The organism is Hydrogenophaga sp. PML113, assembly GCF_001777155.1.
GTDB lineage: Bacteria > Pseudomonadota > Gammaproteobacteria > Burkholderiales > Burkholderiaceae_C > Hydrogenophaga > Hydrogenophaga borbori.
In genome coordinates this window covers 277,395-331,880 of the sequence record NZ_MIYM01000006.1, presented here as the reverse complement: position 1 = coordinate 331,880, position 54,486 = coordinate 277,395, and the positions used below count along the sequence as shown (strand labels likewise).

Annotated in this window: 55 protein-coding genes (2 of these 55 running past the window's edge); 19 read left to right on the top strand and 36 right to left on the bottom strand. The window is 70.3% G+C overall.

Annotation, left to right across the window (positions count from 1 at the left end; genetic code table 11):
- Nucleotides 1-369: the 3' end of an SDR family oxidoreductase gene (locus BHU06_RS22155; protein ID WP_083293240.1), read on the top strand. It extends 420 nt beyond the left edge of the window; only the last 369 of its 789 coding nucleotides appear in the window; its start codon lies beyond the left edge, outside the window; it ends in the stop codon at nt 367-369.
- Between the two features lie 621 nt (nt 370-990).
- Here the strand turns inward: BHU06_RS22155 and BHU06_RS14245 are convergent.
- The 6 genes from BHU06_RS14245 to BHU06_RS14220 form a co-directional block, all read right to left on the bottom strand.
- Complete coding sequence (locus BHU06_RS14245; protein ID WP_070399837.1) at nt 991-2,445, bottom strand: aldehyde dehydrogenase; 1,455 nt, start codon at nt 2,443-2,445, stop codon at nt 991-993.
- Between the two features lie 49 nt (nt 2,446-2,494).
- The gene (locus BHU06_RS14240) at nt 2,495-3,388 is read right to left on the bottom strand and encodes an ABC transporter ATP-binding protein (protein WP_070399836.1); all 894 of its coding nucleotides are present in this window, start codon (nt 3,386-3,388) and stop codon (nt 2,495-2,497) included.
- Complete coding sequence (locus BHU06_RS14235; protein ID WP_254668178.1) at nt 3,385-4,272, bottom strand: ABC transporter ATP-binding protein; 888 nt, start codon at nt 4,270-4,272, stop codon at nt 3,385-3,387. The genes BHU06_RS14240 and BHU06_RS14235 overlap by 4 nt, the downstream gene beginning before the upstream one ends.
- Nucleotides 4,262-5,290: a branched-chain amino acid ABC transporter permease gene (locus tag BHU06_RS14230; RefSeq protein ID WP_070399835.1), complete on the bottom strand. Its 1,029-nt coding sequence runs from the start codon at nt 5,288-5,290 to the stop codon at nt 4,262-4,264. The genes BHU06_RS14235 and BHU06_RS14230 overlap by 11 nt, the downstream gene beginning before the upstream one ends.
- An 82-nt stretch (nt 5,291-5,372) precedes the next feature.
- Nucleotides 5,373-6,275, bottom strand: coding sequence for a branched-chain amino acid ABC transporter permease (locus tag BHU06_RS14225; protein WP_070399834.1), 903 nt, complete (start codon nt 6,273-6,275; stop codon nt 5,373-5,375).
- A gap of 110 nt (nt 6,276-6,385) precedes the next feature.
- Nucleotides 6,386-7,582, bottom strand: coding sequence for an amino acid ABC transporter substrate-binding protein (locus BHU06_RS14220; RefSeq protein WP_070399833.1), 1,197 nt, complete (start codon nt 7,580-7,582; stop codon nt 6,386-6,388).
- A 197-nt stretch (nt 7,583-7,779) separates the two neighbouring features.
- Here BHU06_RS14220 and BHU06_RS14215 point away from each other — a divergent pair, with 197 nt between their 5' ends.
- Nucleotides 7,780-8,739, top strand: a complete 960-nt coding sequence (locus BHU06_RS14215; RefSeq protein ID WP_070399832.1) for a helix-turn-helix domain-containing protein — start codon at nt 7,780-7,782, stop codon at nt 8,737-8,739.
- A 10-nt stretch (nt 8,740-8,749) separates the two neighbouring features.
- Here the strand turns inward: BHU06_RS14215 and holA are convergent, their stop codons facing one another.
- The 5 genes from holA to BHU06_RS14190 form a co-directional block, all read right to left on the bottom strand.
- The gene (holA, locus tag BHU06_RS14210) at nt 8,750-9,802 is read right to left on the bottom strand and encodes a DNA polymerase III subunit delta (protein ID WP_070399831.1); all 1,053 of its coding nucleotides are present in this window, start codon (nt 9,800-9,802) and stop codon (nt 8,750-8,752) included.
- 4 nt (nt 9,803-9,806) lie between these two features.
- Entirely contained in the window at nt 9,807-10,286 is a 480-nt protein-coding gene (gene lptE / locus BHU06_RS14205; protein WP_070399830.1) for an LPS assembly lipoprotein LptE, read from the bottom strand.
- 2 nt (nt 10,287-10,288) lie between these two features.
- Entirely contained in the window at nt 10,289-13,006 is a 2,718-nt protein-coding gene (leuS, locus tag BHU06_RS14200) for a leucine--tRNA ligase (RefSeq protein ID WP_070399829.1), read from the bottom strand.
- A gap of 122 nt (nt 13,007-13,128) precedes the next feature.
- On the bottom strand, nt 13,129-13,953 hold the full coding sequence (gene dapB / locus BHU06_RS14195; RefSeq protein WP_070399828.1) for a 4-hydroxy-tetrahydrodipicolinate reductase: 825 nt from the start codon (nt 13,951-13,953) through the stop codon (nt 13,129-13,131).
- A complete protein-coding gene (locus BHU06_RS14190) occupies nt 13,950-14,477 on the bottom strand; it encodes an outer membrane protein assembly factor BamE (protein WP_070399827.1) in 528 nt (175 codons plus the stop codon). The genes dapB and BHU06_RS14190 overlap by 4 nt, the downstream gene beginning before the upstream one ends.
- Before the next feature lie 101 nt (nt 14,478-14,578).
- Here BHU06_RS14190 and fur point away from each other — a divergent pair, with 101 nt between their 5' ends.
- On the top strand, nt 14,579-15,031 hold the full coding sequence (fur, locus tag BHU06_RS14185; protein ID WP_070399826.1) for a ferric iron uptake transcriptional regulator: 453 nt from the start codon (nt 14,579-14,581) through the stop codon (nt 15,029-15,031).
- 12 nt (nt 15,032-15,043) lie between these two features.
- Here the strand turns inward: fur and hprK are convergent, their stop codons facing one another.
- The 4 genes from hprK to BHU06_RS14165 all read right to left on the bottom strand — a co-directional run bounded on the left by hprK (nt 15,044) and on the right by BHU06_RS14165 (nt 18,331).
- The gene (hprK, locus tag BHU06_RS14180; protein ID WP_070399825.1) at nt 15,044-15,994 is read right to left on the bottom strand and encodes an HPr(Ser) kinase/phosphatase; all 951 of its coding nucleotides are present in this window, start codon (nt 15,992-15,994) and stop codon (nt 15,044-15,046) included.
- A 13-nt stretch (nt 15,995-16,007) separates the two neighbouring features.
- A complete protein-coding gene (locus BHU06_RS14175; protein WP_070399824.1) occupies nt 16,008-16,478 on the bottom strand; it encodes a PTS sugar transporter subunit IIA in 471 nt (156 codons plus the stop codon).
- Nucleotides 16,479-16,621: 143 nt separating this feature from the next.
- The gene (gene raiA, locus BHU06_RS14170) at nt 16,622-16,951 is read right to left on the bottom strand and encodes a ribosome-associated translation inhibitor RaiA (protein WP_070399823.1); all 330 of its coding nucleotides are present in this window, start codon (nt 16,949-16,951) and stop codon (nt 16,622-16,624) included.
- A gap of 147 nt (nt 16,952-17,098) precedes the next feature.
- Nucleotides 17,099-18,331 carry an MFS transporter gene (locus BHU06_RS14165; protein ID WP_070399822.1) on the bottom strand — a complete coding sequence of 411 codons (1,233 nt, stop codon included), beginning with the start codon at nt 18,329-18,331 and terminating at the stop codon, nt 17,099-17,101.
- 300 nt (nt 18,332-18,631) lie between these two features.
- Between BHU06_RS14165 and BHU06_RS14160 the strand changes: the two genes are divergently transcribed.
- Nucleotides 18,632-19,882, top strand: coding sequence for a patatin-like phospholipase family protein (locus tag BHU06_RS14160; RefSeq protein WP_070399821.1), 1,251 nt, complete (start codon nt 18,632-18,634; stop codon nt 19,880-19,882).
- Nucleotides 19,883-20,076: 194 nt separating this feature from the next.
- Nucleotides 20,077-21,063: a magnesium/cobalt transporter CorA gene (corA, locus tag BHU06_RS14155; RefSeq protein ID WP_070399820.1), complete on the top strand. Its 987-nt coding sequence runs from the start codon at nt 20,077-20,079 to the stop codon at nt 21,061-21,063.
- Here the strand turns inward: corA and BHU06_RS14150 are convergent.
- The 6 genes from BHU06_RS14150 to BHU06_RS14125 are packed head-to-tail and all read right to left on the bottom strand — an operon-like array spanning nt 21,055 to nt 26,810.
- Nucleotides 21,055-21,807, bottom strand: a complete 753-nt coding sequence (locus BHU06_RS14150) for a 5'-methylthioadenosine/adenosylhomocysteine nucleosidase (protein WP_070399819.1) — start codon at nt 21,805-21,807, stop codon at nt 21,055-21,057. The two genes, corA and BHU06_RS14150, sit on opposite strands and share 9 nt — an antisense overlap.
- 14 nt (nt 21,808-21,821) lie before the next feature.
- A complete protein-coding gene (locus BHU06_RS14145; protein ID WP_070399818.1) occupies nt 21,822-23,507 on the bottom strand; it encodes a long-chain-fatty-acid--CoA ligase in 1,686 nt (561 codons plus the stop codon).
- Between the two features lie 38 nt (nt 23,508-23,545).
- Nucleotides 23,546-24,967 carry an NAD(P)(+) transhydrogenase (Re/Si-specific) subunit beta gene (locus BHU06_RS14140; RefSeq protein ID WP_070399817.1) on the bottom strand — a complete coding sequence of 474 codons (1,422 nt, stop codon included), beginning with the start codon at nt 24,965-24,967 and terminating at the stop codon, nt 23,546-23,548.
- Entirely contained in the window at nt 24,964-25,284 is a 321-nt protein-coding gene (locus BHU06_RS14135) for an NAD(P) transhydrogenase subunit alpha (RefSeq protein ID WP_070399816.1), read from the bottom strand. Before BHU06_RS14135 ends, BHU06_RS14140 begins: the two co-directional genes overlap by 4 nt.
- Nucleotides 25,285-25,293: 9 nt before the next feature.
- Complete coding sequence (panD, locus tag BHU06_RS14130) at nt 25,294-25,668, bottom strand: aspartate 1-decarboxylase (protein WP_070399815.1); 375 nt, start codon at nt 25,666-25,668, stop codon at nt 25,294-25,296.
- On the bottom strand, nt 25,665-26,810 hold the full coding sequence (locus BHU06_RS14125) for a Re/Si-specific NAD(P)(+) transhydrogenase subunit alpha (protein ID WP_070399814.1): 1,146 nt from the start codon (nt 26,808-26,810) through the stop codon (nt 25,665-25,667). The genes panD and BHU06_RS14125 overlap by 4 nt, the downstream gene beginning before the upstream one ends.
- An 89-nt stretch (nt 26,811-26,899) precedes the next feature.
- On the opposite strand from BHU06_RS14125, the gene BHU06_RS22150 reads away from it, so the two are divergent.
- A complete protein-coding gene (locus BHU06_RS22150; RefSeq protein WP_083293239.1) occupies nt 26,900-27,373 on the top strand; it encodes an NUDIX hydrolase in 474 nt (157 codons plus the stop codon).
- Here BHU06_RS22150 and BHU06_RS14120 read toward each other — a convergent pair.
- Nucleotides 27,260-29,278 carry a sensor histidine kinase gene (locus BHU06_RS14120; RefSeq protein WP_070399813.1) on the bottom strand — a complete coding sequence of 673 codons (2,019 nt, stop codon included), beginning with the start codon at nt 29,276-29,278 and terminating at the stop codon, nt 27,260-27,262. The two genes, BHU06_RS22150 and BHU06_RS14120, sit on opposite strands and share 114 nt — an antisense overlap.
- Before the next feature lie 177 nt (nt 29,279-29,455).
- On the bottom strand, nt 29,456-30,673 hold the full coding sequence (gene mnmA, locus BHU06_RS14115) for a tRNA 2-thiouridine(34) synthase MnmA (RefSeq protein ID WP_070399812.1): 1,218 nt from the start codon (nt 30,671-30,673) through the stop codon (nt 29,456-29,458).
- Nucleotides 30,674-30,799: 126 nt separating this feature from the next.
- On the opposite strand from mnmA, the gene BHU06_RS14110 reads away from it, so the two are divergent.
- The 4 genes from BHU06_RS14110 to BHU06_RS14095 all read left to right on the top strand — a co-directional run bounded on the left by BHU06_RS14110 (nt 30,800) and on the right by BHU06_RS14095 (nt 32,955).
- Entirely contained in the window at nt 30,800-31,063 is a 264-nt protein-coding gene (locus tag BHU06_RS14110; RefSeq protein WP_070399811.1) for a PepSY domain-containing protein, read from the top strand.
- Complete coding sequence (locus BHU06_RS14105) at nt 31,060-31,590, top strand: cytochrome b/b6 domain-containing protein (RefSeq protein WP_070399810.1); 531 nt, start codon at nt 31,060-31,062, stop codon at nt 31,588-31,590. The genes BHU06_RS14110 and BHU06_RS14105 overlap by 4 nt, the downstream gene beginning before the upstream one ends.
- 35 nt (nt 31,591-31,625) lie before the next feature.
- Nucleotides 31,626-32,036, top strand: a complete 411-nt coding sequence (gene arfB, locus BHU06_RS14100; protein WP_070399809.1) for an alternative ribosome rescue aminoacyl-tRNA hydrolase ArfB — start codon at nt 31,626-31,628, stop codon at nt 32,034-32,036.
- 175 nt (nt 32,037-32,211) lie between these two features.
- Nucleotides 32,212-32,955 (top strand): hemerythrin domain-containing protein, encoded by a 744-nt coding sequence (locus BHU06_RS14095; protein WP_070399808.1) that lies wholly within the window; start codon nt 32,212-32,214, stop codon nt 32,953-32,955.
- Between the two features lie 8 nt (nt 32,956-32,963).
- Here BHU06_RS14095 and BHU06_RS14090 read toward each other — a convergent pair whose 3' ends face one another.
- Both BHU06_RS14090 and BHU06_RS14085 read right to left on the bottom strand, forming a co-directional pair.
- Complete coding sequence (locus BHU06_RS14090; RefSeq protein ID WP_070399807.1) at nt 32,964-34,334, bottom strand: GAF domain-containing protein; 1,371 nt, start codon at nt 34,332-34,334, stop codon at nt 32,964-32,966.
- A gap of 7 nt (nt 34,335-34,341) precedes the next feature.
- Nucleotides 34,342-34,833 carry a pyridoxamine 5'-phosphate oxidase family protein gene (locus tag BHU06_RS14085; RefSeq protein WP_254668177.1) on the bottom strand — a complete coding sequence of 164 codons (492 nt, stop codon included), beginning with the start codon at nt 34,831-34,833 and terminating at the stop codon, nt 34,342-34,344.
- Nucleotides 34,834-34,949: 116 nt separating this feature from the next.
- On the opposite strand from BHU06_RS14085, the gene BHU06_RS14080 reads away from it, so the two are divergent.
- Together BHU06_RS14080 and BHU06_RS14075 are read left to right on the top strand one after the other, a co-directional pair.
- The gene (locus tag BHU06_RS14080) at nt 34,950-35,552 is read left to right on the top strand and encodes a TetR/AcrR family transcriptional regulator (protein WP_070399805.1); all 603 of its coding nucleotides are present in this window, start codon (nt 34,950-34,952) and stop codon (nt 35,550-35,552) included.
- Between the two features lie 70 nt (nt 35,553-35,622).
- Nucleotides 35,623-36,510, top strand: a complete 888-nt coding sequence (locus BHU06_RS14075; RefSeq protein WP_070399804.1) for an alpha/beta hydrolase — start codon at nt 35,623-35,625, stop codon at nt 36,508-36,510.
- Between the two features lie 21 nt (nt 36,511-36,531).
- On the opposite strand, the gene BHU06_RS14070 is transcribed toward BHU06_RS14075, so the two are convergent.
- Nucleotides 36,532-37,008 carry a MarR family winged helix-turn-helix transcriptional regulator gene (locus BHU06_RS14070; RefSeq protein WP_070399803.1) on the bottom strand — a complete coding sequence of 159 codons (477 nt, stop codon included), beginning with the start codon at nt 37,006-37,008 and terminating at the stop codon, nt 36,532-36,534.
- Nucleotides 37,009-37,115: 107 nt separating this feature from the next.
- Between BHU06_RS14070 and BHU06_RS14065 the strand changes: the two genes are divergently transcribed.
- Genes BHU06_RS14065 through BHU06_RS14050 form a run of 4 tightly spaced genes read left to right on the top strand, consistent with a single transcriptional unit; the run spans nt 37,116 to nt 40,542 of the window.
- Entirely contained in the window at nt 37,116-38,318 is a 1,203-nt protein-coding gene (locus tag BHU06_RS14065) for a 3-hydroxybenzoate 6-monooxygenase (RefSeq protein ID WP_070399802.1), read from the top strand.
- A 17-nt stretch (nt 38,319-38,335) separates the two neighbouring features.
- Entirely contained in the window at nt 38,336-39,394 is a 1,059-nt protein-coding gene (locus tag BHU06_RS14060; RefSeq protein ID WP_070399801.1) for a cupin domain-containing protein, read from the top strand.
- A 14-nt stretch (nt 39,395-39,408) separates the two neighbouring features.
- A complete protein-coding gene (locus tag BHU06_RS14055) occupies nt 39,409-40,110 on the top strand; it encodes a fumarylacetoacetate hydrolase family protein (RefSeq protein ID WP_070399800.1) in 702 nt (233 codons plus the stop codon).
- 39 nt (nt 40,111-40,149) lie between these two features.
- Nucleotides 40,150-40,542 (top strand): YbaN family protein, encoded by a 393-nt coding sequence (locus BHU06_RS14050; protein ID WP_070399799.1) that lies wholly within the window; start codon nt 40,150-40,152, stop codon nt 40,540-40,542.
- Nucleotides 40,543-40,714: 172 nt separating this feature from the next.
- Here the strand turns inward: BHU06_RS14050 and BHU06_RS14045 are convergent, their stop codons facing one another.
- The 4 genes from BHU06_RS14045 to BHU06_RS14030 form a co-directional block, all read right to left on the bottom strand.
- A complete protein-coding gene (locus BHU06_RS14045) occupies nt 40,715-41,914 on the bottom strand; it encodes a phosphoglycerate kinase (protein ID WP_070399798.1) in 1,200 nt (399 codons plus the stop codon).
- A 66-nt stretch (nt 41,915-41,980) separates the two neighbouring features.
- Complete coding sequence (locus BHU06_RS22555) at nt 41,981-43,687, bottom strand: phosphoethanolamine transferase (RefSeq protein ID WP_254668176.1); 1,707 nt, start codon at nt 43,685-43,687, stop codon at nt 41,981-41,983.
- Nucleotides 43,688-43,753: 66 nt separating this feature from the next.
- On the bottom strand, nt 43,754-45,076 hold the full coding sequence (locus BHU06_RS22835) for a HAMP domain-containing sensor histidine kinase (protein WP_070399797.1): 1,323 nt from the start codon (nt 45,074-45,076) through the stop codon (nt 43,754-43,756).
- Nucleotides 45,073-45,789: a response regulator transcription factor gene (locus tag BHU06_RS14030; RefSeq protein ID WP_175442858.1), complete on the bottom strand. Its 717-nt coding sequence runs from the start codon at nt 45,787-45,789 to the stop codon at nt 45,073-45,075. The genes BHU06_RS22835 and BHU06_RS14030 overlap by 4 nt, the downstream gene beginning before the upstream one ends.
- A 114-nt stretch (nt 45,790-45,903) precedes the next feature.
- On the opposite strand from BHU06_RS14030, the gene BHU06_RS14025 reads away from it, so the two are divergent.
- Nucleotides 45,904-46,635 (top strand): phosphatase PAP2 family protein, encoded by a 732-nt coding sequence (locus BHU06_RS14025; RefSeq protein ID WP_083293237.1) that lies wholly within the window; start codon nt 45,904-45,906, stop codon nt 46,633-46,635.
- A 25-nt stretch (nt 46,636-46,660) separates the two neighbouring features.
- Here the strand turns inward: BHU06_RS14025 and BHU06_RS14020 are convergent, their stop codons facing one another.
- The 5 genes from BHU06_RS14020 to def are packed head-to-tail and all read right to left on the bottom strand — an operon-like array spanning nt 46,661 to nt 49,748.
- Nucleotides 46,661-46,996: an AzlD domain-containing protein gene (locus BHU06_RS14020; RefSeq protein ID WP_070399794.1), complete on the bottom strand. Its 336-nt coding sequence runs from the start codon at nt 46,994-46,996 to the stop codon at nt 46,661-46,663.
- A complete protein-coding gene (locus tag BHU06_RS14015) occupies nt 46,989-47,732 on the bottom strand; it encodes an AzlC family ABC transporter permease (RefSeq protein WP_070399793.1) in 744 nt (247 codons plus the stop codon). Before BHU06_RS14015 ends, BHU06_RS14020 begins: the two co-directional genes overlap by 8 nt.
- Nucleotides 47,729-48,688 (bottom strand): methionyl-tRNA formyltransferase, encoded by a 960-nt coding sequence (fmt, locus tag BHU06_RS14010; RefSeq protein WP_070399792.1) that lies wholly within the window; start codon nt 48,686-48,688, stop codon nt 47,729-47,731. Before fmt ends, BHU06_RS14015 begins: the two co-directional genes overlap by 4 nt.
- A 36-nt stretch (nt 48,689-48,724) precedes the next feature.
- A complete protein-coding gene (locus tag BHU06_RS14005; protein ID WP_070399791.1) occupies nt 48,725-49,219 on the bottom strand; it encodes a hypothetical protein in 495 nt (164 codons plus the stop codon).
- Between the two features lie 7 nt (nt 49,220-49,226).
- Nucleotides 49,227-49,748, bottom strand: a complete 522-nt coding sequence (gene def, locus BHU06_RS14000) for a peptide deformylase (RefSeq protein WP_070399790.1) — start codon at nt 49,746-49,748, stop codon at nt 49,227-49,229.
- A gap of 273 nt (nt 49,749-50,021) precedes the next feature.
- Between def and BHU06_RS13995 the strand changes: the two genes are divergently transcribed.
- Complete coding sequence (locus BHU06_RS13995; protein WP_070399789.1) at nt 50,022-51,254, top strand: LysM peptidoglycan-binding domain-containing protein; 1,233 nt, start codon at nt 50,022-50,024, stop codon at nt 51,252-51,254.
- A gap of 5 nt (nt 51,255-51,259) precedes the next feature.
- Nucleotides 51,260-52,366 carry a DNA-processing protein DprA gene (gene dprA, locus BHU06_RS13990; protein ID WP_070399788.1) on the top strand — a complete coding sequence of 369 codons (1,107 nt, stop codon included), beginning with the start codon at nt 51,260-51,262 and terminating at the stop codon, nt 52,364-52,366.
- Between the two features lie 24 nt (nt 52,367-52,390).
- Here dprA and BHU06_RS13985 read toward each other — a convergent pair whose 3' ends face one another.
- Nucleotides 52,391-54,486, bottom strand: partial view of a DUF1631 family protein gene (locus BHU06_RS13985; RefSeq protein ID WP_070399787.1) — the 3' portion only. Its footprint extends 340 nt past the window's final position; the window shows 2,096 of its 2,436 coding nt (coding positions 341-2,436); the start codon falls outside the window, past its right edge; its stop codon occupies nt 52,391-52,393.

Sequence of the window (54,486 nt, the reverse complement as noted above, 5' to 3'; positions counted from 1 at the left end):
ACGAGCAGTTCGTCTGGTGTATTGGCACCTATTCCCAACCTGGCGCTCTCCAATTCTCTTCGTGCGTCACTGGTTACCTGGTCCAAGACCCTCGCCGGGGAAGTCGGTGCGTTGGGCATCACAGTCAACGTTGTGGTTCCTGGGCGCATTGCCACGAAGCGCATCACAGAGCTAGACGAAAAGAAGGCGGCGAGAGAGGGCCGTACGGTGGCGCAGGTCCGGGCCAGCAGTACATCGTCCATACCCCTGGGTCGGTATGGTCGGCCGGAAGAGTATGCGAACGCAGTGGCATTCCTGGCCAGTGAAGCAGCCTCGTACATCACCGGAAGCACTATTCGAGTCGATGGAGGCCTAGTGCAAGGCATCTAGCGAGGCGCTTTGTGCTGAAGGTGACTGCGAGTGGCACAGCCCGCCCGCTGGATGCGAGGGCATTTGAGAACTGAGGGGCCGGGTTTCGGAACGTGGGTGAGGGACTGCTCCGGGTGGCAAGCTGCCAGTCCCGCACGGAGGGCGAACGTCTCAGCCCAGTCTCAAGCGGTCGGACAGTCCTATCGCCCGCTCAATCCAGCTTCAAGTCCCCGCTGTCGACCGCTCCAACATACTGCTCAACCCAGCCTCCGCATCAAGAAGATCGTCCCTCCGCTCCAACAAGCTCAGGAGGACCCCAACGATCAACTCCCCATCTGAGGCGGGCCGATTCTCGCGCTGCTCGCGCATCACCGTCAGCGCGGCATTGGCCAGGGCGGAGGCCTTCTCTCGGTAGTCGTGCAACGACTGAAAGCTCGCTTTGATGACATGTCTGGATAAGCTCAAACCCAACTCCCAGGTGATGTGAAGGCAGTGAGTATTGGGTCGAGTCGTAGAGGGGTGGCGGTGTTTGAGGCACACCATTGGCATCCTTTGTGTGACGAAGGAAGCACCAGCCAAAACAAAGGCCCTGGAAGCCTCCACTTCCAGGGCCTTCGTCCTCCCCCTCCTCGCTACCCCAACTCAGAACGGATAGTGCCGCGGCGTCGTCTGCACCGTGATCCAGCGCAGCTCGGTGAACTCGGCGATGCCGGCCTTGCCGCCGAAGCGGCCGATGCCCGAGCCCTTCACGCCGCCAAAGGGCATCTGCGCTTCGTCGTGCACGGTGGGGCCGTTCACGTGGCAGATGCCGCTGTCGATCTTGCGGGCCACGTTGTAGGCGCGCGCAATGTCCTTGCCGAAGACGGATGCACTCAGGCCGTATTCGTTGTCGTTGGCGCAGGCAATGGCCTCTTCCACGCCCTTCACGCGCACGATGCACTTCACCGGTCCAAAGGTTTCTTCGCGGTAGATGCGCATCTCAGGCGTCACGTGGTCGAGCACGGTGGCGGGCATCAGGGTGTCGGTGCTCTTGCCGCCGCACACCAGCTTGGCGCCCTTGGCCAGGGCGTCGTCGATGAGCTCGTTGCAGAAGTTCACCGTGTTCATGCCGATGACCGAGCCCAGCACCACGGGCTCGGGCTTGCGCGGGTCGCCCACGGGTAGCTGGCTGGCCTTGTCGCCGAAGCGCTTCACGAACTCGTCGGCGACCTTGCTGTCGACGATGAGGCGTTCGGTGCTCATGCAGATCTGGCCGCTGTTGGCGAAGGCACCAAAGGCCGCGCCGTTCACGGCGTCGTCGATGTCGGCGTCGTCCAGGATGACCATGGGCGCCTTGCCACCCAACTCCAGCACCACGGGCTTGAGGTACTTGGCGCAGGTCATGGCGATGATCTTGCCGACCTTGGTGGAGCCGGTGAAGTTGACGCGCCGCACCGCCGGGTGGGCCACGATGGCTTCCACCACCGCGCCCGCGTCGGCCGGGGCGTTGGTGATGTAGTTCACCACGCCGGCGGGAAAGCCCGCGTCCTGGAAGGACTCGACGATGAGCTGGTGGGTGCGCGGGCAGTTCTCGCTGCCCTTGAAGACGACGGTGTTGCCGCAGGCCAGGGGCACGCAGATGGCGCGCACGCCCAGGATGATGGGCGCGTTCCAGGGCGCGATGCCGAGCACCACGCCGGCCGGCTGGCGCACGCCCATGGCGAGCGAGCCGGGCACGTCGGAGGGAATCAGCTCGCCCGAGATCTGCGTGGTGAGACCGGCGGCCTCGCGGATCATGCCGGCCGCGAGCATGCAGTTGAAGCCGGCCCACATGGCGGTGCCGCCGGTTTCGGCGGCCACGGCTTCGATGAACCGGGGCGTCTTGGCTTCCAGCGCGTCGGCGGCTTTCAGCAGCAGGGCGCGGCGTTCGCCGGGGCCGGTTTCGCTCCAGGTCTTGAAGGCCTCGGCGGCGGCTTCGACGGCCATCACCGCGTCGGCCGGGCTGGCGGCGGGCGCGCGCGTGGCCACGCTGCCGTCGAGCGGGTTGCGGCGTTCGAAGGTGGCGCCTTTTTCGGCGGTGACCTTCAGGCCGTTGATGAGCATGGACAGGTCGGACATGGGTTCTCCTTGGGCGTGTGCGGTCGTTTGTGAGTGTGTGCGGGTGCGGTCAGGCGGCGACGGCCTTGCGGCGCTGCACCGCGTCGGCGGCGCTGGTGGTGCCGGTGGCCGGGTCCTTGTCGGCGCCCAGGTAGGCCTCGCGGATGACGGTGGAGCGCGCGAGCAATTTCGCGGGCCCGCTGGCGACGATGGCGCCGCGCTCCAGCACGTAGCCGCGGTCGGCCACGGCCAGTGCCTTCTTCACGTTCTGCTCCACCATCAGCACGGTGGTGCCGGCGTCGGCGATGCGGCGCGCGATGCCCAGCAGCTCGTCCACCATCTTGGGCGCCAGGCCCAGCGAGGGCTCGTCGAGCATGAGCAGGCGCGGCGCGCACATCATGGCGCGCGCCACGGCCACCATCTGCTGTTCGCCACCGCTCATGGTGCCGACCAGCTGGTGGGCGCGTTCGCGCAGCTTGGGGAAGTCGCTGAAAGCCTGTTCGATGCGGCGCGCGCGCTCGGCCTTGGAGCCGAGCATGCGCCGGGCCGCCCCAAGCAGGCTCGTCCCCCCCGGAGGGCGGGCCGGGCTCTGCCCGGACCTGGGGGCCGACACCAGCCAGCCGCCGAGTTCCAGGTTTTCCGTCACGCTCATCTGCGGAAAGAGCTGGCGGCCCTCGGCCACCAGGGCCACGCCGGCCTGCACGATCTCATGCGTTTTCTCGGGGAGTTCTTCGCCGTTCAGCAGCACCGCGCCCTGGCGCGGGATGAGGCCGTTGATGGCCTTGAGCAGCGTGGTCTTGCCGGCGCCGTTGGGGCCCAGCACCACGGTGAGGCCGGGCCTGGCTTCAAGCTTCAGATCGCGCAGCACCAGGAAGGCGCCGTAGCCCGCGCTCAGGCCGTCGATCTTGAGGTGGGCCTGGCTCGCGCCGCCCAGGCGGAAGGGGTCTTGGCGGTACCACATCATGCGACGGCCCCTTCGGCTTCGGCTTCGCCCATCTCGTCGCCCAGGTAGGCCTCGATGACCTCGGGGTTGCGGATGACGGCGCGCGGCACGTCGTCGGCGATCTTGCGGCCCTGGTGCAGCACGATGACGCGCTCCACGTGGCGCAGCAGGGTGCTCACGGCGTGCTCGATCCAGACCACGGTGAGGTCCAGCTCGTCGCGCAGGCGGCGGATCAGGCGGGCCATGTCCTCCACTTCGTTTTCGGTGAGGCCGGCGGCCACTTCGTCGAGCAGCAACAGCTGGGGCCGCGTGGCCAGGGCCATGCCGATTTCGAGCAGGCGCTGCTGCGAGGGCGTGATGGCGGCGGCGGGCAGCTCGGCCTGCGCGCCCAGGCCGATGAGGCCGAGGATGCTGTCGGCCGTGCGCAGCACCCAGGGCACGCCGACCTCGTCGCCCCAGAACAGGTACTCGCGCCGCCGCCGGCCGGCGAACTTGAGGCCGAAGGCGATGTTGTCGCGCACGAGCATGTCGCCGAAGGTGCGCGGGGTCTGGAAGGTGCGCGCCAGGCCCTGGGCCGCGAAGCGGTGCGGCGCCTGGCCCGCGAGCGAGCGGCCGCGCAGCGCCAGCCGGCCGCTGGTGGGCGGGGTGACGCCGGAGATGGCGTTGAAGAAGGTCGTCTTGCCGGCGCCGTTGGGGCCGATGATGCCGACCAGTTCGCCGGGCATGAAGCTGGCGCTGACCTGGTCGACCGCGGTGAGACCGCCGAAGCGCACGGTGATGTCCTGGGCCACCAGCAGGGGCTGGGTCGAGCGCCGGGCCGCCCCAAGCTCGGCCGCGCCCCCTTGGGGGGCAGCGACCCGCGCAACGGCGGAGCGTGGGGGCGCCATGTTGGCATCAGTAGACATGGCGCGCCTCCCGCTGTTTTTTCTCGCGCTGCTTGCGGCGCTCGGTCTCGCCGCTCAGGTCGTCCTTGGTTTGCGCCCACCAGGCCTTGCCGTCGCGCCACCAGCCCTTGAAGGTGTCGGCGCGCACCGAGGCCAGGCCACCCGGCAGGTACAGCACCGAGAGGATGAGCAAGAGGCCCAGCGACATCATGTAGACCTGCGGCACCTGCAGCCGCAGGGTCTCGGCCAGCACGCTGAAGACGATGGCCGCGATCAGCGGGCCCCACAGCGTCATGGCGCCGCCGATGAGCGCGATGAGCACGGTCTGGAAGCCGATGAAGGGGTTGAAGACGGTGTGCGGGTCGATGTAGGTCCAGCGAACGCTCATGGCCGCCCCCACGGCGCCGGCGATGGCCGCGGTGAGCGCGAAGCCGGCGGTTTTGACCAGGCGCGTGTTGACGCCCAGGGTCTGGGCGCGCTGCTCGTCGGCGCCGATGCCCATCATGGCCAGGCCGAAGCGCGTGCGGCGGATGGCGATGGACAGCGCCACCGCCAGCACCGCCAGCAGCAGCACGGTGAAGTAGATGGTGTCGCGCTCGGGCACCACCATGAGCACGCGGCCCACGGTGCCGGTGACGCTCTTCTCGAAGTAGCTGATGGCGTGGCGGATCAACTCCGTCATGCCGAAGGTGAGCACGGCGAAGTAGGTGCCGCGCAGGTGCAGCACGGCCGCACCCATCACCACCGCCACCACGGCCGCGACGCCCGCGCCGGTCGCGATGGCCACCGGCCAGCTCAAGGTCTCCAGGCCGATGGCGCTGGTGTAGGCGCCGATGCCGAAGAAGGCCGAGGTGGCGAGCGAGAGGTAGCGCGTGCTGCCGCAGAACAGCGCCCAGCTCGAGGAGAGCGCGATGTACATCAGGCAGGTGAGCGCCATGGAGACCACGAATTCGCTGGCGAAGCCGGGCAGTGCCACGGCCCAGCCGGTGAGGCCGAAGAGCACGAGCGCATCGCGGATGAGGAACTGTCTCGGGGTCATGCCTTGGCTCCGCCGGGCCGCCCCAAGGAGCCGAGAGCCCCCTCGGGAGGCAGCGAAGTACACGAAGTGACGAGCGTGGGGGTCATGCTTTTCTTGTCTTGCGCGAGAACAGGCCTTCAGGGCGCAGCAGCAGCACGCCGATGAACACGATGTAGCTCAGCAAGGCCTTGAGCGAGGGGTTGGTGAAGTGCATGCCGATGGCCTCGATGACGCCCAGCAGCAGGCCACCCGCGAGCGCGCCGCCCATGCTGCCGAAGCCACCCAGGGTGATGACGATGAGCGCCGTGACGGTGTAGGGCTCGCCCATCGAAGGGCTGATGGTGTAGGCCATGGACAGCAGGCAGCCGGCCACGCCCGACAGGCCCAGGCCGATGCCGAACATGAGCGGGTGCAGGCGCTTGGTGTCGATGCCCACGAGCATCGCGCCGGTGGGCGACTGCATGAGCGCGCGCACGCCCTTGCCCAGCAGCGTGGTGCGCAGCAGCACGATGAGCGCGCCCGCGAACAGCAGGGCCAGACCGAAGACCAGCAGCTTGTTCACCGCGAACTGCGCCTGCCCGCCGGGCAGCGGAATGGCGAAGGGTTGGGTGAGGTAGTCGTAGCCGCGCAGGTCGCCGCCCCAGATCCAGGAGATGGCGTTCTGCACGAAGAACATGAGGCCGAAGGCGACCATGAGGCCGCGCGCCTCGAACACGTCGAGGTTGGGCGAGGTGGCGGTGAGGCGGCGAAAGCACAGCCAGTGCACGGCCACGCCGATGGCCATGAGCAGCGCGAAGGAGACCGGGATCATCCACAGCGGCGAGAGGCCGAAGGTGGCGGCCGCCATCCAGGTGATGAAGGCGCCCACCATCAGGAACTCGCCGTGCGCGATGTTGAGGATGCGCATGAGCCCGTACTGCAGGTTCAGGCCCAGCGCGACGAGCGCGTAGATGCCCCCGGTGATGAGACCGGAGGCGATCAGTTCAAGCCAGGAAGAGAAGGACATTCGATGAATGAGGGGGAGTGATCCAGAACGCCGCGGAACCGGCTTTGCCGGGCCGCAGGCGTTGCCTCCTTGAGGGGGTGACGCGCCGCGGGCGCGGCGCGGGGGTGGTCTTATCTCCAGGCGGGCTTGTTCGGGTTCAGCTTGGCCGTGGCCACCTGCTGCGGCCACACCACCTCGAACTCACCGTTCTGCCACTGGCCCACGGTGCCGGGCGTGCCCACGTTCTCGCTGCCCTGGAACCTGATGTCGCCCAGGATGGTTTTGTGCGTGGTGTTGGCCACGTAGTCGCGGATGGCCTTGCGGTCCAGGCCGTGCTGCTTGACGGCGTTGGTGAGGATCTCCATGCCGGCCCAGCAGGCGCCGCTGGCCCAACGGTCGGGTTCCTTCTTCTGGCTGGCCACGTGGGCGTCGAAGTAGGCCTTGGCACCGGGGCTGGTCTTGCTGTTCCACGAGCCCATGCCGAGCACGCCTTCGGCGCCGGCCGCGGTGATGACGTTCTTGTAGAGCGGGAAGGCCGTGCCCACCGAGGCGTAGAAGAATTTCGGATTGAAGCCGATCTCCTTGGCCTGGCGGCTGGCAAGGATGGTGTCGGGCGGGTAGGTGAAGCCCACGAACGCGTCGGGGTTCTTGTCCTTGATGGCGCGCAGCGTGGGGCTGAGGTCCTTCACGCCGCCGGGGTAGCTGGTGTCCTGCACCAGGCTGATGCCACTGCCCTGCAGCGCCACCTTGAGGGCAGCGTAGTTCTCCAGACCGAACAGGTCGTCCACGTAAATGCAGGCCACGGTCTTGGCGCCGCTGGCCTTGAGCATGTCGACCAGGGCGTCGCACATGGGCTTGGGCTGCTGCAGCAACAGGAAGAAGTAGGGCAGCTTCAGGTCCACCAGCCGCTTGGACAGCGCGGTGGGCGCCAGGAAGGGGTAGCCGAAGCGGTTGGCCAGCGGCGCGACGGCGAAGTTGGCGTTGGAGCCCCAGGGCGGCAGGATGAGGTCGACCTTGTCGCTGCCCATGAGTTTTTCGTAGGTGCGCACCACGGTCTCGACGTCGCTGCGGTCGTCGCTGCTGATGAGCTCGATCTTGCGGCGCACGCCTTTCACGTCCAGGCCGCCGGCGGCGTTCTGCTGCTCGGCCCAGAGCAGGAAGTTGGGTTCCTGGCTGGTCTGGGCGCCGCCCGTCCACGGGCCGGTGCGCGACATGCTGTAGCCCACGCGCACCGGCGCGCTTTGCGCCATCAGCTGCGGGGCGACCGCCATGGCGCCCACGGCGGCGGCGGTCTGCTGGATCATCACTCGGCGGTTGCTCATGGCCATGCTCGTCTCCTGGGGTTGGGGGTTGTCCTCGGACGCCGCCATGGTAGGAAATGCGCCCGCGCGCCGCTGTACCGTGGACGCACTGTCCGCTTGACCAATCGCGCATGGGGGTGCGGGTTTACCCGCAATCCAACGCCCTCGCGGGACCTGAGACATCACGCAACAATGGCAGCCCCAGCCCGCCAACCCCGACCACCGTGAGCGATCCCACCCCGATGAGCACCGACGCCGTGGCGCCCGCCGAGCGCGCGGCGATCTGGCGCGAGTGGGTGTGGACGCACTTCGGCGGCCTGGACTCCGACCTCTACGGCGACACCGACTTCGAAGGCCACATGAGCGCCTCGCAGGCGGGCGACGTGGTACTGACGCGGCTGGAGGCCAACCGACACCGCGTGATCAAAAGCGACCGCCAGGCGCGCGCGGGCGAGCGGCCCTACCTCAAGATCGTGGCGCCCTGGCGCGGCAGCGCGGGCGTGCAGCAATCGGGCCGCGAGGCCTGGGTGCGGCCCGGCGGCTGGGCCATCTACGACACCACCGACGCCTACGCCGTGGCCAACCCCGAGCAGGTGGAGCACCTGATCGTGATGCTGCCCAAGGCCCAGCTGGCCGAGCGCGGCCTGGCGCTGGAGCCGCTGATGGCGCGGCAGTTCGGTGGCGTCTCGGGCATCGCACGCGTGGCGCTGGAGACCATGCGCACCACCTACCAGGAGCTGCCAGGCATGAGCGAGTCGGCCGCGCGCGGCGCGGGCGAGGCCATCGTGGAGCTGGTGCGGCTGTCGCTGCTGGAGCTGGCCGGGCGCGGCGACGGGCGCACGCAGCTGGAGGCGTTCCGCGACCGCATCCGCGTGCACATCGGCCGCCACCTGCGCGACCCCGGCCTGTCGCTGGACCACATCGCCAGCGCCATGAACTGCAGCAAGCGCCACCTGCACAAGGCCTTCAGCGCCGAGGACGACACCCTGGCCCAGTACATCCTGCGCCAGCGCCTGCAGGGCTGCATGCGCGAGCTGGGCGATGCGGCCAGCGCCACGCGCACCATCACCGAGATCGCGTTTTCCTGGGGCTTCAACAACACCGCGCACTTCAGCCGCGTGTTCCGCGAGCACACGGGGCGCACGCCGTCGAACTACCGCGCCACGGCCCAGCGCGCGGGCTGAGCGAAGCGCTTCAGCGCGGCGCGCAGGCGCGCGCCACCTTCATCGCCAGCTGGTGCAGGGCCTGCCAGGGCTCGGCGGGCCAGTCGGGGAATTTCAGGCCCTTGACGATGCCGTCCACGGTGTGGGCGTCGTCCAGCCAGCGCGCCAGCTGCGCCGTGCCCAGCGTGGGCAGCACGCGCTCGACCAGCTTTTCCTTCACGCCCCAGACGCGGCTTTCGCGCAGGGCGATGGGCAGCGGGCGGCCGTCGTCCACCGCGCCGCGCACGCGGTTGAGCGTGCGGATGTCCTCGGCCAGCGCCCAGTGCACCAGCACGGGCGCCTCGCCCTCGGCCTGCAGGCCGTCGAGCATGCGCTGCACACGCGCCACCTGACCGGCCAGCACGGCCTCGGCGAGCTTGAAGGCGTCGAAGCGCGCCACGTTGAGCACGGCCGACTCGACCTGCTCGAAGCCCAGCTCGCCCTGTGGGTGCAGCAGCGCGAGCTTCTGGATCTCCTGGTGCGCGGCCAGCAGGTTGCCTTCGACGCGGTCGGCGAAGAAGGCCAGGGTGCGCTGGCCCTCCTCGCCCGCGGCCACGCGCTGGCCCTGGGCCTGCAGGCGCGTGGCGATCCACTGCGGCAGCGCCTTTCGGTCCACCGGGTCGACGCGCACGGTCACGCCGTGGGCGTCGAGCGCGGCGAACCAGGCGCTTTTCTGGGTGGCCATGTCCAGGCGCGGCAGCACCACCAGGGTGAGCGTGCTGTCATTGCCGTCGGCGGACTCGGCGAGCTGCTGCAGGGCGGCCGAGCCGTCCTTGCCGGGCTTGCCCGAGGGCACGCGCACCTCGACGATCTGCTTGTCGGCGAACAGGCTCAGCGACGCGCCGCTGGCCAGCACCGCCGACCAGTCGGCGTGCGCGCCGGCCATGGTGTGCACGGTGCGCTCGGTGTGGCCCTGGGCGCGCGCGGCGGCGCGGATGGCGTCGCCCGCTTCCTGGATCAGCAGCGGCTCGTCGCCGTGCAGGGTGTAGAGGCTGCGCAGGCCCTTCTGGAGCTGGGCCTGGAGCTGGTTCGCGGCGAGCTGCATGCCGTCAGAGCTGGCGCACCGACGCGAGGCGGCGGATCACCTGCTGCGCGATGTCGGTGGTCATGTCGCGGTAGAGCATCTGCTCTTCGGCGTCCTTGGCGAGCACCACGGTTTCGTTGAAGCTCAGGTCGCGCTCGAGCAGCAGCTCGCTGTCGTCGATGAGCATGCGCTCCTCGCGCGTGCGCAGGTTGAAGCGAAAGCGCACGCGCAGCTGCAGTTCGCGCACCTGGCCGGCGGCCGTCTGGCCCACCACCACGCGCTCGCGCTGGTCCACCTGGGCGGTGAGGATCACCGGCGGCAACGGGTTGCCGTCCACGCGCAGGCCGTTGACCTGCATCTCGCGGCGCAGTTGCGCGGTCACGTAGCCGGCCACGCCGGTGAGCTGCACGGCGTCGAACGCGAAGTGCGGCGCCTCGCGCAGCTTGAAGCCGCAGGCCGGCAAGGCCAGGGCCGCCGCACCACCGAGCAGGAGACGCCTGTTCATGGTCACACCACCACGTTGACGAGGCGGCCCGGCACCACCACGACCTTCTTGGGCGCGGCGCCGGCCGCCTGCTTGACGAAGGCCTCGCTGGCGAGCGCGGCGGCCTCGATGGCGGCCTTGTCGGCGCTGGCCGGCACGGTGACGCTGCCGCGGTGCTTGCCATTGATCTGCAGCACGAGTTCGATCTGATCGCGCTGCAACGCGGACGCGTCGGCCTGCGGCCAGGGCGCGTCCAGCATCTCGCCGCCGTGCGCGGCGTAGCCGAGCTCGGTCCAGAGCGTGTGCGCGATGTGCGGCGTGGCCGGGTACAGGCAGCGCAGCAGGATGCCGAAGCCCTCGGCGGCGGCGGCCTCGTCGCCCGCGCCCTCGGGCGTGAAGCCCTCCAGCGCGTTGAGCATCTTCATGGCGCCCGAGACCACGGTGTTGTATTGCATGCGCTGGTAGTCGTAGTCCACCTGCTTGAGCACGGTGTGGATCTCCAGTCGCAGCGCCTTGGCGGCCTTGGACAGCGAGGCCTGGCCCACGCCCGCGGCCAGCGCGCCCTGCGTGGTGCCGGATGGGCCCTGCGCCTGGCGCTTGTGGCCGTAGCCCCAGACCCGGCGCAGGAAGCGGTAACTGCCCTCCACCGCGGCATCGTTCCACTCCAGCGTGGCCTCGGGCGGCGCGGTGAACATGGTGTACAGGCGCGCGGTGTCGGCGCCGTACTTCTCGATCAGGTCCTGCGGGTCGACGCCGTTGTTCTTGGACTTGGACATGGTGCCCACGCCCTCGTAGTCGATGGGCGTGCCCACGGGCAGGTCACCCACGGCGTTCTTCAGCTTCGCGCCGACGATCTTGCCGCCCTCGTCAAGCACGTTGTCCACGTCGTGCGGCCAGAAGTATTCCTTGGCGCCCTTGTCGGTTCGGCGGCTGTAGATGTGGTTGAGCACCATGCCCTGCGTGAGCAGGTGGGTGAAGGGCTCGTCCACCGTGACCAGGCCGAGGTCGCGCATGACCTTGGTCCAGAAGCGCGCGTACAGCAGGTGCAGGATGGCGTGCTCGATGCCGCCGATGTACTGGTCCATGCCGCTGCCGCCGGTGGCCAGCTTCTGGTCGCGCATCCAGTAGGCCGTGCCCTCGGCCACCATGCGCTCGCTGTTCTTCGGGTCGCAGTAGCGCATGAAGTACCAGGACGAGTCCACGAAGGTGTCCATGGTGTCGGTCTCGCGCCGCGCTGCGGCGCCGCACACCGGGCAGACCACGCCGGCGTGAAAGCCCTCGTGGTGGTTGAGCGGGTTGCCGCTGCCGTCGGGCACGCAGTCCTCGGGCAGGACCACGGGCAGGTCCTTCTCGGGCACGGGCACGGCGCCGTGTTCGGGGCAGTGGATGATGGGGATGGGCGTGCCCCAGTAGCGCTGGCGGCTGATGCCCCAGTCGCGCAGGCGCCAGGTGGTTTTCTTCTCGCCCAGGCCCTGGGCGGCCAGCGCCTCGGCAACCTTGTCGACGGCGGCCTGGTAGCCCAGGCCATCGAGGAAGCCGCTGTTGACGCAGACGCCGCGCTGCTTGTCGCCGTACCACTCCTGCCAGGCGTCGGCGCTGAAGCTTTCGCCCTCGACGGCCACCACCTGCGGGATCGCCAGGCCGTACTTCCTGGCGAAGGCGAAGTCGCGCTCATCGTGTGCGGGCACGCCCATGACGGCGCCGTCGCCGTAGCCCATGAGCACGTAGTTGCCGACCCACACCGGCACGGCCGCGCCGGTGATGGGGTGGGTGACGCTCAGGCCGGTGGGCAGGCCTTCCTTCTCTTTCAGCGCCAGCTCGGCCTCGGTGGTGCCGCCCTTCTTGCATTCCTCGATGAAGGCGGCGAGCGCCGGATCGCTGGCGGCCGCGTGCGTGGCCAGCGGGTGCTCGGGCGCCACGGCGCAGAAGGTGACACCCATGATGGTGTCGGCGCGCGTGGTGAACACGTAGAGGCGGCCGTCGCCGATGAGGGCGCCGCTGGCGTCCCGGATCTGGTGCGGGAAGGCGAAGCGCAGGCCCTCGCTCCTGCCGATCCAGTTCTCCTGCATCAGGCGCACCTTGTCGGGCCAGCCGCTGAGCGTGGCCTTGGGGTTGCCGATCTGCACGTGGTCGAGCAGTTCGCCCGCGTAAGCGGTGATGTTGAGGTAGTAGCCCGGGATCTCGCGCTTCTCGACCAGCGCGCCGGTGCGCCAGCCGCGGCCGTCGATGACCTGTTCGTTGGCGAGCACGGTGTGGTCCACCGGGTCCCAGTTCACCACCTGGGTCTTGCGGTAGGCGATGCCCTTTTCCAGCATCTTGAGGAACAGCCACTGGTTCCAGTGGTAGTAATCGGGCGAGCAGGTGGCGACCTCGCGACTCCAGTCGATGGCCAGGCCCATGGCCTGCATCTGCCGCTTCATGTAGGCGATGTTGTCGTAGGTCCACTTCGCGGGCGGCACCTTGTTCTTGATCGCCGCGTTCTCGGCCGGCAGGCCGAAAGCGTCCCAGCCCATGGGCATGAGGACGTTGTAGCCCTTCATGCGCAGCTGGCGCGTGAGCATGTCGTTGATGGTGTAGTTGCGCACGTGGCCCATGTGCAGCTTGCCGCTGGGGTAAGGCAGCATGGAGCAGGCATAGAACTTGGGCTTGCCGGCGTCTTCGGTGACGCGGTAGGCGTCGCGGGCGGTCCAGTGGGCCTGCGCGGCGCGCTCGACGTCTTGGTGGGCGTATTTGTCTTGCATGGGAACGGGGAAGACCAGAGAAGCCGGACGGGCGCGGCTCGCCCGTGGGAGCGGGGATTTTAGGCCGCGCGCCCGGCGGGCGCCGCCGGGCGCGCCCTCGTCGGTGAACCGCCACCGGCCGGCTAGGCCTGGCGCAGCCCCAGCACGTCGAACATGTCGAACAGCCCGGCGCGGCGGCCGGCGAGGAAGCGCACCGCGCGCAGGCTGCCCTGGGCGTAGGTGCTGCGGCTAGCGGACTTGTGCGTGATCTCGATGCGCTCGCCGGTGCCCGCGAACAGCACGGTGTGGTCGCCCACGATGTCGCCGCCGCGGATGGTGGCGAAACCGATGCTGGACGGGTCGCGCTCGCCGGTGACGCCTTCGCGCGCGTAGACCGCGCAGTCCTTGAGGTCGCGGCCCAGGGCGCCGGCGATGACCTCGCCCATCTTGAGCGCGGTGCCGCTGGGCGCGTCCACCTTGTGGCGGTGGTGGGCCTCGATGATCTCGATGTCGTAGCCCGTGGACAGGGCCTTGGCCGCCATCTCCAGCAGCTTGAGCGTGACGTTCACGCCCACGCTCATGTTGGGCGCCATCACGATGGCGATGCGCTGGGAGGCCTCGGCGATGCGGGCCTTCTGCGCCTCGCTGAAGCCGGTGGTGCCGATGACCAGGTTGACGCCCTGCGCCACGCAGGCGTCCAGGTGGGCCATGGTGCCCTCGGGGCGGGTGAAATCGATCAGGCAGTCGCTGCCTTGAAGGCCCTGGGCGAGATCGGCGGTGATCGGCACACCGGTCGGCTGGCCGGCGTAGGCGCCGGCGTCCTGTCCGATGGCGGGGCTGGCGGCCACGTCGAGCGCGCCGCTGAGCCGGCAGTCGCCGCTGTCGCGCACGGCCTCGATCAGCATGCGGCCCATGCGGCCGCTGGCCCCCGCGACACAGACGCGGTGGGGGGTGGTGGCAACGCTCATCGGCCCGACTCCAGCGGCGGGAAGTTGGTGGTGGCGGGCGTGGGCGCCGCGCTGGCGGGCAGCGGCGGGGCCTGCGGCTTGTTGCGCTCGGCGAAGTCCTTGAGCTGCTGCTCGGTGGCCTCGAGCGCGGGCGGCTTGGCCTTCTTGTCGCGGCGCGCGTCCAGCGAGGCCACGAACTCGGCCTCGGTGGGCAGCTCGTCGGCCTCGTGGCGCTCGAGCACGCCGTCCTTGAAGAACACGGTCACGCGGCGACGCAAGGGCTCCTGGCCCCGGCGCTGCAGGGTGAAGACATAGTCCCAGCGGTCGGCGTGGAACACGCTGGCCAGCAGGGGCGAACCCAGGATGTCGCGCACCTGCTCGCGCGGCATGCCGGGCTTGAGCGCCTCAACCTGCTCGCGGGTGATCACATTGCCTTGAAGGATGTCGATCTTGTACGGCGTGACCCAGTTGGCCACGCTGCCACAACCGCCCAGCGCCAGCAGGGCAGCCAGCGCGAGCGAGATTCGAAACTTGGAGAAGGACATGGCGAAAACCCGGGTGGGGGCCTACTGGCCCTGCACTGGCGCGGCCGGCGCAAGGCGGACGATAATCGGTCGGCCATTGTAGTGAGCCCGAAGCGAGCGCCATGTCCAACATCGAAGACCTCAAGAGCACCGGCCTGAAGGCCACGCTGCCGCGCCTGAAGATCCTGGAGGTCTTTCAGAACGCCACGCAGCGCCACATGACGGCCGAGGACGTGTTCCGCGTGCTGCTCGACGAGCGCAGCGACATCGGCCTGGCCACCGTCTACCGCGTGCTGATGCAGTTCGAACAGGCCGGCCTGCTCACGCGCAGCAATTTCGAATCGGGCAAGGCCGTCTACGAACTCAACGAGGGCCAGCACCACGACCACCTGGTCTGCCTGGACTGCGGGCGCGTCGAGGAGTTCTTCGATGCGGAGATCGAGAAGCGCCAGCAGATGGTGGCCAAGTCGCGCGGCTTCGCGCTGCAGGAGCACGCGCTGTCGCTCTACGCGAACTGCACCAAGGGCGACTGCCCGCACCGCGGCGCCGGCAAGGTCCCCGGCGGCCACCGCTAGGCGCGGCGTTCGTCACTCGTCGCGCGACATGGCGGCGCGGTGGCGCTGCACGAACTCCTGGTAGGTGTCGATGCCGCGCAGCTGCAGGATGGTGTTGCGCACGGCGGCCTCCACCAGCACGGCGATGTTGCGCCCCGCCACCACCTGGATCACGGCCTTGCGCACGGGCACGCCCAACACGTCCTGGTACAGCGGCTCGTAGGGCATGCGCTCGTAGTCGCGCTCCATGGTCTCGCGGCGCACCAGGTGCACGATGAGCTGCAGCCGCATCTTGCGGCGCACCGCCGTCTCGCCAAAGATGGCCTTGATGTCGAGCAGGCCGATGCCGCGCACCTCCAGCAGGTTCTGCAGCAGCTCGGGGCAGCGGCCTTCCACGCTGGTCTGGTTGATGCGGTACAGGTCCACCGCGTCGTCGGCCACCAGGCCGTGGCCGCGCGAGATGAGTTCCAGCCCCAGCTCGCTCTTGCCCAGGCCCGACTCGCCCGTGATCAGGACCCCCATGCCCAGGATGTCCATGAACACGCCGTGCATGGTGGCGCGGTCGGCGAAATGGCGCGACAGGTAGGCGCGCAGCACGTCGATCACGAAGGCCGCGGACTCGTGGGTCGCGAACATCGGGATCTGGGCGCGCTCGCACATGGCGAGCAGTTCGTCGGGCGCGGGCTTGTCGTCGGCCACCACCAGCACCGGCGGCTCCAGCGTCACAATGCGCGCCACGCGGCGCTTGTTGTCCTCGGTGCTGGGGCTGGTGAGGTACGCCACCTCACGCTCACCGATGACCTGCAGGCGGTAGGGGTGGATGTAGTTGAGGTAGCCGACCAGGTCGGCGCCCGAGCGCGCCGCGCGGATCGCCACCTCGTCGAAGCGGCGCTCGGAGGCGCCCAGGCCCGCGATCCACTGCCACTTCAGCGTGTCCCGGTGGTCCTCGAAGAGGACGTCGGCGCTGACGACGGTGGGTTTCAATGGAGAACGGTGTTCAGGCCGCGGCGTGCGCGGACTGCCAGTTGGCAATCAGCCCGTGCAGCGCACCGGCGTCGGACGAGGACTTCATGCGCTCGCGCAAGGCGCTGTCGCTGAGCAGCTCGGCGATCTCCGACAGGATTTCCAGGTGCTTCTGCGTGGCCGCTTCAGGCACCAGCAGGAAGATCATGAGCTGCACCGGCAGCTCGTCCGGGGCGTCGAAACCGATGGGGCTGTCGAGTTGGAACACCGCCGCCAGCGGCTGCTTGAGGCCTTTGATGCGGCCATGCGGAATGGCCACCCCATGACCCAGGCCGGTGGAGCCCAGGCGCTCGCGCGCGAACAGGCTGTCGGTGATGAGCGCGCGGTTGAGGCCGTGCAGGGTTTCGAACAGCAGGCCCGCTTCCTCGAAGGCGCGCTTTTTGCTGGTGGCGTCGACGGCGACGAGCACCTGCGCGGCGGGCAATATGGCAGACAGTCGGTTCATGGGGGCCCTTTCGGGCGCGGATTATGCGCTTCTGCTTTCCCACGCCTAGATGAAAAGGACAAAAAAGCCGCTTGACAATTCAAGCGGCTTGTTGCAGTGCAGCACGGCCGGGAACCCGCCAACGGCGCGGGTTGTGACCGTTTTCACATCAGGCGTTTGACGGCTTCGTGGTTGTGTTCCTGGGTCTTGGTCTTGTAACGCAGCACCTGGCGATCGAGCTTGTCGGCCAACTCATCGACGGCGGCGTACAGATCGGCATGGGCGCTCTCGGCGAACAGGTCACGGCCTTTCACGTGAATGTTGCATTCCGCACGTTGCCGCAGGGCCTTTTCCTTGAGGTTGTCCACTTTCAACAGCACCCGGATGTCGACGACCTGGTCGAAGTGTCGGGAAATGCGTTCGAGCTTGCTGGTGACGTAGCCGCGCAGGGCGGGAGTGACCTCGAGGTCGTGACCGTTGATCGTCAGGTTCATGGATGAGCCTCCAATTGCTCCGGGTTGACACAGGCCGCCGGCGGCAGGGCCATCCGGCGACCACGGGATGGCTTGAGGCCCACTATGCCGACGATGCCCTGAGCACGCAAGCCGAAACCGTCAGAAATCGTGACTTCCGGATCGCCTTCAGGACCGGCGGTCGGGCCCCTGCTGCGCGCCATGCAGGCGAAGCCGCCGCGCCACCGCCACGCTGGCGCAGCTGGCGGCCACGCCGATGAGACCCGCCACCCAGTAGTACTCCACCCGACCGGCGGCATCGCGCACGATGATCAGCCCGCCGACCAGCGAGGCCAGTCCCATGGCGGCCGACTGCACCGCGGCGTTGAGCGCCATGAAGGTGCCGCGCAGGCGCGGTTCGGCGGCCGAAGTGATGATGGCCATGCCCGGGATCATGCGGCCCGACATGAGCACGAAGAAGCCGGTGGACACGACCAGCGCGACCCACAGCGGCGCCGGCGGCAGCAGCGTGGTGGCCATGAGCGGCAGCGCCACGAGCAGGGCCAGGCGGCTGAAGGTGGGCACCTTGCCGTGCCGGTCGGTCAAACGGCCGAACCAGCGCGCCGTCAGCAGGGTGACCGCGCCGCCCACCAGGTACAGCATGGGGATGTCGGCGTCGCCCAGGCCCACGTTGGCCTGCATGTAGATGGTGATGAAGGGGATCACCGTGAAGCCGGTGAACATCATGAGCGCCGACATCGCAAAAGCGCGCCAGTGGTTGCGCTCGGCCAGCGCCGAGACCAAGCCGCGCCAGACCGTGGGCGGGCCGGCCCGCAGGTGGCCGCGGAGCGGCGGCAGGGTCAGGCTGGCGCCGGCCAGGCACACGGCGCACAGCATCGCGATGGCGATGAAGGTGGCGTGCCAGCCCGCCCAGCCGGCCAGCCACAGGCCCAGCGGCACCCCGGCCACCGTGGAAAACGAGAAGGCGGACATGACGATGCCCATGGCGCGGCCCCGCCGCTCGAAGGGCACCACGTCGGCCACGATGGTCTGCGCCAGCGCCGACAGCACGCCGCCGAACACGCCGGCGGCGATGCGCGCGCCCATGAGGAAGCCGTAGCCCGGGGCCAGGCCGCAGGCCAGCGTGGCCAGGGCGAACAGGCCATAGAGCCACAGCAGCAGCGTGCGGCGGTCGAAGCGGTCGACATAGGTGGCGGCGAGCAGGCCCGAGGCGCCGGCCGACAGCGTGTAGGCCGACACCAGCAGGCCGAACTGCGCGTCGCTGATGCCGAAGAGCCGCGTGAACTGCGGCCCCAGGGGCATCACGATCATGAAGTCCAGGATGTGGGTGAACTGGATGCCGGCCACGGTGAGCAGCAGCCAGCGTTCGCGCGTGGAACTGAGGGGCGAGGGATCGGTCACGGGCAGCGATCGAAGCGGGGTGGCCGAGTGTCGCCGATGCTGTGTCGCGGCGCCCGCGCGCGCCTGTGCTCCCGCCGGTGGACAACGCCCTGGCGGCGCATCGCGCGCGATCGAGGATCGCTTGGCCCACCCAGCCGCCGGCCGAATCGCCGTGATAGCGTAGCGGGCCGAACGACTTCGCCAGGAGCCCCGCATGCCCCCCACCCATGGCCCCCTCGCCGCGCCGGTCACGCGCCGCACCAGCCTGGCCCTGCTGGCCGCCTCCACCCGGCCACGCTGAGCACGACCCGCGGCCCCGGCATGTCGCTCGACACCGTCCTCAGCCACAGCATTCCCTTGCGCCACCCCGGCGGGCCCAGGGCCGACGGCTGCGCCCTCGTGCTCATGGGCGGCGGCGCGCGGACCGCCTACCAGGCCGGCGTGCTCAAGGCCGTGGCCGCCATGCTGCCCGAGGGCGGCGCGGCCTTTCCCTTCCGCTGGCTGTTCGGCACCTCGGCCGGCGCCCTCAACGCCAGCTTCCTGGCCTGCCGCGCGGACGATGGCGCCGCCGCGCTGCCCGCGCTCGGCGAGTTCTGGCTGAAACTGCGCTCCGACCAGGTCTACCGCCTGGAAGCGCCCACCTGGGTGCGCGCCAGTCGCGTGCTCGCGGGTTGGACGCTGGCGCGCCAGGTCAAGCGCCACCGCGCCCTGCTCGACACCCTGCCGCTGGTGAACACCCTGCACCGCCACATCGATCTGCAAGGGCTGGAGACGGCGCTGGAGCGCGGCGCGATCGACGTGCTCGGCGTGACCGCGTCGAGCTACTCCACCGGCGAACACTGGACCTTCTGCCAGACCCGTGCCGACAGCACGGTGCCCACCTGGCACCGGCCCGGGCGGCGCGCCGAGTTCCAGCCCATCACCATCGAACACCTGATGGCCTCCAGCGCCATTCCCTTCCTGTTCCCGGCCGTGCCCCTGTGGGTGAGCGGCCACCGCGAGCACTTCGGCGACGGCTCCATGCGCCAGCTCTCGCCGCTGTCGCCCGCCATCCAGTTCGGCGCGCGCCGCATCCTGGTCGTCGGCGTGGGCCAGCCGCAGCGCGCGGGCCTGGCCGGGCGGCACGACACCGCCGAACTCACGGCGGGCACCATCGCCGGCCACGCCATGGCCAGCGTCTTCCACGACACCCTGCAGGCCGACGTGGAGCAGACCATGCGTGTGAGCCAGACCCTGGCGCGACTGCCACCCGAGGTCTCGACCCTGTTGCCCTACCACCCGGTGGAGGTGATGGCCATCCAGCCCAGCGTGTCGCTCGACGAACTCGCGCTCAAGCACGTGAACGAACTGCCCGTGACCACGCGCCACACGCTCATCGGCCTGGGCGCGCTGGACACGCGGCGCGGCGCCAATGCCAGCGCCGCCGCCCTGGCCAGCTACCTGCTGTTCGAGCCCGGCTTCGTGCACGCGCTCATGGCCCTGGGCGAGCACGACGCCTGGCGCCGCCAGGACGAGCTGAAGGCCTTCCTGGCGCCCGCTGGCCGCCCCGCGGCGTCAGACCCGGTGCGATAATCGCGGCCGTTTTGCACACGGAGCCCTTGATGGACAGCACACCCCCCAGTCGTGTGCTTTCAGCCCTCCCCGCGACCGTCTGAGCAGCGCCCCGACGCTGCGGCCTGGACGGGCGGCTGGCTGAAAGCGCCACCGAACCCGCCGGCCGGATTCCCGGCCACCGCCAGACCGCCACCGACACGCAGGAGCGCGCCATGCTCAATGTCTTCACCCTGGCCAACGGCCGCCTCTTCCAGGAAGAGATCGAGTCCCTGGAAGAGCTCGCCAAGTTCAAGCCCATCTGGGTCGACCTGGAAGACCCCACCCCCGAAGAACGCCGCTGGGTCAAGCAGCATTTCGGCCTGTCCATCCCGGAAGACGCGATGGACGAGGACATCGAGGAGTCGGCGCGCTTCTTCGAGGAGGACAACGGCGAGCTGCACGTGCGCAGCGACTTCCTCATCGACGACGACGAAGACCCGCGCGCGGTGCGCGTGGCCTTCATCCTCAACGAGCACAACGACTCGCTCAAGAGCCGCGGCGTGCTGTTCTCCATCCACGACGAAGACGTGCCCGTGTTCCGCCTGCTGCGCATGCGCGCGCGGCGCATGCCCGGCCTGATCGACGACGCCAAGGACGTGCTGCTGATGCTGTTCGACGCCGACGCCGAGTACTGCGCCGACACGCTGGAGGACATCTACGACGACCTGGAAACGGTGAGCGCCAAGGTGCTGTCCAGCGAGGCCAGCGACTCGGCCCTGGGCGAGGCGCTGTCGGCCATCGCGCGCCACGAGGACATGTCGGGCCGCATCCGCCGCAACGTCATGGACACGCGCCGCGCGGTGAGCTTCATGATGCGCAGCCGCCTGCTGAGCGCCGAGCAGTTCGAGGACGCGCGCCAGATCCTGCGCGACCTCGACTCGCTCGACGGTCACACGGCCTTCCTGTTCGACAAGATCAACTTCCTGATGGACGCCACGGTCGGCTTCATCAACATCAACCAGAACAAGATCATCAAGATCTTCTCGGTGGCCAGCGTGTCGCTGCTGCCACCGACGCTGGTGGCCAGCAGCTACGGCATGAACTTCCAGTTCATGCCCGAGCTGACCTGGCGCTTCGGCTACCCGCTGGCGATCGGGCTGATGGTGCTGTCGGCCGTGGTGCCGATGCTGTACTTCAGGAAAAGGGGTTGGCTACGCTGACTCGCCGAGCAGGCGCTCGACGATGGCCACGCTGTAGCGGCTCGCCACCTGCGTGAGGAAGCGCGGGAAGTCCACGTGGGCCGCGTCGTCGGCGCGGTCGGAGATGGTGCGCACCACCGCCAGCGGCACGCCGAAATCCGCGCACACCTGGGCCACGGCCGCGCTCTCCATGTCCACGGCCAGCGCGTCCGGCAGCTCGCGCTGCAGGGCCTGGCTCTCGGCGGTGCGCGACACAAAGCGATCGCCCGTCAGGAGCAGGCCCCGGTGCACGCGCGAGTCGTCCAGGCCGAAGGCCTCGACCGCCGCGGTGCCCAGCGCGGCTGGGGCTTCGCGCAGCGTGGCCTCGCAGGCGCGCGCCAGGCGATCGCTCAGGGCACCGTCGGTGGCGAAGCGCGAGCGCCCGTAACCCGGCACCTCGTGGCGCGGAAAGACCGGCGAAGCGTCCATGTCGTGCTGCAGCAGTTCGGCCGCCACCACCACGTCGCCCACCTTCACGCCTGCGCCCAGGCCGCCAGCCACGCCCGTCATCACGACGGCGCTGGCGCCGAAGCGCGCGATCAGCAGCGCGGTGGTGGTGGCCGCCGCCGCCTTGCCGATGCCCGAGAGCACCGCCACCACCTCCTGCCCATGCAGGTGGCCGCGCCAGAAGCCGCGCCCGGCGAACGCGGTGCGCTGCTCGTCGGGCAGCAGCGCGAGCACGGCCTCGAGCTCCTGCGGCAGGGCGCTGACCAGCGCAAGCGTCATGCCGGCTCAGCGCTTCACTTGTCGCGCAGCTCGCGGCGCAGGATCTTGCCCACCGGCGTCTTGGGCAGATCGGTACGGAACTCGATCACGCGCGGCTGCTTGTAGCCGGTGAGGTTGGCGCGGCAGAACTCGCGCACCTGCTCCTCGGTGAGCGACGGGTCCTTCTTCACGATCACCAGCTTCACGGCTTCGCCGGTCTTGTCGTCCGGCACGCCCACGACGGCGCACTCCAGCACGCCGGGCAACTGCGCGACCACGTCCTCGACCTCGTTCGGGTAGACGTTGAAACCGCTGACCAGCACCATGTCCTTCTTGCGGTCCACGATCTTGAAGTAGCCGCGCTCGTCCATGATCCCGATGTCGCCGCTCTTGAAGTAGCCGTCGGGCGTCATGACCTTGGCGGTCTCGTCGGGGCGCTGCCAATAGCCCGCCATCACCTGCGGGCCGTGGATCGCGATCTCGCCGGGTTGGCCCACGGGCACCTCGCGGCCCTCGTCGTCCAGGCACTTCAGGCGCGTATTGGGCAGGGGCACGCCGATGGTGCCGGTGTACTCGGTGCTGGTGGTGGGGTTGCAGGTGGCCGAGGGGCTGGTTTCGGACAGGCCGTAGCCTTCGCAGATCGGGCAGCCGGTTTTCTCGAGCCAGCGCTTGGCCACCGCGCCCTGCACCGCCATGCCGCCGCCCACCGAGACCTTCAGGTGGCTCCAGTCCACGGTGTTGAAGTCGGGGTGGTTGGCCAGGCCGTTGAACAGCGTGTTCACCGCGGGAAAGCTGTGGAAGCGGTGCTTGCTCAGCTCCTTGAGCACCGCGGGCAGGTCGCGCGGGTTGGGGATGAGGATGGTCTTGCCGCCCACGCGCAGGCTCAGCATCATGTTCACGGTGAACGCGAAGATGTGGTACAGCGGCAGCGCGCACACGCTGGTGGGCTGCTCGCCGGCCGGGACCTTCTTCATCACCGGGTCGTTCCAGGCCTCGGACTGCAGCACGTTGGCGATGATGTTGCGGTGCAGGAGCACCGCGCCTTTGCTCACGCCCGTGGTGCCGCCGGTGTACTGCAGCACGGCCATGTCGTCGGCCTTGATCTCGGGCCTCTTGAACGCGCCGCGCGCGCCGCGCGCAAGGGCGTCGTTGAAGCGCACCGCCTGCGGCAGGTTGAAGGCCGGCACCATCTTCTTGACCTTGCGCACCACGTAGTTCACCAGGCCGCCCTTGAGCAAGCCCAGCATGTCGCCCATGGCCGCGAGCACCACGTGCTTCACCGGCGTGGCCGCGATGCACTGCTCCAGCGTGCGGGCGAAGTTCTCGATGATGACGATGGCCTTGGCGCCCGAGTCCTTGAGCTGGTGCTCCAGTTCGCGCGCGGTGTACAGCGGGTTCACGTTCACCACCACCAGACCCGCGCGCAGGATGCCCGCGACGACCACCGGGTACTGCGGCACGTTGGGCATCATGATCGCCACGCGGTCGCCCTTCACCAGACCCAGGCCCTGCAGGTAGGCCGCCACGGACTGCGAGGCCGCGTCGGTCTGCGCGAAGCTCACGTCCTTGCCCATGAAGCTGTAGGCGGTCCGCTCGCCGAAGCGCCGGAAGCTCTCCTCCATCAGGTGCACCAGCGAGGGGTACTGGTTCACGTCGATGTCGGCGGGCACCCCTTCGGGGTAAGCGGCGAGCCAGGGGCGGTCGGCGGTGGCGGTCGGCATGCAGGTCTCCTCTCGTTGTGCGCCCGGCGGGCGAGGTCTCACTCCACGGCTTTGGTGATGTCCTCGACGACTTTCTTGGCGTCGCCGAAGACCATCATGGTCTTGTCCATGTAGAACAGTTCGTTGTCCAGGCCCGCGTAGCCCGCGGCCATGGAGCGCTTGTTCACGATCACGGTCTTGGCTTTGTAGGCCTCCAGGATGGGCATGCCGTAGATGGGGCTGCCCTTCTGCAGCGCCAGCGGGTTCACCACGTCGTTGGCACCCAGCACGATGGCCACGTCCGCCTGCCCGAACTCGCCGTTGATGTCTTCCATCTCGAACACCTGGTCGTAAGGCACCTCGGCCTCGGCCAGCAGCACGTTCATGTGACCCGGCATGCGCCCGGCCACGGGGTGGATCGCGTACTTCACCGTGATGCCCTTGTGCGTGAGCTTCTCGGCCAGTTCCTTCACCGCGTGCTGCGCGCGCGCCACCGCCAGGCCGTAGCCCGGCACGATGACCACGGTTTCGGCGTTGCCCAGGATGAAGGCCACGTCGTCGGCGCTGCCGCTCTTGGCGGTGCGCTGCACGCCGCTGGTGGCCGCCGCGCCGGCCTCGCCGCCGAAGCCGCCCAGGATGACGCTGATGAACGAGCGGTTCATGGCCTTGCACATGATGTAGCTCAGGATCGCGCCCGAGCTGCCCACCAGCGAGCCGGCGATGATCAGCATGCTGTTGTTCAGGCTGAAGCCGATGCCCGCCGCCGCCCAGCCCGAGTAGCTGTTGAGCATGGAGACCACGACCGGCATGTCGGCGCCACCGATGGGGATGATGATGAGCACGCCCAGAATGAAGCCCAGGGCGATCACCAGCACGATGTCCATCCAGCTCTGCGAATGCCAGAAGCCGAAGATGAAGAACGCCGTGGCCAGGCCCAGCAGCAGATTGAGTTTGTGCTGCCCGGCGAAAGTGACGGGCGCGCCCTGGAACAGGCGGAACTTGTACTTGCCCGAGAGCTTGCCGAAGGCGATGACCGAGCCGCTGAAGGTGACCGCGCCAATGAAGGCGCCCAGGGCCAGCTCGATGCGGTTGCCGCCCGGGATGGACTGGCCGTGCGCGGCGATGCCGAAGGCCCAGGGCTCGGCCACCACGGCCACGGCGATGCACACCGCCGCCAGGCCGATCATGCTGTGCATGAAGGCCACCAGCTCGGGCATCTTGGTCATCTCGACCTTCTTGGCCATGTAAGCGCCCACGCCGCCGCCGACCACCAGGCCGCCGAGCACGTAAACCATGCCCTGGGCCTTGCCGCCCGCGAGTTCGACGATGAGCGCGGCGGTGGTGAGCACGGCGATGGCCATGCCCGTCATGCCGAAGACGTTGCCCCGGATGGAGGTGGTGGGGTGCGACAGACCCTTCAGGGCCTGGATGAAGCAGACCGAGGCGATCAGGTACAGCAGGACGACCAGGTTCATGCTCATGCTTTGTCTCCCGCGGCCGGGGCCTTCTTCTCTTTCTTCTTGAACATCTCCAGCATGCGGCGCGTGACCAGGAAGCCGCCGAAGACGTTGACGGCCGCCAGCGCCACGGCCAGCACGCCCATGGTCTTGCCCAGCGGGGTTTCGGTGAGCGCGGCGGCCAGCATGGCGCCCACGATCACGATGGCCGAGATGGCGTTGGTCACGGCCATGAGCGGCGTGTGCAGCGCGGGCGTCACCGTCCACACCACGTGGTAGCCCACGTAGATGGCCAGCACGAAGATGATGAGGTTGATGAGGGTGGGAGAGACGGCGTCCATGGGCGGCTCCTAGGTTTTCTTGATCTCGGTGATGCGGTTGCCTTCACCCAGCAGCACCACGCGCGGCTTCCAGCCCGGCACCGCGCTGTCGGCCACCGGCGAGTAGGTGCAGATGATCAGCAGGTCGCCCACATGGGCCTTGCGCGCGGCCGCGCCGTTGAGTGAGATGGCGCCCGAGCCGCGCGCGGCCTTGATGATGTAGGTGGAGAAACGCTCGCCGTTGTTGACGTTGTAGAGCTCGATCTTCTCGAACTCCCGCATGTCGGCGGCGTCCAGCAGGTCTTCGTCAATGCCGCAGGAACCTTCGTAGTGCAGGTCGGCTTCGGTCACGGTGGCGCGGTGCAGCTTGGCCCGCAGCATCACGCGGCTGGCGGTGTCGCTCATTTGCGCTTGACCTCGCCGGCTTGGGTCATGAGACAGGCGACGACAATGTCGTCGTCCAGCGGCACCTGCACGGCCGCGGCGTCCTTCGGCAGCACGAGCTTGAGGAAGTCGAGCACGTTGCGCGCGTACAGCGCGGAGGCGTCGGCCGCCACCAGCGCGGGCAGGTTGGTCTCGCCGATGATCGTCACGCCGTGCTTCACGACCGTCTTGTCGGCTTCGGTGAGCGGGCAGTTGCCGCCGACGCTGCCATCGGCATTGGCGGGCCCCTTGCCCGCCGCGATGTCCACGATCACCGACCCCGGCTTCATGCTTTTCACCATCTCTTCGGTGATCAGCGTGGGCGCCGCGCGGCCGGGAATGAGCGCGGTGGAGATCACCACGTCGGCCATGGCCACGCGCTTGGCCACCTCGGCGGCCTGGCGCTGCAGCCAGCTCGGCGGCATGGGCTTAGCGTAGCCGCCCACGCCCTCGGCCGCTTCCTTCTCCTCCGGCGTTTCATAGGGCACGTCGATGAACTTGCCACCCAGGGACTCAATCTGCTCCTTCACGCTGGGGCGCACGTCGCTGGCCTCGATAACCGCGCCCAGGCGCTTGGCCGTGGCGATGGCCTGCAGGCCCGCCACGCCCACGCCCAGGATGACCACACGCGCGGCCTTCACGGTGCCGGCGGCCGTCATGAGCATGGGGAAGAAGCGCGGGTAGGCGTTGGCCGCGAGCATCACGGCCTTGTAGCCGGCGATGTTGGCCTGCGAGGACAGCACGTCCATGCTCTGCGCGCGCGTGGTGCGCGGCGCGGCCTCCAGCGCGAAGCCGGTGAGCCCGGCCGCGGCCAGGGCCCGCAGGCCTTCGGCGTCGAAGGGGTTGAGCATGCCGACCAGGGTGGCGCCGGCTTTCATCAGCGGCAGTTCGCTGGCCTGCGGACTGCGCACCTTGAGCACGAGGTCAGCGCCCAGGGCGCCGGCGGCGTCGGTGATCTGCGCACCCGCCGCTTCGTACGCGGCGTCGGTGGCGCTGGCGTGCAGGCCGGCGCCGGCCTGCACACGCACCACATGGCCTTGGGCCACCAGCTTCTTTGCCGTCTCCGGCGTCACGGCCACACGGGTCTCGCCCGCCACGGTTTCGGCGGGTACGCCAATGAGCATGGGTGTCTCCTCGCGCTCGGTTCAAAAATCAACGGGCGAGCTTAACTGAAAGCCTGTCGCGAACGGCGGCCCGCCCATAATCGCAGCCCATGACTTCCCGCTGGGCACCGAGCGTCACCGTGGCCTGCCTCGCCGAGCGCGACGGCCGCTACCTGTTGGTCGAAGAGCACACCCCCGAAGGCCTGCGCCTGAACAACCCGGCGGGCCACCTGGAGCCGGGCGAAAGCCTGGTGCAGGCCGCGGCGCGCGAGGCGCTGGAGGAAACCGCGCACCCCTTCGCGCCCGAGGCGCTGGTGGGCGTGTACCTGGCGCGCTTCGAGCGGGCCAACGAGTCCATCACCTACCTGCGTTTCGCTTTCTGCGGCGCCGTGGGCGAGGCCGTGGCCGGCCGCGCGCTCGATCGCGGCATCGTGCGCACCTGCTGGCTCACGCCGGACGAGGTGCGCGCCTCAGCCGCGCGGCACCGCAGCCCCCTGGTGCTGCGCTGCATCGAGGACCACCTGGCCGGCCGCCGGCTGCCACTGGACGGGCTGCACACCCACCCCAGCGTGTTCGGTGGCTGAAGGCGCCAGCGGCAGCCAGAGCGAGAAGCAGCTGCCGCGCCCCGGGCGCGAGCGCACCGACAGCTCCAGACCCAGCAGCAGCGCGGTCTGCTTGACGATGACCAGACCCAGCCCGACCCCGCTGTCGGTTTCGGTGCCGGGCTCGCCCCGGAAGTGCCGCTGGAACACCTGCGCCTCGGGCTCCGGCGGCAGCCCACCGCCGGTGTCCCACACCTGCAGCAAGGCGCCCCGGCGCCGCACGCGGCACGACACCAGCACGCCACCCGCCTCGGTGTAAGCCACGGCGTTGCTCACCAGGTTGAAGACCAGGCGCTGCAACAGCCGCGCGTCCGTGCTGACCAGGGTCAGGCAGGGCGTGACCGACCAGCGCAGTCCCTTGGCCCGGGCCTGCGGCCCGAAGGTGCCGTCCACCTGCTCCATCAGGGGCTCCAGCGAGAAGGTCGCGGGCTGCGGCCGCAGCGAGCCGGTTTCCAGCCGGGCCACGGTCATCACCGCGTCGAGCAGGCGATCGGCCGTCTCCAGCCCGGCCTTCATCTGCTGCAGCAGGGGCCCCGGGTAGCGCAGCGGGCGCTGGCGCTCCAGCGATTCGGCCGCGAGCGTGATGGCGTAGAGCGGCTGGCGCATGTCGTGGCTCACGGCGGCGAGGAAGCGCGACTTTTCGTCGGTGGCGCGACGCGCCATGTCGCGCTCGAGCTCGGTGCGCAGGCGGTCCGCCTGCGCGCGCTCGGCGGCCTGGCGCTCGACGCGGAAGCGGTCCGCCAGCGCGAAGGACAGCAGCACCATCTCGAGCGCGGCGCCGATGGGCAGCGCGTTGACCACCAGGGGATGGCCCGGCAGCCAGCCCAGGCGATAGAACACGTAGAGCAGCGCGCTCACCCACAGGCAGGCCCAGGCCACGGTGAAGGGCAGCGCGGCCGGGCGGCGTTCGCGCAGGCCGTCGAACGCCATGGCCACCAGCATCAGCGTGGTCGCGGCGACCGCCCAGGGCACCAAGCGCTGGCCGGGCGACAGCGGCGGGAGCAGGTTGAGGAGAAAGACCACGCCCCAGCCCCAGGTGAGCCGGCGCGCGGCGCGGTCCAGCCGCGGCGCGTGCGCGGCGGTCTGCAGGAAGCGGCGCGCGAAGGGCAGCAAGAGGCCGCCGCCCAGCGCCAGCGACAGGTTGACCACGTAGTGCTGCAGCAGCGCCCCGCCCGGCCACAGGTACTGGGCCAGGAAGCCCTGGTTGCCGAACTGCCAGACCCCCAGCGCGCTGACCAGGCCCACGTAATAGAGGTAGGCGCGGTCGCGGATGCTGAAGTACAGCATGGCGTTGTAGAGGATCAGGCCGGCGAGCAAGCCGAAGAAAACACCGTGCAGGCCATAGACCCACTGGTCCTGCCGCGCCAGCGCCTCGCGCGGCCACAGGCTGACCGGCAGCTGGGCCATGCCGTCGGTGCGCACGCGCATGTAGACCGGGGTATCGGCGCCGAGCGCCAGCGTGAGTGGGATCACCGGCAGGCGGTGTGAGTGGGCGCGCCGCCCGGGCGGCAGGCTGTCGCCGCTGAGGCCCAGGCGCACGGCCTGGCCCGGCGGGCCGGACCAGAGTTCGACCAGGTCCAGGTTGGCGTTGTCTACCACCCACATCCAATGGGCGGGCGCGTCGGCGCCGGCGTGCAGCACCACGCGAAACCACAGGTCGAAGGAGCCCTGGCCCAGGTTGCCCGCTTGCCAGGCCGGCGGCAGGGGCTCGAAATCGGCGTCGGCCGCGTCGGCGGCGTCGGGGCGCCAGGGATGCGCGCGGTTGTCGAGGAACTGCAGCTCGGGCGTGAGGGCGACGGCGCTGTCCGGGGCGCTCAGCGCCACCCGCTCAGGCAGTGGCGAGGCGGCGCAGGGCAGCAGCACGAGCCACAGCCAGACCCAGGCCATGCCCCGCCGCCATCCCTGACCGACTGGCGCCCCACCGTGCATCGTCACCCCGCGACACGCGCGGCCCGCGGGGGGCGGGCCGACCGAGCAGGGACCAGTATTCGGGCCGCGCGCGACCGCCTCAATACTGCGACGGCACTAGTTCCGGGGGGAGTATGCGCGCCGGGCGGAGGGGCCTCAGGCCGCCAGCGCCGCGGCCGGGCCGTAGGCCTCGTCGCCCGAGGCCGCCTCGGTGAGGATCACACCACCACCCAGGCAGACTTCGCCGTCATACAGCACGGCGCTCTGGCCGGGTGTGACCGCCCACTGCGGCTGTTCGAAGCGCAGCACGAAACCGGCCCCGCCCAGGGGCTCCATGGCGCAGGGCGCGTCGGCCTGGCGGTAGCGCGTCTTGGCGGCCATGGCGCCGGCCGTCGGCGGCTCGCCGGCCACCCAGCTCGCGTCGTGCGCGCGCAGGCGCGGCGTCAGCAGCCAGGGGTGGTCGTGCCCCTGCACGGCCCACAAGGTATTGCGCGCGATGTCCTTGCGCGCAACGAACCAGGGCTCGTGCTCGCTGCCGCCCTTCTGCGCGCCCTTGGCCCGCACGCCGCCGATGCCCAGCCCCTGGCGCTGGCCCAGGGTGTAGAAGCTCAGGCCCACGTGTTCGCCGATGGTGCGGCCGCGCTCGTCCTTGATGGGGCCGGGCGCGCTGGCGATGTAGCGGTTGAGGAACTCGCGGAAGGGCCGCTCGCCGATGAAGCAGATGCCGGTGCTGTCCTTCTTCTTGGCATTGGGCAGGCCGATCTCGGCCGCGAGGCGGCGCACCTCGGTCTTGGGCAGCTCGCCCACCGGGAACATCGTCTTGGCGAGCTGGGCCTGGGTGAGGCGGTGCAGGAAGTAGCTCTGGTCCTTCAGCGGGTCCAGGCCCTTGAGCAGTTGGTGCCGCACACCCGCGCCATCGCGCGCGCTGGCGCGCGAGGTGCCGTCCGACCCCACGGGCTCGCCCGTGTCGGCGGCCACGCAGCGCACACGGGCGTAATGCCCGGTGGCGATCTTCTCGGCGCCCAGGCGCATGGCGTGGTCCAGGAAGGCCTTGAACTTGATCTCGGCGTTGCAGAGGATGTCGGGGTTGGGGGTGCGCCCGGCCTGGTACTCGCGCAGGAACTCGGCGAACACGCGGTCCTTGTACTCGGCGGCGAAGTTGACGTGCTCGACGTCGATGCCGATCACGTCGGCCACGCTGGCGGCGTCCAGCCAGTCCTGGCGGCTGGAGCAGTACTCGCTGCCGTCGTCGTCCTCCCAGTTCTTCATGAAGATGCCGACGACCTCGTGGCCCTGCTGTTTGAGCAGGTACGCGCTCACCGCGGAGTCCACTCCCCCGCTCAAACCCACCACCACTCGATGCTTCGCTGCCATGGGGCGGATTATCCCAGCGGCCCGGCAACCCTGGCGCGCGCGGGGCCGCGCCGCTTAAGGCGCATTTCAGCCGGCCCGGCTGCAATGGCGGCGCCCGCATGTGCGGGCGTCACTCCCCGCATCTCCATGAAAGCTCTCGCCATCGCCACCACCACCCTGGCCCTGTTCGCCGCCGGCAACGCCCTGGCAAGCCCCACCTGCGCGCCCAGCAAAGAGGGCTGGAAGCCGGAGGCCGACTTCAAGAAGGACCTGCAAGCCCAGGGCTACCAGATCAAGACCTTCAAGGTCACCAAGGGCAATTGCTACGAAATCTACGGCCACGACAAGGCCGGCAAGAAGGTCGAGATTTACTTCGACCCGGTGTCGGGCAAACCGGTCAAATCCCAATGAACACGCCGCCGAGCGCCGAGCGGGTCTGGGACCCGTTCGTGCGCGTCTTCCACTGGTCTCTGGTGAGCACCGTGGTGCTGAACCAATGGGTGCTGGAAGAAGGCGAGCGGCCGCACCGCTGGCTGGGCTACGCGGCCGCGGCCCTGGTGCTGCTGCGCGTGGTCTGGGGCTTCATCGGCCCGCGCTACGCGCGCTTCAGCGACTTCTGGCCCACGCCCACGCGCCTGCGCCACCACCTGCGCGCCTGGTTCCGGGGCGATGAAATGCACGTCCCCGGCCACAACCCCCTGGGCGCGCTGATGATGCTGGCGCTCATGCTGCTGGTGCTGCTGCTGGGCCTCACGGGCTGGCTGCAGGGCACCGACCGCTTCTGGGGCAACGAGGCCCTGCGCGAGGCGCACGAGAGCCTGGCCGACGGCCTCATCGGGCTGGCCGGCCTGCACGCCGCGGCGGCCATCGTGATGGGCCGCCTGGAGCGCACCCGCCTGGTCAAGGCCATGGTCACCGGCGTGAAAGAGCGCTACTGAACCGGTCGCGGCGGCCCAGGGCCTAGACTGCCGCCATGCCCGAGCGCCCGACCATCGCCCCCGACGAGGTGGCCTTCACCGCCATCCGCGCCCAGGGCGCGGGCGGCCAGAACGTCAACAAGGTCAGCAACGCCGTGCACCTGCGCTTCGTGGTGCGCGCCTCCTCGCTGCCCGAGGCGGTGAAGGCGCGCCTGCTGGCGCTCAGCGACACCCGCCTGACGCAGGATGGCGTGATCGTCATCAAGGCCCAGGGCAGCCGCAGTCTGGAGCAGAACAAGGCCGAGGCCCTGGCGCGACTGCAGGCCATGGTGGACGCGGTGGCCGTGCCACCCAAGGCGCGCCGCGCCACGCGGCCCACGCGCGCCTCGCGCGAGCGGCGCCTGGAGGGCAAGGCGCAGCGATCGGCCACCAAGCAGGCGCGCGGCCGCCCGCGCGGGCTGGACTGAGCGTTCCATCCCCCGCCCGGGGGAGGCTTAAGGTCCTTTTAGGAAGCGCTTAAGCGCAATTTAGCGGCGCGACCGGGGGGCTTTCACGAGACTTCCGGGCATGGACGAGCGGCGCATGGGGCGCCGCCGCCACCGCCGAGCGCCGGGCGTCACCGGTGCCCAAGGACCTCCCACCATGCATTCCCATTCGATCGAAATCGCCGCCATCGCCGCCGCCGCCCGCGCGGGCGAAGGCCGCTTCAACCTGTACGCCGGCATCCACAAGGCGCTGCGCGCCATGATGGCCGACACCCTGCTCGCCCTCGGCCGCGCCGACCCCACCGACGAGGCCGAGGTGCACGACGCCGCTGACCGCACCATCGAACTGATGGAGATGTTCGAGCGCCACCTGGACCACGAGAACCGGTTCATCCACCCCGCGCTGCGGGCCCGCTGCCCCGGCGTGTGCGATGCCGTCGCCGAGGAGCACGAGGACCACCTGCGCCACACCGCCCAGCTGCGCGGGGCCGCGCGCGCCCTGGCCGCCGTGCCGGCCGACGAGCGCGCCGGCGCGATGCACGCGCTGTACCTGGCGCTGGCCCTGTTCGTGGCCGACAACCTGCGGCACATGCACGCCGAGGAAACGGCGCACAACGGCGCACTCTGGGCCACCTACAACGACTTCGAACTGCTGGCCCTGCACGACGAGCTGGTGGCCAGCATCCCGCCGCAGGAGATGATGACCGTCGCGCGCTGGATGCTGCCCGCGTCGAACGCCATCGAGCGCTGCCTGATGGTGAACGACATGCAAGCCAAGGCGCCCGCGCCGGCGGTGGCCGCCGTGCTGGACCTGGCGCGCGCCCACCTGAGCCCGCGCGACTGGGCCAAGCTGGCGCGTGGCATGAACCTGCCGCCCGTGCCCGGGCTGGTGAGCGCCTGAGCCGCGCGCTAGGGGCTCTCGGCCAGCTCCACCGGCGCGAGGGCGTCGAAGCGGAAGCTGCCGCGCCCGGTCTTCTGCAGCCGCAGCGCCGGGCACTGCTCGCCCAGGCGGCGGTGCAGCAGCAGCAGGCGCGCCTCCAGGTTGTCGCTCACGTCCGGCAGGCCCAGCGTGGTGTCCAGGCGCAACTCGCGGTTGGTGAACTCGCTGCGGCCGCCGAGGTGGTCGTTCAGCAGCTTCCACAGGATGGCGCCGGCCACGCCTTTGATGAGGTAGGCGTTGTTGACGAAGATGCTGTCGTCGCGCCGGTAACGGCGCACGCGCAGCAAGGGGGCCGCGCTGGCGGCCACCGCCGCGCTGGCGGCCGCCGCGCCGTCGTCGCCGCAAGGCTCCTCGGACTCATGCATCAGGTCGATGCCAGCCGCCAATTGGCCCGCGAGCGCGACCAGCAGGTCCTCGTCTTCGTGGTTCAGGTGCATCTCGTGCTCGCTTTCCACGAACAGCACCCCCAGGACCCGGCCGGCGGACAGCAGCGGCACGGCGAGCTGGCTGCCCGGCCGGGCCAGGCCGGGGTAAGGAATCTCGGCGCCCGCTTCGCGCCGGCCCAGGCTGTCGGCCAGGGCCTGGTTGTAGCGCGCGGCGCTCGTCATGTGATTGATGCGCACCGGCGTGCCTTCGCGCGCGGCCACGCCAATGACCCCGTGGCCCACCGCGATTTCCGAGCCCACGCCCGAGGTCGGGTACCCCCGGCTGCCCACGGTGTAGAGCCGCCCCGAGGCGGTGTCGGCGATCAGCACCATGGCCTGCGACAGGCCCAGCTCCTGCTGCAGTCCATCGAGGGCGGCATCCAGCAGCGCATCGAGCGTGCGCGCACGGGACAAACGCCCGCTGAGGCGGCGCAGCACCGCCAGGGGCTCGGGCCGCCTCAGCGGCGCGGGCAAGGGCGGGGCCTTGCCCACCGGCACGCGCTCGATGGCCAGCACCTGGTGGATGTCGGCGCCGCGCAGGCGAAACACGTCTTCCAGGCGCTCGTGCGAGGCGATGCCCGCCAACTGCGCTTTCATGCGCTCGAACACCGGCCCCTCGTCTTCCGTGCGCAGGTACTTCAGGTGCAGGCGGTAGAAGTGGAAGTTCAGCGGGTTGGTCACCAGCACCGTGGAGCGCGGATGCGCCAGCAGGTTCTGCCGGGTGCGATTGAAGAACTGGAAGGACAGCGCCACGTGGTGCTCGTCCACATGGTGCACCTGGGACAGGTAAGCCACGTTGGGCGTGCCATCGGCCGCCACGGTGGCCATCACGGCGGGGATCGCGCCTTCCAGACAGGGCCTGAGTTCGGCCATGGTGGCGAGCTGCTCGGGACCGATGGCGGCTGTGGCGTTCATGGACGACTCAAGCGGCCATCAGCGGGCTGCCCGCCCGGGAGCCGGGTGTCTGGTCATAGGCTTCGTCGGGCTCGAATTCGACGGCCACCAGATCGTCTGGCGCATGCGCCAGCAAGGCCTGCACATAGAGCGGCGCGAAGCCGAGCACCGAGAGCTCCTGCTCCAGCGACTGCCGGTAGCGCTCGAGGTAAGGCTGGTCGTCGGCCTGCGGCTCGCGCAAGCGGACGCGCCGGCTCTTGAACTGCACCGTCAGGTGGGTGCTGGGCTGGCTGAACACCGCCGCGAGCCGCCCGCTGGCCGCGATATTGGCCAACAGCTGGCGCGACTGGGCACGCCCCAGATAGGCGGTGATGCGGCGCCCGCCGTCGTCGATGCGACTGCCAACGGCCCGCATCACGCTGGGCGTCAGATCGAGGTCGCAGCTGCTGAGCATGAGCGACACCCCCTTGACCAGCATGGCCAGGAACTCGGGCTTGAGTGGGGGCAGGGATGGGTTCATGGGGCCAGCGGCGCGGAACGCGCGGATCATAGCCAGCGACCTTTCATCGACCAAGCCGGGCCACCGCCCGCGGGCGGTGTTCCGAGTTTCGCACGAACGTGCTAAATTTCACCGCCATGGACGCCCGGACACAAAAAAGCGAACTGACGCGCGCCGCCATCGTTGGCGCCGCGCTCGACCTTGCCTCTGCCGAGGGCCTGGAGGCCATCACCCTGCAGGCGGTGGCCGACCGCATCGGCCTGTCCAAGAGCGGCGTGTTCTCGCGCGTGGGTTCGCGCGAGGCGCTGCAGAAAGCCGTCATCGAGGAGTTCGGCCGCCGTTTCCTGGCCGACGTCTTCGTGCCGGCCATGCAGTCGCCCAAGGGACTGCCGCGCCTGGGCGAGATCGTGCGGCGCTGGCTGATCCGCCTGCGCGACGTGGAGGCGCACACGGGCTGCCTCTACACCTCCGGCGCCTTCGAACTCGACGACCGCGAGGGCGAGCTGCGCGAGCTGTTGCTGGGCGAGGTGACGCGCTGGCGCGCCGCGCTGCGCCGCACCGTGCTGCAGGCCATCGAGGCCGGCCACCTGAAGGCCGACACCGACCCGGAGCAGTTGGTGGGCGAAATCTGCAGCCTGGCGATCGGGCTGGTCCACGACGTGCGCTTCCTGCGCGATCCCCGCGCCGCCGAGCGCGCCCAGGCCACCTGGGCGCGGCTGCTCAAGACCTACGAAAGCTGAGAAGCGGTGCTGGGCCGCTTCTTTTGTTCGACCATATTTCGCACGATCGTGCGATTTTAGGAGATCCGTGATGAACAGCACCTCGTTGCAAACCGCCTCGGCCTACTACCAGGCCAACCCCGGCACACGCTGGCTGCGCTGGGCGCTCACCCTGTCCGAGCGCGTGTGGCCGGCGCTCGCCGTGCGCGGCGCCTACCGCGTGTTCGGCACGCCCCTGCCGTCCAAGTGGCTGCACCGACGCCAGCCGGACCTGGCCCGCTGGCGGATCACGCGCCTGCCTTTCGAGGACGCCAGCCTCACCCTCTACCAACCGCCACCCGGCCCGCACGGCCCCGTGGTGGTCCTGCTGCACGGCTGGGGCGGCTACGCCGCGCAGATGCTGCCGCTGGCGCAGGCCTTGAGCGCTCAGGGCCTGCGCCCCCTGCTGGTGGACCTGCCGGCGCACGGGCGCAGCGAGGGCAGCACCAGCAACCTGCCGCAGTTCGCGCGCGCCATCGACTACCTCGTCGCGCGACAGCAGCAGCAGGGCCATGAGGTGCGCGCGGTGGTGGCGCATTCGCTGGCGGCCAACGCGCTGGCCTACGCGGCGGCGCGCGGCCTGGCCGTGCCGCGCCTGGCGCTGCTGGCGCCGCCGGCCTCGCCGCACGCCTACACGCGGCTGTTCGCTGCCGTGTTCGGCCTGAGCGAGGACACCCGCGCGCGCCTGCAGCAGCGCGTGGAAGCGCGCGAGGGCATCCTGATGCGCCAGTTCGAGCCCGCCGCCGTGGGACCGCGCGTGGCCCAGCCCACACTGATCGTCCACGACCGCGAGGACCGCATCAACCGCTTCGCCGACGCCGAGGCCTTCCGCGACGCGATCCCCGGCGCCCAACTGATGGAGACCCGCGGCCTGGGCCACACGCGCCTGCTGCGCGACGAGGCCGTGGTGCGGGCGGTGGTGGCGCACCTGCGGGACTGAGCGCGCGCCGGCGCGCCCCCTTCACTTCGCCGCTTCGCTCGGCGCGCGGCTCAGCGCGTTGTTCTCATCCACCACGATGCGCATGAGGCGCATGAACTCGGCGCGCTGGCGCTCGGTCAGCGGCGCCAGGATCTGCTGCTGCGCCTGCAGCATGGCCGGCACCGCCTCGGCCAGCAGCTTCTCGCCCGCGGCCGTGAGCCAGAGCTGGCGCGCGCGCCGGTCGGTGGGCGCGGTGCGCCGCTCCAGCGCGCCACGCTGCTCCAGCCGGTCGACCACCCCCCCGGTGGTGGACGCGTCCAGCGCGATGGTGCGCGCCAGGGTGCGCTGATCGATGCCCGGCTGATTGGCCACGGTTTGCAGCGCCGCGTACTGCACCGGCGTGACGCCCAGCTCGGACAGTTCCTGCAGGAAGATGCCCACCGAAATCTGGTGCAGCCGCCGGATGTAGTGGCCCGGCTGGTCGTCGATGCTGACGTTGGACGGCTCGGAACGTTTCATGAAGGGCGGCGGGACAGGACGACGGGAGGAAGTGGACAGCATGCTATCAGGGCACTTATGATGAGTGTACTGATCATCAGTATGCAAATCTTGTGAAGGAGACAGGCATGGCGACACAAGACAAGGACCTCCCCGTCCTCGTGGCCGGTGGCGGCATCGGCGGCCTGGCCGCGGCGCTGGCGCTGGTGCGCCAGGGTTTTCGCGTCCAGGTGTTCGAGCAGGCGCCGCAGATCGGCGAGATCGGCGCCGGCATGCAGCTCGGCCCCAACGCCTTCTGGGCCTTCGACGCCCTGGGCGTGGGCGAGGCGGCGCGCTCGCGCGCGGTCTACATCGACGAGATGGTGATGACCGACGCCATCGACGAGTACACCATCGGACGGGTGCCCACCGGCGAGGCCTTCCGCCAGCGCTTCGGCAACCCCTACGCCGTGATCCACCGCGCCGACGCGCACGGCTCGCTGCTGGAGGGTGTGCAGGCCAGCGACCGCGTGAGCTTCCACACCGCCACGCGCATCGAGCGCATCGAGCAGGACGCCGACGGCGTGACGGCCCACGACCAGCACGGCCAGGCGCACCGCGGCCTGGCGCTGATCGGCGCCGACGGCGTGAAGTCCGTGGTGCGCGAACAGTTCGTGGGCGACCCGGCGCGCGTCACCGGCCACGTGGTCTACCGCGCCGTGGTCGACAAGGCTGACTTCCCCGAGGACCTGCGCTGGAACGCCGCCAGCCTGTGGGCCGGCCCCAATTGCCACCTGGTGCACTACCCGCTGCGCGGCGGCGAGCAGTACAACGTGGTCGTCACCTTCCACAGCCGCGAGACGGAAGAGTGGGGCGTGAAGGACGGCAGCAAGGAAGAGGTGCTGAGCTACTTCCAGGGCATCTGCCCGAAGGCGCGAAAGCTCATTGAACTGCCCAAGAGCTGGAAGCGATGGGCCACGGCCGACCGCGACCCGATCGGGCGCTGGAGCTTTGGTCGCGTGACGCTGCTGGGCGATGCGGCCCACCCCACCACGCAGTACATGGCGCAGGGCGCCTGCATGGCGATCGAGGACGCCGTGACCCTGGGCGAGGCCCTGCGCGTGCACCAGGGCGACTTCGAGAAGGCCCTGGACCTGTACCAGCGCTCGCGCATCGCGCGCACCGCGCGCATCGTGCTCAGCTCGCGCGAGATGGGCCGCATCTACCACGCCAAGGGCGTGGAGCGCCTGGTGCGCAACGACCTGTGGCGCGGCCGCTCGCCCGAACGCTTCTACGATGCCGTGGAATGGCTCTACGGCTGGCGGGTGGACCACTGCCTGGCCGCGCACTGAACCCAACGGAGACCTCGATGAACGACCTCGGACGCCTCGAAGACCTGCCCGCTGACTACGTGGCCGCCCTGCGGGAGCGCAACCTGGTGCCGCTGTGGCCCAGCCTGCGCGGCGTGCTGCCGCCGCAGATTCCCACGCGCCAGACGAAGCCCACGCACTGGGCCTACGCCGACATCAAGCCCCTGCTGCTGAAGGCCGGCGAGCTCACGCCGATCGAGAAGGCCGAGCGCCGCGTGCTGGTGCTGGCCAACCCCGGCCACACGCTGGAGAAGATGCAGGCCAGCGCCGCGCTCTACCTGGGCATGCAGCTGCTGCTGCCCGGCGAGTGGGCGCCCAGCCACCGCCACACGCCCAACGCGGTGCGCATGGTGGTGGAAGGCGAGGGCGCCTGGACCACGGTGGACGGCGAGAAGTGCCCCATGAGCCGCGGCGACCTGATCCTCACGCCCACCGGCCGCTGGCACGAGCACGGCCACGACGGCGACCAGCCCGTGGTCTGGCTCGACGTGCTGGACCTGCCGCTCATGTACTACCTGGAGGTGAGCTACCACCTCAACGGCGGCCGGCAGGCGGTGAAACCCGGCCGCGGCGACCGCGCCTATTCGCGCGCCGGCGTGGTGCCCACGCCCGTGTTCGGCCGCGCCGGCCAGCGCTACCCCATGCTGCGCTACCCCTGGGCCGACGCCAAGGCCGCGCTGCTGTCCATCGCCGAGGACCGGGCCGACCTGCAGCACGTTCAGGTCACCTACACCAACCCCGAGACCGGCGAGGACGCCGAAAACGTGCTCGGCTTCCACGCGCTGATGCTGCGCCCCGGCCAGACGCTCGCGCTGCCCGCGCGCTCGCCGGCCTGCGTGTACCACGCCATCGAAGGGCGCGCACGCGTGAGCGTGCAGGGGCACGACTTCGACCTGAAGGAGGCCGACACCTGCTGCATCCCGGGCTACACGCCCACCACGCTGGTCAATGCCTCGGCCAGCGAGCCCGCCTTCCTCTTCGTCGCCGACGAGTCGCCGCTGCACCGCAAGCTCGGCGTCTACGAGGTGCGCCCCGACAACCAACCGCAGATGCCCTGACCCCCGGATCCACCATGCCCCAGTACCTCTTCAATCCGCCCGCCGTCGCCGCCCTGCCCATCCAGGGCAAGAGCGAGCTGTTCCCTGTCAACCGACTGTTCTTCGTCGGCCGCAACTACCACGCGCACGCGGTGGAAATGGGCAAGCCCGTGGACAAGTCGGTCGAGCGGCCCTTCTATTTCACCAAGTCGCTCTCCACGCTCACGCCCTCGGGCAGCACCGTGCCCTACCCGAGCGAGACCAACAACTACCACTTCGAGATGGAGCTGGTGGTGGCCATCGGCCGCGCGGGTTTTCGCGTGGCCGCGGCCGACGCACACGATCTGATCTACGGCTACGCCGCCGGCCTGGACATGACGCGGCGCGACCTGCAGCTGGTGGCGCGCGACAAGGGCCGCCCCTGGGACCTGGGCAAGGACATCGAGCAGGGCTCGGTGTGCAGCGAGATCGTGCCCCTGCCGTTCACCGTGATCGAGCGCGGCGCCGTCGAGCTCACGGTGAACGGCGCGACGAAGCAGAAGTCCGACGTGGACAAGCTGATCTGGAACGTGCGCGAGATCATCGAAGACCTCTCGCGCTTCTACCACCTGCAGGCCGGCGATCTGATCTACACGGGCACGCCCGAGGGCGTGGGCGCGGTGGTGCCGGGCGACCGGCTCGAGGGCCGGGTCGAGGGCGTGGGCGGCGTGTCGCTCACGATCGGCGCGCCGGCCTGAGCCCCACGGCGCGCGGGGCGCTGGCTATCATGCCGGCGCATGCCCTCTTCCGACGAAACCCCGCGCGCGCTGCGCTGGCTGCTCTGGCTGGCCGGCACGGTGTCGCTGGGCCTGGGCATCCTGGGCGTGGCGCTGCCAGGCCTGCCCACCACCCCGTTCGTCCTGCTCGCGGCGGCCTGCTACGCCAAGGCCTCGCCGCGCCTGCACGGCTGGCTGCGCGGGCACCGCTTCTTCGGCCCCATGGTGCGCGACTGGGAAGAGCACCGCAGCCTGAGCCGGCGCACCAAGCGCTTCGCGCAGGTCACCATGCTGCTGATGGTGTCGCTGTCGGCCTGGGGCCTGCGCGAGCGGCCCGTGCTGCTGGGCGTGGTGCTGGTGGCCGCCGCGATCGGCGTGTGGGTGGTCGCGCGCATTCCCACGCGCAAAACATGATGCCCCCACGCTCCGCCGCTGCGCGGGTCGTGAGGCCTTGCAGGCCGCGGCGCTGCCAGAGTCAGCGCCTCTTCGCCCGTCCGGGCCTGCGCAGGCAGGCTCGGAGCCGTCGGGCTCAGCCCCGAGGGGGCTGATCCGCCTGGGGGCGGCCCGGCGGCGGATCGTCTGTGCCTTAGGCCTGCGCGCGGCGTTCGAGCACCTCGAACGCCGGCAGGGTTTTGCCTTCCAGCACCTCCAGGAAGGCGCCGCCGCCGGTGGAGATGTAGCCCACGTCCTTCTCGATGCCGTACTTGGCGATGGCCGCGAGCGTGTCGCCGCCGCCCGCGATGGAGAAGCCCGCGCTGTCGGCGATGGCACGGGCAATGGTCTTGGTGCCGCCTTCGAAGGCCGCGAATTCGAACACGCCCACCGGGCCGTTCCACACGATGGTGCCGGCCTGCTTGAGCTGGGCCGCCAGTTTCGCGGCGGTCTCGGGACCGATGTCCAGGATCAGGTCGTCGTCGGCCACGTCGGAGGCCTTTTTCACCGTCGCCTCGGCGTCGGCGGCGAAGCGCTTGGCCACCACCACGTCCGTGGGGATGGGCACCTCGGCGCCGCGCGCCTTCATGGCCTCGATGACGGCCTTGGCATCGCCCACCAGGTCGGGCTCGGCCAGGCTCTTGCCGATCTTCAGGCCCGCGGCCAGCATGAAGGTGTTGGCGATGCCGCCACCGACGATGAGCTGGTCGACCTTGCTCGCCAGGCTCTGCAGGATGGTGAGCTTGGTGCTGACCTTGCTGCCCGCCACGATGGCCACCAGCGGGCGCTTCGGCTGCGCCAGGGCCTTGGCGATGGCGTCCATCTCGGCCGCCAGCAGCGGGCCCGCGCAGGCCACGGGCGCGGTCTCGGCGATGCCGTAGGTGGTGCCCTCGGCGCGGTGCGCGGTGCCGAAGGCGTCGTGCACGAAGATGTCGCACAGGGCGCCCAGCTTCTTGGCCAGTTCGGGGCTGTTCTTCTTCTCGCCCACGTTCAGTCGGCAGTTCTCCAGCAGCACCACCTCGCCGGGCGAGACGGCGAAGTCGCCATTCACCCAGTCGGTGATCAGGCGCACCGGTTGGCCCAGCAGCTCGGCCAGGCGCGTGGCCACGGGCTGCAGCGAGTCCTCGGGCTTGAACTGGCCCTCGGTCGGGCGGCCTAGGTGCGAGGTGACCATCACCGCCGCGCCGGCGTCCAGCGCCAGGCGGATGGCGGGCACGCTGGCGCGGATGCGCGTGTCTTCGGTGATGCGGCCCCGTTCGTCCTGGGGGACGTTGAGGTCGGCGCGGATGAAGACGCGCTGGCCCTTGGCGCGGCCCTGCGCGCAAAGGTCAGCGAAGCGGATGAAGGCGGTCATGACGGCAATCCCGGGTTCTGTGGACAAACCCCGGGATTGTAGGAAAGCGCGCGCGCCCGCCGGCGCTCAGCCCCCGCTCGAGCAGGGCGCCAGCGCGTCCAGCGCGGGCTCGCGCGCGCCGGTGCGCACGTCCATCAGGCCCAGCACCGTGTGGAAAACGTTGTCGTGCGACAGCGGCTCGGCCGAGCGCGCTCGCAGGCAGTCCAGGGACAGGCCCGCGCGCTGGCGCAGGCCGGACGAGAACCAGGCCACCATGGGCACATGGGTCTGCTGATCGGGCGCCAACGCGTAGGGAACGCCGTGCAGGTACAGGCCGTTCTCGCCGAGCGACTCGCCGTGGTCGGAGACGTAGACCAGGCCGGTGTCGTTGCGGCCCTGCGCGGCGCGCGCGCTCAGCCACTGAAGGGCTTGGTCGAGGAAGCGGTCGGTGTAGGCGATGGAGTTGTCGTAGGCATTGACCAGTTCCTGCTGCGAGCATTCGGGCAGCGCGTTGCTGCGGCACTCGGGCAGGAAAGGCTTGGCGCCGTCGGGCGAGCGGGCGGCGTAGGCGGGTCCGTGGCTGCCCATCTGGTGCATCACCAGCACCACGCCCCGGGCGCGACGCGCCGGGTCCAGTGCCTCCAGGCGCGCGTCCAGGCCGTCAAGCATGGCCGCGTCCAGGCATTCGCCGCCCGGGCACAGGGCGGGCACCGGCTGGTCGTTGGTGTAGACGTGGGGCACGCGGTTGCACACGCCCTTGCAGCCCGCCTGGTTGTCGATCCAGAGCACGGCCAGGCCGGCGCGCTGCAGCACGTCGAGCAGGTTCTCACGGTCGGCCGGCTGGTTGCCGCCCTGGGTGCGCGACAGCGGCGAGAACAGGCAGGGCACCGAGACCAGGGTATTGGTGCCGCAGGAGCGCACCTGGCTGAAGTTGACCAGGTCGCCGCCCGCGCGCCAGCGCGCCAGCGCGGGCGTGGTGTCGCGCGCGTAGCCATTGAGACCGAAGTTCTGCGCGCGCGCCGTCTCGCCGATCACCAGCAGCAGCAGGGGTGGCCGCGCCTGGTGGTCGTAGCTGGCGCCCAGGCGGGCGTCCTCGCCCACCGGCAGCAGGGGCTTCGCCTGGCGCGGCAGGCGCTCCGCCGCCACCCACGTGGCGGCATAGACGCTGTTCAGCGGGTTGGCCATGTAGCGCAGGTCTTTGTGGTTGCGCATGAGCGAGGCCAGGCCCTGGTAGCTCATCAGCGCGGTGACCACCAGCAGCGCGAAGGCGGCCAGCAGGCCCGCGGCGTTGTGCCCGACGCGGCGCCAGCCCCCGTGCAGAAAGCGTGGCTGGCGCCACAGCGCCCACAGCGGCAGGCCCGCCACCAGCAGCAGCGCCCCCAGCAGCGACCACGACATCAGGTCGCGCACCTCTCGCACGTCGGTGTGCAGCGTGTTGGCCAGCATGGTCGGGTCCATCACCACGCCGTAGCGCCACATGAAATAGGAGTTGGCGCCGGCCACGACCAGCAGCACGCTCGCCACCGGCCGGAACACCCGCGGCCAGGCGAACAGCCACAGCAGCGCGGCGATGGCGCAGGTCAGCAGCGCCCCGAGGCCCGCGATGAGCACCACGCGGTACCCCAGCGAGCCCCCCAGACCGTCGATGCGCTGCCACAACGGCAGGTTGCCCACCAGGGCCAGCCACAGCGCCAGGCCCCACACCATGGCCGCGGCGCGCGGCACCCGCACGCGCGCTGCGGCGGTTGAGAAACGAAGGGCGCGCGCGAAAGGGAAGGAAAACGGGGTGGGCATGAACAGCTCTCGGGAAGCCGCTCGTCGCGGCCCCCGAGAGCGTGTGCGCCCCGGATTAGCTGAACCTTAGGCGCGCGGCCAGCGCAGGGCGAAACGCGTGGTCATGGGGGCCTGGGCCCCGTCGGTGTCGAGGCGGGCGCCCAGCTGCTCGGCGATGCGCTGGACCAGGCGCAAACCCAGCCCCAGGCCACCCGATTCGGCCGGCCGCACCCGGGCGGCGGTCGGGCGGCGGCCGTCGTCGCTGACCGAGACCCCGACCGAGTCGGCGTCGCGCCACACCTCCACCAGCACCTGGGTGCCCGGGGGCGTGTGGCGCAGCGCGTTTTCGATCAGGTTGCGCAGGGCCAGCTCCAGCAGCATGGGCTGGACGATCACCACCACGGGTTCGTCGGGCTGCTGCAGCGAGATTTCCTGCCAGCTCTCCAGCGCCGCCGGCGCATGCGAAGCGACGAGCCGGGCCGCCAGCTCGCCCAGGGCCACCGGCACGCCATCCTCGGCGCCCTGGTTGCGCTGGGCGCGCGCCAGGTCCAGCAGCTGTTGCAGGATGCGCCCGGCGCGCAGCGACTCCTGCTCCAGCTGCTCCAGCCGCTGCGGCGAGGGGTCGTGCTGCGCCGCGCGTGCCTGCAGCGTCAGCGCGGCCAGCGGCGTGCGCAACTCATGCGCCACGTCGGAGGCGAACTCGCGTTCGCGCTGGGCGCGCGCCTGCAGGCTGTCCACCAGGGCGTTGATGGCGGTGACGGTGCTCGCGAATTCGCGGAAGCGGCGTTCCGTGCTCAGGCGCTCGCCAGCGAAGCCGTCGAGCGCGGCCACCTCGCGCGACAGGCTGTCGAGCGGGCGCAGGCCGCGGCGCACGCCCCAGCCCAGCAGCAGCAGCACCACGGGCAGCACCAGCAAGGCGGGCTCGGCCACGTGCATGGCGATGTCGGTGCCCAGCTCGAAGCGCTGGCGCCGGTCGATCAGCACCAGCACGCGGCGCTGCTCGGCGCCGTCGCCGGTCTGCACAGAGAACGCCCGCCAGGCGGTCGGCAGGTTCGGTGCGTTCAGCTCGACAGAGAAGAAGCCGACTGCGGGCAACGCGGCCAGGTCCAGCTTGTCCGCCAGCCCGTGCGTGTCGCTGACCAGGCGGCCGCCCTCCCAGGCCAGCACGGCCACATCCTGGAGGAACTCGTGCTCGAGGTCGGCGCCGGCCTGCGGCAGGGGGCGCGACTCGCCGATCGGCGACGCCACCAGCCACAGCCGGGCCACAGCCACCATCTGGCCGTCGGAGAACTTGCGCGCCTCGCGAAAGGCGGTGGTCCAGGCCTGCGCCACCACCGCCAGCCAGAGGATCAGCAGCATGCCCAGGGTCCAGCGCAGCAGGTAGTGCCGCAGCAGGCGCGGCGCTTTCATCGCGGCCCGTCCGCCGCCGCGTCGTCGCGCGGGATGAAGTAGCCCACGCCGCGCACCGTGCGGATCAGCGATTCGCCGAGCTTGCGGCGCAGGTGGTGGATGTGCACCTCGATGGCGTTGCTCTCCAGCTCCTCGCCGAAGCCATAGAGCGCCGACACCAGCCGCGTTTTGGACAGCACCTGCGGGCGCGCCTGCATGAGCGTGAGCAGCAGAGCGAACTCCTTGCCCCCCAGCGCCACCGGCTGGCCCGCGCGCAGCACCGTATGGGCGGCCGGGTCGATCACCAGTTCGCCGTGCTCGATGAGCGGGTTGCTGCGCCCGCCGGCGCGCCGCAGCATGGCGCGCAGGCGCGCGAGCAGTTCGTTGGCGTCAAAGGGTTTGACCAGGTAGTCGTCGGCGCCGCCGTCCAGGCCGACGACGCGGTCGCTCACGCCATCGCGCGCGGTCATGATGAGCACCGGCATGTCCTTGTGCGGCAGCGCCTGGCGGCCGGCCACCGGCGCCGGCTGCTGGCGCAGGCGCACCAGCAGGTCCATGCCTTCGCCATCGGGCAGCCCCAGGTCGAGCAGCAGCACGTCGAAGGGCTCGACCGACAGCGCGTGCCAGGCGGCGTCGCGCGTGGCGCACAGGTCCACCGCGTAACCCGCGCGGCGCAGGGCCAGCTCCAAGCCGCTGGCGATGCCGGGGTCGTCTTCCACCACGAGTGCGCGCATATCGGACCGTCCTGAGGTTCTGGGAATCGAGGCCATCGATTATGGGCAGCCACCTTAGCGGCAAATTAAGCAATTTAAGCTGGGGTTAACGGTGGCACCCAACAGTGCCGCGCCATGCCCGCCACACCCCCGCCAGCGCCCCCCCTCGACCGCGCCCCGCCCCGCCCCTTCTTGTGGCTGTGCGGCTTTCTCGCCTTCACCCTGCTGTGGGACCTGTCCGGCCTGGACATGGCCGTGATGCGCGCCGTGGGCAGCCCCCAGGGCTTCGCGCTGCGCCACGACTGGCTGCTGGAGCGGGTGCTGCACGACGGCCTGCACAAGACCATGGTCGCGGCCTTCGTGCTGCTGTGCGGCTGGGCTCTGTGGCCGCGCGCCCACCTGCCGCGGCGCGAGCGGATCGCCGTGCTGGCGCTGGCCGTGCTGTCGCTGCTCGCGGTCAACCTGGTCAAGTACAACAGCCTGACCAGTTGCCCCTGGGAGCTGGAGGCCTTCGGCCGCAACGCCCGATGGGTGTCGCACTGGGCCTGGGGCCAGGCCGACGGCGGCACCGGCCGCTGCTTCCCTGGCGGCCACGCGTCCAGCGGCTTCGCGTTTCTCGCCCTGTGCCTGCCCTGGCTGCTGCCGCCCGACGGGGTGCTGCGGCGGCGCGTGGTCGGCCTGCGCTGGCTGGCCGCCGCGCTGGGCGTGGGCCTGCTCTCGGGCGTGGTGCAGACGCTGCGCGGTGCGCACTTTCCCAGCCACACGATGTGGACACTGCTGATCTGCGCCAGCGTATCGCTCGCGGGCTGGCAGTTCGTGCGGTCCCACCCCGGCACGGCCGCGGCGCGCGCGCGCCGCAGCGAATAGCACCGCCGAGGCGCCGCGCGCGGCGCTACCAGCCCAGGCCGATGCGCAGCGGCAGGTACACCACCATGCCGGCCACGATGGTGCCCAGCACGCCGCCGCGCCAGAAGAACCAGGCCGCGCCCGCCAAGGCGGCGTAGAGGCGCGCGTCCTGCCAGGTGTTCACCAGCGCGCCGTGGCTCATCACCACCTCGGGCACGACCACGGCCGACAGCGCGGCGATGGGCGCGTACTGCAGGCCGCGCTGGGCCCAGCGCGGCAGCGTCCAGGGCTTGTCGGACAGGAAGAAGAAGCCGCGCGCGATGACGGTGACCGCGCCCAGGGCCAGGATGGTCAGCAGCGTCCAGGGATCGAGGTCAAACACGGCCGGCCCCTTCTCGCGCGGGCCGCAGGTGCTCGAGCAACAGGCACAGCGCCACCGCGCAGGCAATGGCCACCAGGATGTTGAGCTTGAGCGGCAGCGCCCAGGCCACCACCGCGGCCGCGCCCGCCACGCCCGCCGAGACCACGCGCAGGCGCGAGGTGGCGAGCGAGCACATCACGCCCAGCAGCGCCAGGATGCCCGCGAAGCCCAGGCCCCAGGCCAGGGGAATGGCGTTGGCCAGCGCCACGCCCAGCAGGCTGGTGCCCATCCAGGCGGCGTAGTTCACGGCGCAGTTGCCCATCAGGTAGGCCTGCTGCGCGGCGCGCTGCTCGGGATCGTCGCTGGGGTGCGGGTAGCGGCGCGCGAAGAAGACGTAGCTCAGGTCCCCCGTGACGTAGCCGCTGGCCAGGCGCTCCCAGCGCGGCAGGTGCACGAGGTAGGGCCGCAGGTGGGCCGAGAACACCACGAAGCGCAGGTTGACGCAGAAGGCCGCCACCAGGATCACCCACAGCGGCGCGCCCGCGGCCATCATGGGAATGGCCGCGAGCTGCGCGCTGCCGGCGTAGACGATCAGCGTCATCAGCACCGCCTCCAGCGGCGACAGGCCGGACTGCACCATGGCCACACCGGTCATGAGGCCCCAGGCGCCGATGCCCATGGCCACCGAGAACTGATCGCGGATGCCCTCGAAGTACTCGGGGCGTGCGCGGTGCTCGCGCTTGAGGAAGAGGATCATTCGCCGCCGCCCCCCAGCGACTCGCCGCGCGCGAGCGCGAAGCCGCGCAGGAAGTCGGCCGCGGGCAGGCGCTTGCCGCCCGCGCGCTGCAGCACCGTCAGGCGCAGCGCGCCCTCGCCACAGGCCACGGTGATGCCCTCGGGCCCGACGGCCAGCACCTCGCCCGCGCGGCCCGCGCCGGCCACGGGCTCGGCGGCCCAGACCTTGATGGCCTCGCCGGCGTGCGTGGTGTGCGCGCCGGGGAAGGGGTCGAAGGCGCGCACGCGGCGCGCGATCAGCGCCGCCGGCTGGGCCCAGTCGATGACGGCCTCGGCCTTCTCGATCTTGTGCGCGTAGGTCACGCCCTGCGCGGGCTGCGGCTCGGCGCGCAGGCCACCGCAGGCGGCGAGCTCCAGCGCCTCGACGATGAGCCGTCCGCCGAGCACGGCCAGGCGGTCGTGCAGGCTGTCGGTGGTGTCGTCGCCGCGGATGGGAAGGCGCTCGCGCAGCAGCATGCCGCCGGTGTCCAGGCCCTCGTCCATCTGCATGATGGTCACGCCGGACTCGGCGTCGCCGGCCTCGATGGCGCGGTGGATGGGCGCCGCGCCGCGCCAGCGCGGCAGCAGCGAGGCGTGGATGTTCAGGCAACCCAGGCGCGGCGCGTCCAGCACCCAGCGCGGCAGGATCAGCCCGTAGGCCGCCACCACCATGGCGTCGGCCCCGGCGGCCTCGATCGCGGCGCGCGCGGCCGCGGCGTCATCGGCGTACTTGCCGTCGAGCCGAAGGCCACGCGGCTGGGCGACGGCGATGCCGTGCTCCAGCGCGAGCGCCTTCACCGGCGAGGCCTGCAGCTTCATGCCCCGTCCGGCGGGTCGATCGGGCTGCGTCAGCACGAGGGGAACGTGAAAGCCCGCGCCCAGCAGGCGTTCGAGCGCGACACGCGCGAAGACCGGCGTGCCGGCGAAGATGAGTTTCATCAGGACAGGGACCGGCCGGCGGGCGCCGGCGCGGGATCAGGAACGGTCGGACGGCGGGGTGAACTCGTCCAGGAAGAGGAGCTTGCGCACCACGCCCGCGCGGTCGATGTGCACATGCGCAAGGCGTTCGTTGTTGTTCTCGAGGTAGCGGTAGGTCCAGATGTCGCCGTCGAAGCGCGCGACGCGCTCGACCAGCGCCGGCCGGCCGAGGTGGCGCAGCACGTCGTCGCGCGTCCAGCGGTCGATCGCGACGTGCTGCAGCATCCAGTTCGTGTCCAGCACCTGCACCACGCGGCGCAGGCGGCCGTCGGGACCGAAGTCGACGTTGTAGACCTGGCGGCCCAGCGGCTGGCGCGAGTACAGCAGGCGCGAGCCGTCGGCCAGGGCGTACTCGGCGCTCGGCGGACCCAGGCGCTCGATCACCTGCTCGCGCGACGCGCCGGACGGCAAACGCTCGGGCATGCCCGCACAACCCGCCAGCCACACCAGGGCCAGCAGGGCAATGCAACGCAGTACGGCAACAGGCTTCATGGCGGACTCACTCGCGCAGGGCTTCGCGCTGGGCTTTCACAAGCTTGGATTTGATCCTGTTGCGCTTGAGCGGCGACAGGTACTCGACAAAAACCTTGCCCACGAGATGGTCCATTTCATGCTGGATGCAGACCGCGAGCAGGCCTTCGGCCTCGATCGTACGCTGCGCGCCTTCGCCGTCGAGCGCGCGCACGCGCACGGCCGTGGAGCGCTCCACGCCGTCGTAGATGCCGGGCACCGACAGGCAGCCCTCTTCGCCCTTGCGCGTCTCGGGGCTGGCCCATTCGATCACCGGGTTGATGAGCACCAGCGGCTGGTCGCGCGATTCGCTCACGTCGATGACGATGAGCCGCTCGTGGATGTCGACCTGCGTCGCGGCCAGGCCGATGCCGTTGGCCTCGTACATGGTGGCGAGCATGCGGGGAATGAGCGCGCGGATGCGCTCGTCCACCGCCGCGACGGGCTGGGCGACGGTGTGCAGGCGCGGGTCGGGGTAGCGCAGGATGGGCAGGGTGTCGGGGGCGCTCATGACTGATCGGATCGGGGTCTCAAGAGGTCTCCGTTGGGGTCGGGAACGACAGCAGGCGGTGGCACGCTGACGAGCGGATACCGGTGTCGCTATTTTCGCCACTTTTGCGACGACGCGAAATTGCACGCCGCCATAAACATTGCGCAATCAAAGGCTTGCGCGCAGAATCAAACGCGTTTTGTCAAGACTCGCGCGCCCCAGGCGGTGGTTGAGACGCCGGCTCCCGCGGCGTCATCGCACCGGCCGACGGCAGCCGCCCAGGGGCCTCCGAACATGCGATCGAACACCCGCCTGATCTCCACCATCGCCAGCGCCGTCGGCCTGGCCTGCGCCGCACAGGCGGCCCTCGCGCAAAGCGGCCCCATTCCGGCCGAGCAGCGCTACCCCGTCACCCCCGGCCAGCGCGCCACCGCCAACCAGGTCGCCCAGGCCGGCGTGCCACTGTCCGAACTGGCGCCCAACGCCCCCGACAGCTACACCGTGAAGAGCGGCGACACGCTCTGGGCCATCTCCGGTGTCTTCCTGCGCAGCCAGTGGCGCTGGCCCGAGCTGTGGGGCATGAACCTCGACGACATCAAGAACCCGCACCGCATCTACCCGGGGCAGACGCTGTACCTCATCAAGGCCAACGGCCGCGCCACGCTCAGCACGCGCCCGGGCGGCAGCGGCGAGCCCGGCACCATCAAGGTCTCGCCGCGCACCCGCTATGAGTCGCTGGCCGACACGGCGATCCCGCCGATCTCGCTGCAGACCATCGAATCCTTCCTGACCGAGCCGCTGATCGTCGACGAGAACGCGATCAACCGCGCGCCACGCATCGTGGCCACGCAGGAAAACCGCGTGCTGCTCAGCCGTGGCGACCGCGCCTACGCGCGCGCCATCTCCAGCGAGCAGCCCAACGCCGCCCCCCTGGCCGTGGTCGACGGCCGCTCCATCGGCTACCGCGTGTTCCGCAACGCCACGCCGCTGCGCGACCCCATCACCAACGAAATCCTGGGCTACGAGGCGCAGTACGTGGGCAAGGCCAACGTGGTCTCCAACGAACGCCGCCGCGAAGGCGTGGACGCCAAGGGCGACAAGGTCGAGGAAATCGTGCCGGCCGGCATCGACATCGTCGCCGCAAAGGAGGAAATGCGCGTGGGCGACCGCCTGCTGCCCGAGCCTCCGCGCGAGTTCCTCAATTTCGTGCCGCGCGCGCCGCAGGGCCCGCAGTCCGGCCACGTGGTCTCCGTGTACGGCAATGCCGTGAACTACGCGGCCCAGAACATGGTGGTGACCATCAACCGCGGCAAGCAGAACGGCCTGGAACCCGGCCACGTGCTGGCCCTCCTGCGCGAGAGCAACCTCGTCAAGGACACCACCGATTCCTCGCGCCCCAACATCCGCCTGCCCGGCGAGCGCAACGGCCTCATGATGGTGTTCCGCACCTTCGACCGCGTGTCCTATGCCATCGTGCTCGAGATTGACGACGGCGTGCAGGTGGGCGACCGCTTCCTCAACCCCTGAACCCCATGCCGCGTGATGAGCTGGCCGCCTGGCTGCGGCTGCTCCTGACACCCGGCCTGGGCCGCACCACCGCCCGCCAGTTGCTGGCGGCCTTCGGTTTGCCCGAAACCATCTGGGCCCAGGCACCCGACACCTGGGGCCGCGTCGTGGAGCCGGCCCTGGCCCAGGCCATGGCGCAGCCCCCCGAAGGCTTCGAAGACACCGTTCTGGCCCACGAGCGCTGGCTGGCACAGGGCGGCGAGCGCCACGCGATCACCCTGGCCGACCCGCGCTACCCCGCCTCGCTGCTGGACACGGCCGACCCACCGCTGGTGCTGTTCGTGCACGGGCGCCTGGACGCGCTGTCACACGCGCAACGGCTGGCCATCGTCGGCAGCCGCAACCCCACGCCGCAGGGCGCGCAAAACGCGCAGGCCTTCGCGCAGTCGCTGGCGGCCGCCGGCCTGACCATCGTGTCGGGGCTGGCCCTGGGCATCGACGGCGCCGCGCACGAGGGCGCGCTGCGCGCGGGCGGCTTCACGCTGGCGGTGGTGGGCACCGGCCTCGACCGCGTGTACCCCAGCCGCCACCGCGACCTTGCCCACCGCATCGTCGCCCAGGGCGCCCTGATCAGCGAGTACCCCCTGGGCACGCCGCCGCTGGCACACCACTTCCCGCAGCGCAACCGCGTGATCGCGGGCCTGTCGATGGGCACGCTGGTGGTCGAAGCCGCGCTGCAGTCGGGCTCGCTGATCACCGCGCGGCTGGCGAGCGAGCAGGGGCGGGAGGTGTTCGCCATCCCCGGTTCCATCCATGCGCCACAGTCGCGCGGCTGCCATGCGCTGATCCGCCAGGGCGCCAAGCTGGTGGAGTCGGCGCAGGACGTGCTGGAAGAACTGCGGCTGGCGGATCCGGCCCCCCGCGCGGCCGAGGAAGCCTCGCCCCTGCCCGTCGGCGGAGCGGACGACGGCCTGCTCAGCGCCCTGGGCCACGACCCCGTGGGCCTGGACGACCTGCTCGCGCGCACCGGCCTGCCGACCAGCGCGCTGCAGGCGCGGCTGCTCGAACTGGAGTTGCAGGGTCTGGTGGCACGCCTGCCGGGCGGCCTGCTGCAGCGCGTCGCGCAAGGCTGAACCGGCGCCCCTTGGGCGCGGGCCTCAGGCCAGCAGGCGCTCGGGGTTGGCGTCGAGCTTGGCCAGCGCCTCGCGCGTGGCGCGCACGGTGAGCGTTTCGTCCTCGCTCGGCACCAGCAGGCCCGCCTGAAGGTAAGCCGCCACGCGCGAGGCGGGCATGAGGAAGCAGCGCCCCGCGTTGCTCACGAACAGGTAGAGCTGGCCATGCTGGCTGCGCCAGGCGAGCTGCACGCTGACCAGCTTGCCGTTGTGGTCCAGGCCGAACCAGGCGCCGATCTGCAGCTCCACCGCCCAGGCGCGCATGGCCTCGTTGGGCTGGCTGCCGCCCTGGTTGATGACCTCGATGTTGCTCGCGTCCACACCAGTGATGAGCTCGATGCTGTCGGCGTTGAGGTCGAAATCGCCCACGCCACCCTCGGGCAGGTAGTCCTCGAGGTTGGCCAGGCGCTTGGACAGGGCGTCGAGCAGGCTTTGCGCGATCGACTCGGTGCGCGACATGAAGGCGTCGGCCAGCGTGTCGCTCACCGACTTGATGTGCTGGTCCTGCAGGCCTTGCGGGAAACCGAGCAGGGCCATGCCCTGGCGCAGCCGCTGCAGGATGCCCGGCAGCTGCTGGATGACGCGCGCGCGGTCGTCGCGGCTGGGCTTGGCGCTGGCCGCCCACAGCAGGTCGGACGCGGCCTGCTTGAGCGCCTGCGTGTCCGGGTGCTTGACGCCGTGCTTGACGCTCGCCACGGCCAGCACGTCGACCCAGACCTTGAAGAGGAAGTCACGCACCTCGGCGCGCACCGGCACGTCATCGAGCAGCTTGCGCAGCTCGATGGTGTATTGCACCGACAGCGTTTCCTTCTGCTCGACCTGCTGGGCCACGCTGACGAAGCGGCTGGCGCTGCTTTGCTCGCTCAGATAGGTGGAAAGGAACTTCTGGAACTCGTCGTAGACGAGCTGGAACACGCGGCGCCCGGTCTCCGGGTACTGTTCGATCACCTGCACCACGCGCTTGATCTCGGCCTCCAGCGCGACCGAGCCGACGTTGGATTCGAACCCCATCACGCAGGAGCCCATGCGGTCGATCAGCCGGCGCGCGGGATGCTGCAGGGCGCTGAAGAACTCGGGTTCGGCCAGGGCCACGCGCAGCACGGGGATCTGCAGGCGGGCGAACCACACGCGCACGCTCGGCGGGATGCGCTCTTCGGCCAGGATGGCCTGGAACATGAGCGCCACCACCTCGATGGTGGCCTTCTCGGTGGGCGTGGACGCGGCCTGCTTGAGCTCCTGGGTGCGTTCGCGCAGCGCCACCGCCGTGCGCTCGACCGTGCCCGCATCCACGTACACCGCACCGCCGCCGGTGGGCGCCACGCCGCCCAGCCCGGAACCGGTGCTGGGAAAGGACACCTGGCGCGCCATGACCTGCTGCAGCGCGGGCGAGGGCGGCAGGATCTCGGTTGCCTCGAATTCGGGGCCCACGCGGTCGATCAGCATGCGCCGCAGACGGCCCACCACGCCCTGGGCCCGCATGCGCGCGCGCGCCAGGGGCGAGGTGCCGGTGAGCATGCGCGTTTCGTCGTTCACACCCATGCCGGAGGAGCCGGGGTAGCCACTGTGCGGGGCGGATCGGCCCCCTGTGTGGACCTGGCCATGGCCGGACAGGCCGCTGGCACCGCCCGCCTGGCTGGCGGGCCCCGCGCCGGGGCCGCCCGGGCGGCCCGGCTCCTGCACCCGCCGGAACGGGGTGTGCAGCCCACCGCCCGTGGTGGGCCCGCCAGGCGCGCCCGGCCGGGTGGTGGGCGGCGCGGGCGCCGTGGTGCCGGACGGGCTGCGGCGCACCAGCGCCTGCAGGTCGATCTTTTCCATCACGCCGTTGGCCACGAGGTGGCCATTGGCGGCCTTGTACCCATCGAGCAGGATGGCGCCCAGCATGGGCGCGATGTGGTCCTGGACCAGACCCAGGCCCTCGCGCTCAAGCCCGGCGGATTTCCATTGCTCGACCAGCAGCCGCGCCAGCACGTCGGGCAGCAGGATGTCGCTCTTGGAGAGCTCGGTGCGCCGCTCCAGGTGCTGCACCCGCAGGCGCAGGTCATTGAGTTCGGACGAAGTCTTGTCGAGCACGCGCATGGCCA

Bases quoted from the DNA above. Each gene is read 5' to 3' on its own strand.
- BHU06_RS14175 (WP_070399824.1), bottom strand. From the start codon at position 16,478: ATGAACCGACTGTCTGCCATATTGCCCGCCGCGCAGGTGCTCGTCGCC.
- BHU06_RS14235 (WP_254668178.1), bottom strand. From the start codon at position 4,272: ATGTCTACTGATGCCAACATGGCGCCCCCACGCTCCGCCGTTGCGCGG.
- BHU06_RS14080 (WP_070399805.1), top strand. From the start codon at position 34,950: ATGGACGCCCGGACACAAAAAAGCGAACTGACGCGCGCCGCCATCGTT.
- BHU06_RS14070 (WP_070399803.1), bottom strand. From the start codon at position 37,008: ATGAAACGTTCCGAGCCGTCCAACGTCAGCATCGACGACCAGCCGGGC.
- BHU06_RS14140 (WP_070399817.1), bottom strand. From the start codon at position 24,967: ATGAGCATGAACCTGGTCGTCCTGCTGTACCTGATCGCCTCGGTCTGC.
- corA (WP_070399820.1), top strand. From the start codon at position 20,077: ATGCTCAATGTCTTCACCCTGGCCAACGGCCGCCTCTTCCAGGAAGAG.
- BHU06_RS14015 (WP_070399793.1), bottom strand. From the start codon at position 47,732: ATGATCCTCTTCCTCAAGCGCGAGCACCGCGCACGCCCCGAGTACTTC.
- fur (WP_070399826.1), top strand. From the start codon at position 14,579: ATGTCCAACATCGAAGACCTCAAGAGCACCGGCCTGAAGGCCACGCTG.
- BHU06_RS14105 (WP_070399810.1), top strand. From the start codon at position 31,060: ATGAACACGCCGCCGAGCGCCGAGCGGGTCTGGGACCCGTTCGTGCGC.
- BHU06_RS14120 (WP_070399813.1), bottom strand. From the start codon at position 29,278: ATGGCCTGGGTCTGGCTGTGGCTCGTGCTGCTGCCCTGCGCCGCCTCG.
- BHU06_RS14190 (WP_070399827.1), bottom strand. From the start codon at position 14,477: ATGTCCTTCTCCAAGTTTCGAATCTCGCTCGCGCTGGCTGCCCTGCTG.
- mnmA (WP_070399812.1), bottom strand. From the start codon at position 30,673: ATGGCAGCGAAGCATCGAGTGGTGGTGGGTTTGAGCGGGGGAGTGGAC.
- fmt (WP_070399792.1), bottom strand. From the start codon at position 48,688: ATGAAACTCATCTTCGCCGGCACGCCGGTCTTCGCGCGTGTCGCGCTC.
- dapB (WP_070399828.1), bottom strand. From the start codon at position 13,953: ATGAGCGTTGCCACCACCCCCCACCGCGTCTGTGTCGCGGGGGCCAGC.
- panD (WP_070399815.1), bottom strand. From the start codon at position 25,668: ATGAGCGACACCGCCAGCCGCGTGATGCTGCGGGCCAAGCTGCACCGC.
- BHU06_RS14050 (WP_070399799.1), top strand. From the start codon at position 40,150: ATGCCCTCTTCCGACGAAACCCCGCGCGCGCTGCGCTGGCTGCTCTGG.
- BHU06_RS14125 (WP_070399814.1), bottom strand. From the start codon at position 26,810: ATGCTCATTGGCGTACCCGCCGAAACCGTGGCGGGCGAGACCCGTGTG.
- BHU06_RS14095 (WP_070399808.1), top strand. From the start codon at position 32,212: ATGCATTCCCATTCGATCGAAATCGCCGCCATCGCCGCCGCCGCCCGC.
- BHU06_RS14150 (WP_070399819.1), bottom strand. From the start codon at position 21,807: ATGACGCTTGCGCTGGTCAGCGCCCTGCCGCAGGAGCTCGAGGCCGTG.
- BHU06_RS14025 (WP_083293237.1), top strand. From the start codon at position 45,904: ATGCCCGCCACACCCCCGCCAGCGCCCCCCCTCGACCGCGCCCCGCCC.
- BHU06_RS14075 (WP_070399804.1), top strand. From the start codon at position 35,623: ATGAACAGCACCTCGTTGCAAACCGCCTCGGCCTACTACCAGGCCAAC.
- BHU06_RS14065 (WP_070399802.1), top strand. From the start codon at position 37,116: ATGGCGACACAAGACAAGGACCTCCCCGTCCTCGTGGCCGGTGGCGGC.
- BHU06_RS14045 (WP_070399798.1), bottom strand. From the start codon at position 41,914: ATGACCGCCTTCATCCGCTTCGCTGACCTTTGCGCGCAGGGCCGCGCC.
- leuS (WP_070399829.1), bottom strand. From the start codon at position 13,006: ATGCAAGACAAATACGCCCACCAAGACGTCGAGCGCGCCGCGCAGGCC.
- BHU06_RS14230 (WP_070399835.1), bottom strand. From the start codon at position 5,290: ATGACCCCGAGACAGTTCCTCATCCGCGATGCGCTCGTGCTCTTCGGC.
- BHU06_RS22150 (WP_083293239.1), top strand. From the start codon at position 26,900: ATGACTTCCCGCTGGGCACCGAGCGTCACCGTGGCCTGCCTCGCCGAG.
- raiA (WP_070399823.1), bottom strand. From the start codon at position 16,951: ATGAACCTGACGATCAACGGTCACGACCTCGAGGTCACTCCCGCCCTG.
- BHU06_RS22555 (WP_254668176.1), bottom strand. From the start codon at position 43,687: ATGCCCACCCCGTTTTCCTTCCCTTTCGCGCGCGCCCTTCGTTTCTCA.
- BHU06_RS14145 (WP_070399818.1), bottom strand. From the start codon at position 23,507: ATGCCGACCGCCACCGCCGACCGCCCCTGGCTCGCCGCTTACCCCGAA.
- BHU06_RS22835 (WP_070399797.1), bottom strand. From the start codon at position 45,076: ATGAAAGCGCCGCGCCTGCTGCGGCACTACCTGCTGCGCTGGACCCTG.
- BHU06_RS14160 (WP_070399821.1), top strand. From the start codon at position 18,632: ATGTCGCTCGACACCGTCCTCAGCCACAGCATTCCCTTGCGCCACCCC.
- BHU06_RS14005 (WP_070399791.1), bottom strand. From the start codon at position 49,219: ATGAAGCCTGTTGCCGTACTGCGTTGCATTGCCCTGCTGGCCCTGGTG.
- BHU06_RS14245 (WP_070399837.1), bottom strand. From the start codon at position 2,445: ATGTCCGACCTGTCCATGCTCATCAACGGCCTGAAGGTCACCGCCGAA.
- arfB (WP_070399809.1), top strand. From the start codon at position 31,626: ATGCCCGAGCGCCCGACCATCGCCCCCGACGAGGTGGCCTTCACCGCC.
- BHU06_RS14085 (WP_254668177.1), bottom strand. From the start codon at position 34,833: ATGAACCCATCCCTGCCCCCACTCAAGCCCGAGTTCCTGGCCATGCTG.
- holA (WP_070399831.1), bottom strand. From the start codon at position 9,802: ATGCAGCTCGCCGCGAACCAGCTCCAGGCCCAGCTCCAGAAGGGCCTG.
- BHU06_RS13995 (WP_070399789.1), top strand. From the start codon at position 50,022: ATGCGATCGAACACCCGCCTGATCTCCACCATCGCCAGCGCCGTCGGC.
- BHU06_RS14240 (WP_070399836.1), bottom strand. From the start codon at position 3,388: ATGATGTGGTACCGCCAAGACCCCTTCCGCCTGGGCGGCGCGAGCCAG.
- BHU06_RS14220 (WP_070399833.1), bottom strand. From the start codon at position 7,582: ATGGCCATGAGCAACCGCCGAGTGATGATCCAGCAGACCGCCGCCGCC.
- def (WP_070399790.1), bottom strand. From the start codon at position 49,748: ATGAGCGCCCCCGACACCCTGCCCATCCTGCGCTACCCCGACCCGCGC.
- BHU06_RS14135 (WP_070399816.1), bottom strand. From the start codon at position 25,284: ATGGACGCCGTCTCTCCCACCCTCATCAACCTCATCATCTTCGTGCTG.
- BHU06_RS14110 (WP_070399811.1), top strand. From the start codon at position 30,800: ATGAAAGCTCTCGCCATCGCCACCACCACCCTGGCCCTGTTCGCCGCC.
- dprA (WP_070399788.1), top strand. From the start codon at position 51,260: ATGCCGCGTGATGAGCTGGCCGCCTGGCTGCGGCTGCTCCTGACACCC.
- BHU06_RS14225 (WP_070399834.1), bottom strand. From the start codon at position 6,275: ATGTCCTTCTCTTCCTGGCTTGAACTGATCGCCTCCGGTCTCATCACC.
- BHU06_RS14030 (WP_175442858.1), bottom strand. From the start codon at position 45,789: ATGCGCGCACTCGTGGTGGAAGACGACCCCGGCATCGCCAGCGGCTTG.
- lptE (WP_070399830.1), bottom strand. From the start codon at position 10,286: ATGAACAGGCGTCTCCTGCTCGGTGGTGCGGCGGCCCTGGCCTTGCCG.
- BHU06_RS14090 (WP_070399807.1), bottom strand. From the start codon at position 34,334: ATGAACGCCACAGCCGCCATCGGTCCCGAGCAGCTCGCCACCATGGCC.
- BHU06_RS14055 (WP_070399800.1), top strand. From the start codon at position 39,409: ATGCCCCAGTACCTCTTCAATCCGCCCGCCGTCGCCGCCCTGCCCATC.
- BHU06_RS14060 (WP_070399801.1), top strand. From the start codon at position 38,336: ATGAACGACCTCGGACGCCTCGAAGACCTGCCCGCTGACTACGTGGCC.